Consider the following 57671-nt stretch of genomic DNA (forward strand, 5'->3'; position numbering starts at 1 on the left):
TCTGGCAGCAGCTCTCCGAGCCCTACCGGACCGACGGCGGCGAGCGGATCGCCGTACTCGACCCGGACCTGTGGTCGGGGTGGATCTGGCCCATCCTCATCGGGCTCGCCGGCCTCGTCGTGCTCGCTCTGGTCCGCGTGGTCACGCACGGCTGGACCAGCCGGCTGGCCGTCCTGCACGCCATCGCCCAGGCGCTGTTCGTGCTGCCGCTGGCCTGGATCCTCCAGCAGCGGCAGATCTTCAACCCGGACTTCCTGGCGGACGTCACCGACAACACGACGCCCGAGGTCTACACCGGAGCGGCGCTCATCGTCCTGGTCGCGAGCCTGATCGCCGTCGTCAACGGCTTCCGCGCGGCGAAGAAGTAGGACGGGAGCCAGGCGAGGGAAGCAGGAACGCCAGCGCCGATGCCACCCGAGGTGGCATCGGCGCCGGCGCGACGGTCGAGGAGCCCGGAATCAGCGCGTCACCGCCATGATCTCGGGGCGCACCAGATTCTCCGCCAGCAGCAGGCTCTTGACCCGGTCCGAGAGCATGTCCAACTGCCGCAGAACATGGATGACCTGCTGGAACAACATCTGCCGGTAGGTGGCCATCATCGGGTTCGTCCGCGCGAACAGCAGCCCCTTCTCCACGTCGAGGTCCATCCGCTCCCAGACCTCGCGCAGCATGAACCGGCGCGACATCAGCTGGATGGCCTCCAGCAGGAAGTCCTCGCGCTCACGCAGCTCGGCGGCGGTCACCTGTCCGTACATGCCGGTGAGCGCGGTGACCCCGAAGGCGATGTGCCGGGCCTCGTCGCTCGCGACCATCTTGGTGATCTGACGGATGATCGGGTCCCCGAAGCCGCTGCTCGCGAGCCGCAGCGCGGTGATCGCCAGCCCCTCCACGACCACCTGCATGCCGAGATAGACGATGTCCCACCGGGATTCCGACAGCAGATCGTGCAGCAACGTCTTGAGCCCGGGATTGATCGGGTAGGAATCGCCCAGCTTCTCGTCGACATAGCGGGCGAACGCCTCGACATGCCTCGCCTCGTCGGCGACCTGCGAGGCCGCGTAGGTCTTGGCATCCATGTCCGGCACCGTCTCCACCAGCCGGGCCGTGGTCACCAGCGCACCCTGCTCGCCGTGCAGGAACTGACTGCACATCCACGACTGGTACTGCCAGCGGAACTGCGTCAGCAGTTCGCGGGGCACGGGACTTCCCTCGCCGACGACGAAGGACGCGAGTCTCCCCCCGCTCTCCTCCGACATCTCCGACCCGAAGTGGATGTCGTGGTCCCAGTCGATGTCGGTGGTGGCGTTCCACTGCGAGAGCTTGTTCTTCTCGTAGAGGTTCCACACCCGGCTGTCGCGTTGGCCGTAGTCCCAGTTCAAGAATGCCTTGAACATCGCGTCGACCTCCATGAGGTCCGCGGTGACGGTGTCCAGGGTGAAGAAGGTCGATTCGGCCGAGCCGGTCGTGGCGGCCGACCCGCCAGGAGCGGCCGCCACGCCGGTCACCGAGTCCGGAACTGTGGTCATTGGATTACGGTCCACCCCTCGGGCACGGAACAGGACTGACGCTCGTGGAGTCTGACGCGCCCCGGAACAGCTCTCCAGGCACCTGTGGGGCAACTTGGCGGCAGACCGGTTGCCGGTCCCATGCCTGGCCCGCTGCCACCCGCCGAACCATGATGCCCGGAAGGGGCTGCTGCCCCGCATGACCGTCGGCCGACCGAAGGGGCGGGACGCGCATGACTGCCGCCGCACCACCCACCCGCTCAGGGAACCCGTCCGGCTCGCGAAGCGCACCGGCTCCCCCTGACGACTGCCCCTGGATCGTGGGCCGGGTCCGCGCCTCCCGGCCCCGGATGCGGCTGTTCTGTCTGCCGCAGGCAGGCGGCAGCGCGGCCTCGTTCGCCCCGTGGCGTCTCGCCCCGCCCTCCGGCGTGGAGCTCGCGACGGTGGAGCTGCCGGGCCGAGGTGTACGCGGCACGGACCCGCTGCCGGGGACCATGGAGGAACTGGCCGACGCGGTGATCGACGGCATCTCGGACGAGTTCGACCTGCCGTACGCGATCTTCGGCCACAGTTTCGGCGCGCTGCTCGGCTATGAGATCGCCGTCGGGATCGCACGGCGCGGCCTGACCCCGCCGCGCGCACTGCTGGTGTCCGCGGCACGGTCGCCGCACACCCCGGTACGCCGACGTGTATCGGACCGGGACGACGCCGGGCTGCTCGCCTGGCTGAACAGCTTCGGCGGCATTCCTTCAGAACTGTCGCGCTATCCGGCGTACTTGCGGTACGCGCTGCGCACCGTCCGCCGCGACCTCGCCCTCACAGAGGCCTACCTGGCGCCCGGGCCGGAGCGGGTGGACTGCCCGCTGCATGTCCTCGGCGGTGCGGACGACCCACTGATCAGCGGGGCGCAGTTGGAGCGCTGGCGGGACTGCGCGGCGGGCGAGTTCTCCCTCCGGCTGCTGCCCGGCGGGCACGACTACCTCTTCACCGGCGCGCCTGCGGCGCTCGACGCCCTCGGAACGACGCTGCGCTGAGGGCGGGGGCCGGACGGGGAAGCTGCCGGTCGGCTGCCTGTCCCCGCATGCGAACCGTGCGGCAGCATCGCGCTGTCGGCAGCGCCGGCGTCCTCCGCACGCCGCTCACCGCCTTATCACTGCCACCACCGACCGCTCACGGGGAAGACCTCACAGTGAACGAAGCGACCGAGTCGCCGATCGAGATGGCGCTGCCCCTCACGCCACTGCAGGAGGGCATGCTCTTCCACGCCCTGTACGACTCCGAGACGGTGGACGTCTACAACATCCAGGCCGGCTTCGAACTGACCGGGGAGCTCTCGGCGGAGCGTCTGCGCGCGGCCTGCGCCGCCACGCTCCGCCGCCATGCCGTCCTGCGGGCCGGTTTCCGGCTGCGTGCCAACGGGAAGCCCGTGCAGTTGGTACGCCGCGTCGTGGAGACGCCGTGGACCGAGCTCGATCTGTCGGCGGAGTCCGAGTCCGGGCGGCGGAAGAGGCTGCTGGCCTTCCTCGAGGACGAGCGGCTGCACCGCTTCGAGATGGGGGCGCCGCCGTTGATGCGGTTCGCCCTGATCCGGCTGGCGCCCGACCACCATGCCTTCGTCCTGACTTATCATCACATCCTGCTGGACGGGTGGTCTCTGCCACTCGTGCTCCAGGACCTGTTGGCGTTCTACCGGAGCGACGGCGACGACGCCGGACTCGGCCCCCTCACCCCCTTCTCGGACTTCCTCAGGTGGCTCTCCCGCCAGGACCGGCCCGCCGCGGAAGAGGCATGGCGCGACGCTCTGCACGGTCTGGACGAACCGACCCTCGTCGCCCCCGGCGCGCCCTTCGCGGAGGCGATGCCCGGGCTGGCCTTCGTGACACTGTCCGAGCAGGCGACCAAGGCCCTGACCGCTACCGCCCGGGAGCACGGCCTCACACTCAACACCGTTGTACAGGGCGCCTGGTCACTGCTCCTGTCGCTGCTGACAGGGCGCGACGACGTGGTCTTCGGCCAGACCGTGCACGGCCGCCCGCCACAGCTCCCCGGGGTCGACTCGGTCGTGGGCCTGCTCATGAACGCGATCCCGGTACGGGTGCGGATCGCCCCCGAGGATTCGATGGCCGCTCTCTTCGCCCGGATCCAGAACGAACAGGCCGCACTCGCACCGCACCACCACCTGGGGCTGGCCGAGGTGCAGCGGCTGGCCGGGCTCGGCGCGCTCTTCGACACCTCCACCGGCTTCGGGAACGCGCCTTTCGACCGGGAGGCCGTACAGGACGGTCCGGCCGGCTTGCGAGTGACGCCGCTGGAAGGGGACGGGGAAGCGGCCGGACAGCAGGAGATCACCGGATCGACCCACTACCCCCTGAGTGTCTTCGCCGTCCCCGGCCCCAGCCTGCGGCTCGAACTCAACTACCGCACCGACCTGTTCGGCGCCGAACGTGTCGAACTGATCGGCTCCCGGCTGAGGTTGCTGCTCAGGACATTCGCCGATCGGCCCACGACGCCGGTCGCCGCCGTTCCGCTGCTCACCCACGAGGAACGGCAGCAGGTGATCGGCGACTGGGGAGGCCGACGAGCGGAGTTGGGCCACGTTCCCGCCCGCGTACCGGCGACACTCACCCAGCGGTTCGAAGACCAGGTGCGCGCCACACCCGACGCCCCGGCCGTGGCGGACGGGGAGCGGTCGCTCAGCTACCGCCGGCTCGACGCGGAGGCGAACCGGCTGGCACGGCTGCTGCTGGCCCGCGGGGTGAAGCCCGGCGACTTCGTCGCCGTGGCGCTGCCGCGCGGGACGGACCTGATCGTGGCGCTGCTCGGCACGCTGAAGGCGGGAGCCGGATACCTGCCGATCGACCCCTCCTATCCCGCCGAACGTGTCTCGTTCATGCTCGACGACGCCTCCCCGTCCGTCGTCATCTGCGCCGGCACCACCCGCCCGGCGCTCATCACGCATCCGTCGGTCGTCCCGCTCGCGGACCCCGCCGTCCAGGAGGAGCTGGCACTCCTGCCCGAGCACCGCGTGGAGGACGGCGAACGCGGCGCGCCGCTGCGGCTCGCGGACGCCGCGTACGTCATCTACACCTCGGGGTCGACCGGCCGGCCCAAGGGCGTCGCCGTCGAGCACCGTACGGTCGACAGCTACCTCGCCTTCGCCCGCGCCGCCTATCCCGGCCTCGCCGGACAGGCGCTGGTGCACTCACCGCCCTCCTTCGACCTGACCGTCACCGGCATCTTCGGCCCGCTGACCTCCGGCGGTCTGGTGCGCATCGTCGATCTGGAGGACTTCGACGCCCCGGCCGGCGCCACCCCGCCGCCCACCTTCGTCAAAGCCACGCCCAGCCACCTGCCGGTGCTGACGGCTTCGTCCGACTGGTACTCACCGACCGGGGAACTGGTCCTGGGCGGTGAGCAGCTGAACGGCGAGGCGCTGGCGCAGTGGCGTGAGGCCCATCCGGGCGTGACCATCGTGAACGAGTACGGACCCACGGAGGCCACCGTGGGATGCATGGAGTACCGCCTGGAACCCGGCGATCCGCTGCCGGGGGGCGCGGTGCCGATCGGCCGTCCGGTCCCCGACGCCCGGGTCTACCTCCTGGACGCTTTCCTGCGTCCCGTCCCCGCGGGCCTGCCCGCCGAGCTGTACATCGGCGGTGACGTGCTCGCCCGCGGCTACGTCAACCGGCCCGGGCTCTCCGCGTCCCGCTTCGTCGCCGACCCCTTCGGCCCGCCCGGTTCCCGGATGTACCGCACCGGTGACATCGCGTGCTGGCGGCCCGACGGCACCATGGTCTACCGCGGCCGGTCCGACGACCAGGTCAAGGTCCGCGGCTTCCGGATCGAACTGGGCGAGGTGGAGAGCGTCGTCGCGGCCGATCCTGCCGTCGCCCAGGCCGCGGCAGCCGTACGGAAGGACCGGCACGGTAACGAGCGGTTGGTGGCCTACGTCGTACCGGCGGCCGACCCGTCCGCGGACCCTGCCACGCTGGCGGACCGGATCGGGGCGCGGCTGCCCGCGAGCATGGTTCCCTCGGCGTTCGTCACCCTGCCCGCACTGCCGATGAGCCCGAACGGCAAGGTGGACCGGGCCGCGCTGCCGGCCCCGGACGAAGCGCGCGAGTCCGGGCAGCGGCAGCGGGCGGACAAGGCGCGGGACGAGAGCGTCGAGGCCGCTCTCGTGGAACTGTTCGTCCAGGTACTCGGTGTGGACAGCGCCGTGGCGGCGGACGACTTCTTCGCCCTCGGCGGCGACTCCATCACCGCCATCCAACTCGTCGTCCGCGCCCGTGCCGCAGGCTTCCGCCTGACCCCTAAGCACATCTTCACCCACCGCACCGCCGGCGCTCTCGCCGCCTTCCTCATGGTGAGCCCGACCGGCGCGGTGGAGTCCGCGGACGGCGGCGCGGGCGCGGCCGACCCGGCGGCACAGTGGCCGGCGGACGTGATCCCCGCGACGCCGATCATGCAATGGCTGCGGGAGCAGGGCGGAACGACCGACGCGTACCACCAGTCGACTCTGCTCCGGGTGCCCGCCGCACTCGACGCCGACCTGCTGGCCGCCGCCGTACGGGCCCTGGCTGAGCGGCATCAGTCGCTGCGCGCACGTCTCCAGGAGGACGGGACGCTGACGCTGGACCCGGTGGACCCGGTCACGTCGCGGAACTCGGTACGCCGGGTGGATGTCGTGGGTCTCGCGCCGGAAGGTGTCCGTCTGCGGATCGCCGCGTGCGCCCGCGAGGACGCCGACTCCCTCGCCCCACGTGCGGGCGCCATGCTGCGGGTGTCCTGGTTCGACGCCGGCGAGGGTGCCCAGGGCAGGTTGCTCGTCACCGTCCACCACCTGGCCGTCGACGCGGTCTCCTGGCACATCCTGCTGACCGACCTGTACGGCATCTGGCAGGACCTGGCAGCGGGTGCCGTCCCGGAGACCGGTCCGGTGCCGTTCTCGATGCGGGATTGGAGCCTGCTGCTCCGCGCCGCAGCGGAGGCACCCGCTCTGCGGGACGAGCTGCCCCACTGGCGGAGGACTCTCGGCGGAGGACGGGGGCCGGGTGACGGCAGGCTCGCCGACGTGGAGCTCTCCCCGTCGCACGACGTCTACGCGACGGCCGGTGAACTCTCCCTCACCCTCCCGCCGGATCTGACCGCCCCGCTGCTCACCACCGTGCCCGCGGTCTTCGGCACCCACACGAACGAGGTACTGCTCACCGCTCTGGCGGTGGCCGTCGCCGCCTGGCGTCGTGACCGCTCGCCCGCTGAGGGCGACAGCACGGCCGTACTGGTCGACGTCGAGGGCCACGGCCGCGACCACGCGTCCGAGGACGTCGACCTGTCGGGCACCGTCGGCTGGCTGACCACGCTGTACCCGGTACGCGTCGACGCCAGGATCGCCGACTGGGCGCCGGACGACGATCCGGCCGGAGCCCGCCTCGGCGAGGCGGTGCGCCGGGTAACGGCCCAGATCGAGGCCGTCCCCCGGCGCGGCACCGGCTTCGGTCTGCTGCGCTACCTGAACCAGGAGACAGCCGCCGAGCTGGCGGCCCGCCCCGCACCCCAGATCGGGTACAACTACCTCGGGAGGCAGGGCGGTGCGGGGACCACCGACTGGAGCGTGGCCCCCGAGTCGGACGTGTTGCCCCTCGGGGCAGACCCCCGTATGCCCATGGCGCACGTCGTCGAACTGACCGCGGCGGTCAGCGACGGCGCGGAAGGGCCACGCCTGGTCGCCAACTGGCTGTGGGCCCGTCGGCTCCTGTCCGACCAGGACGTCGCCGAGCTGGGCCGGCTCTGGTTCGCGGCTCTGCGCACGCTGGTGGAGCACGGGACGAGCACGGAGGCCATCGTCGCGGGGCAGACGATGCCACCCGCCCTTCCACGAGAGGGCGGGTCACTGGGCGGAGAACCGCTCGACCGGCACGACACCGAGCTCGCCGGTCTCGGCGCCCGTATCGGCCTGCCCGTCGTCGAGGCCCTGCCGATGACGCCGCTCCAGGAAGGGCTGCTCTTCCACGCCCGGTACGACAGCCGGGACCTCGATGTCTACAACGTGCAGATCTCGTTGGAGGTCGAGGGCCGGCTCCACGCCGAGCGGTTCCGGAGCGCCTGCGACGCCCTCCTGGAACGGCACCCGATGCTGCGGGCGGCCTTCGTGCAGAAGCGGTCCGGGGAGCCGGTGCAGGTGATCCCGGAGCGGACGGCCATGCCGTGGCACGTCCATGACCTGGCCGGCCTCGACCCGCGCGAACAGGCCGACCGGCTGGCGGCGGTGCTCGCGGCCGACCGGCACCAGCGCTTCGACCCCGCCGACCCGCCGCTGATGCGCTGCACCGTGGTCGGCCTGGGCGAGGACCGGCAGAGAATCGTCCTCACCATGCACCACCTGCTGGTGGACGGCTGGACCACTTCGCTGCTGCTGCGCGACCTGCTCGCTCTCTACGACCACGGCACCGCGAGCGGGCTGCCCGCGCCCGGCCACTACCCCGACCATCTGCGGTGGCTGGCCGAACAAGACCGCGAGAAGGCGCGTACGGCCTGGCTGGAGGCGCTGGCAGGTCTGAAGGAGCCCACGCTGGTCTGCCCCGGCACGGACACCGCGCGGATACGCGTCCTTCCGGAGCGGATCGTCGTCGCCCTCTCCGAGGCGGACACCTCCGCACTGCTCGACATCTCGCGCCGTCACGGTGTCACGCTCAACACCCTGGTCCGGGTCGCCTGGGCGCTGTGCCTGCACCGGCGGACCGGGCAGCTGGACATCGCCTTCGGGGCCACGGTCTCGGGCAGGGAGGCCGAACTCCCCGGCGTCGAGGAGATGGTGGGGGTGTTCATCAACACGGTGCCGGTACGGGTGCGGCTCGACCCGTCCGAGCCGGTGGCCGAACTGCTCGAACGCCTCCAGGGCGAGCACGCCGAACTTCTCGAGTACCACTACCTCCCGCTGAGCGACATCCAGCGGACGGTGGGACTAGGGACCCTGTTCGACAGCTGCGTCGTCTTCGAGAACTTCCCGACCGCCGAGACCCTGCCGAGCGGTCCGGACAACGGCTTGCGGCTGACGGATGTCGTCGGCCACGACGCCTATCACTATCCGCTCAAGCTGATGGCCGCACCCGGCCGGCAGCTGGAGCTGGAGATCAGCTACCGCCCGGACCTGTTCGAGGCACCGCTCGGGCAACAGGTGGCCGATCGTCTACGGGAACTGCTGATCGAGCTGCCCGGAGCGCTGGCCCTCCCGACGGGCCGGTTCCTGGAACACACTCCCGCACCGCCTGCCGAACCAGGGCAGCAGATGATGTGCGAGCTGATCGCGGAGGTACTGGGACGCGACTTCGTCAGCGCGGACGAAGACGTGTTCGAGCTCGGCTGCGACTCCCTGACGGCCCTGCGCCTGGCGGGCCGGATCGAGACGGAACTGGGACGGCCCGTCGACGTCGAGAGCGTCTTCCGCTGCCGTACCGCCCGCGCCCTCGGCACCGCACTCACCTGAGGCCCATGCCAGGCCCGGAATCAGGCCAGGCCGAACTCTGAGAACAGAAAGACTGAAACCATGACAAACCCCTTCGACAACGAAGACGGCGTCTTCCACGTGCTCGTCAACGACGAGCGTCAGCACTCCCTGTGGCCGGCGTTCGTCGAGGTCCCGGCCGGCTGGAACGTCGTGGTGTCGGACAGCACCCGGCAGACCTGCCTCGACTACATCGAGGAGAACTGGACCGACCTCCGGCCCGCCTCACTCGCCGCGACCGACGCGGCTTGACCCGCTTCCCTCATCGAACGCTCCGGCAGAGATAGGTGACCGCACATGCCGAACAACTTCCCCCCCGTCGTCAACTCGTGGAACGAGTGGGACACCCTCAGGGAAATGGTGGTCGGCTCCGCCGACAACGCCTGCTTCGAACCGGCTGAACCAGGCAGCCGGCCCGCGATACGCAACGCTCCCGACCAGCCGTTCCCGACGGGCCCGAAGTCCAAAGAGGCCATCGATCTGGCCAATGAGGAACTCACCGGTCTCGCCCGGCTCCTGGAATCCCAGGGCGTGACCGTACGCCGTCCCGAGACGCACGACTTCTCCGCCCCGGTCACCACCCCCGACTTCGAGGTCGAGAACCAGTACTGCGCCGTCTGCCCGCGCGACGTGATGATCACCATGGGCAACGAGATCATCGAGGCGACCATGTCGCGCCGCGCCCGCTACTTCGAGTACCAGCCCTACCGGAAGCTGGTCTACGAGTACTGGAACGCCGACCCGCGGGTGGGATGGACGACCGCCCCCAAGCCGTCGATGAAGGACGGCATGTACCGCGAGGACTTCTGGGAGTGGCCGCTGGAGGAGCGCCACGCGAAGATGCACTCGTTCGAGTTCTGCGTCAACCAGGACGAGGTGATCTTCGACGCCGCCGACATGAGCCGGCTGGGCCGCGACATCCTGGTCCAGGAGTCGATGACCACCAACCGCGCCGGCATCCACTGGCTCAAGCGCCACCTGGAACCCCGCGGCTTCCGCGTCCACCCCGTGCACTTCCCGCTGGACTTCTTCCCGTCCCACATCGACTGCACCTTCGTACCGCTGCGCCCCGGACTGATCCTCACCAACCCGGAACGGCCGCTGCGCGAGGGCGAGGAGAAGATGTTCCTCGACAACGACTGGCAACTGGTCGATGTGCCCCAGCCGGTCCTGAGCAACGACGAGATGCCGATGTACTGCCAGTCGTCGAAGTGGCTCTCGATGAACGTGCTGAGCATCTCGCCGACCAAGGTCATCTGCGAGGAGCAGGAGAAGCCCCTCCAGGACCTTCTCTCCTCGCACGGTTTCGAGGTCTTCCCGATTCCGTTCCGCAACGTCTTCGAGTACGGCGGCTCCCTCCACTGCGCCACGTGGGACATCCACCGTGACGGCGACAGGCAGGACTACTTCCCGTCCCTCCGGTACGAGCCGCTGATCTGACCGCTCGAACCGAACCGCTCGAATCGCTTTTCCGAAGCAGCGGAGACGGCCCCGGCCCCTGGCCGGGGCCGTCGGCGTGCAGTCCCCACGGATCGTCCCGGGAAACACGTATCCCCAGGCAAGAACGATTCTGCCTGGGGACACTCGGTGGGGCGGGTGGGACTCGAACCCACGGCCGACGGATTATGAGTCCGCTGCTCTAACCGGCTGAGCTACCGCCCCGTTTCGGCGTGGCGCGTACAAGTGTGCGCACCGTCTGCCGCAGCATAGCCGGTCATACGATCTCTCGCTTCGGTTGGCCGACTTCAGCTGATCTTGAGGACGTCGCTGCGTGCTGCCCGGTTGCAGGGATGATCGAGAAGACCCGAAAGAGTCATCCCGAGCCTCCGGCCAAGGCCCGGAGGGCGATGGGGCGCGCACGCGAAAGAGGACCCCGAAGGGTCCTCTCCCGTTCCGCTCCCCCGACTGGACTCGAACCAGTAACCCTCCGGTTAACAGCCGAATGCTCTGCCAATTGAGCTACAGGGGATCGCGCTCCCCCGACTGGACTCGAACCAGTAACCTGCCGGTTAACAGCCGGCTGCTCTGCCAATTGAGCTACAGGGGATTGCTGCGTCGCTTCGAAATCGTACCTGCCTGGCGGCTGCCGGGCGGCGCGTGTTCGCTGCGACACATACATTAGCGCAAGCAGGGGGGTGCTCCGCCAATCGGTATCGCCCGGGGTGATCTCGGGTGCTCGCGGGTAGGCGGGCTGCACACGTCGCACCAAGCGTAGGAAGGGTGGCAGCCATGCGGTACCGGCTCACGTTCATCGCCGGAGTGGCCCTCGGTTACGTGCTCGGCACGCGAGCCGGGCGCGAGCGTTACGAGCAGCTGAAGAAGTCGGCCCAGCGGTTCACGGAGAACCCCGCCGTGCGCAACGCCGCCGAGAGTGCCGCGCACAGCGGCCGGGACATCGCCGGCAAGGCGTACCACTCGGTCAGCGACAAGGTCGGGGACAAGGTGCCCGCCTCCGTCGCCGAGCGCGTCCGATCGCTGAAGGAGCGCAGCAGCCAGAACGGCGGCGCCGAGGACGACTGGGGGACGACCAACACCTGAGGGTGCGGGCAGAGGTCCGCGTCATGTGAGGCGGGGCCTGGCGTAGGCCTCGTCACGTGGGGCGGCTGTTACGGGAAAGTCCCGCGGTGCGGCAGAATCTGTGTATGGGCATAGTCGCGGGGCTGGACAGTTCTTCCGCCTTCACTCACATCGTCGTCTGCGACACGGACTCGGGCGCCGTGCTCCGGGAGGGGTACGCCGCCCACCCGGTCGAGGCCAGGGCCGCCGAGGTCGATCCGCAGGCCTGGCTGCTCTCCCTCGGTGAGGCGGCCTCCGGCGGGCTGCTCGAAGGTGTGCAGGCCATCGGTGTCTCCGCCCAGCAGCACGGGCTCGTCCCGCTGGACCGGCAGGGCAACCTCGTGCGTCCCGCGCTGCTCGGCAACGACCGGCGGGCGCAGGTGGCCGCGGCCGATCTGGTGGACGCGCTCGGGGGCCGGCAGGCCTGGGCCGAGGCGGTCGGGGCCGTACCGCAGGCCGCGCAGCCCGTGGCGAAGCTGCGGTGGCTGGCCCGGACCGAGCCGGAGAACGCCCAGCGGGTCGCGGCCGTGCTCCAGCCGCACGACTGGCTCGTGTGGCAGTTGCTCGGCCGGCCCGCCCGGCGGACCACGGATCGGGGCGCCGCGTCGGGGACCGGTTACTGGTCGGCCGGGTCCGCCGCCTACCGGCCCGACCTCGTCGAACTGGCCCTCGGTCACCAGGCCGCGCTGCCCGAGGTGCTCGGGCCCGCCGACTCCGCCGGGATGACGCCCGAGGGTCTCCTGATCTCCGCCGGGACCGGCGAGACCATGGCCGCGGCCTTCGGGCTCGGGGTCGCGGTGGGCGACGCGGTGGTGTCGCTCGGGGCCTCCGGGTCCGTGATGGCGGTGCACCACGAGGCGCTCGCCGATTCGAGCGGGATGATCACCTCGTTCGCCGACGCCACCGGGATGCACCTGCCGGTGGTGCACGTCTCCAACGCCGTACGCACGTTGCGCGGGACCGCCGAGATGCTCGGCGTGGAGGGGCTGGAGGAGCTCTCCGCCCTCGCACTGAAGTCGACGCCCGGCGCCTCCGGTCTGGTGCTGCTGCCGTACCTGGAAGGCGAGCGCACCCCGCAGCTCCCGCACACCGCCGGCACCCTCTGCGGGCTGCGGCGCGAGTCGATGAAGCCGGAGCACCTGGCGCGGGCCTCGTTCGAGGGGATGCTCTGCTCGCTGGCCGACGCGCTGGACGTGCTGCGCGGGCGGGGCGTGGAGGTGCGGCGGGTGTTCCTGCTGGGCGCCGCCGCCGAGCTGCCTGCCGTACAGGCACTGGCCCCGGCGGTGTTCGGCACGCAGGTCGTCGTGCCGCAGCCCGCCCAGTACGCGGCGCTCGGCGCGGCCCGGCAGGCGGCGTGGGCGCTCGGGGTCTCGCAGGGCAGCCTCGACCCGCACACTCCCCCGGCCTGGCAGGGCGCGGCCGCGCAGGTGCTGGAGCCGGGCGAGGAGCTGGCGGTCGGACGGGCGGTGCGCCAGCAGTACGGGGCGACCCGGGACCAGATCCACCCGGGCGCCTTCGGCGAGGGCCGTTAGCAGGCTCGGCCCGCCCCAGCCTTGACCGTAGTTTGGGGAAAAGGATTCGCCGCTGGAGTACGGCGTACGCGAAACTTGGTCGGCCTCTGCCCTTCGCCGACTCCGAGAGACACGCGTGCTCATAAAACTCCTGCGGGCCCACCTGGGCCCGTACAAGAAACCCATCGCGCTGCTGGTCCTCCTCCAGCTGCTCCAGACCTGCGCCACCCTGTACCTGCCCAGCCTCAACGCCGACATCATCGACAACGGTGTCGTGAAGGGTGATACCGGCTACATCCTGGAGTTCGGCGGCCTCATGATCGCCGTCAGCGTGCTCCAGGTGCTCTGCAACGTCGGGGCCGTCTACTACGGGGCCCGGACCGCGTCGGCGCTGGGGCGGGACGTGCGGGCGGCGGTCTTCGACCGGGTGCAGTCGTTCTCGGCCCGGGAGCTCGGGCGGTTCGGGGCGCCTTCGCTGATCACCCGGACCACCAATGACGTCCAGCAGGTCCAGATGCTGGTGCTGATGGCGTTCACGCTGATGGTGTCGGCGCCGATCATGTGTGTCGGCGGCATCATCATGGCCCTCGGCCAGGACGTGCAGCTGTCGGCGGTGCTGCTGGCGGTGGTGCCGGTGCTCGGGATCTCGGTGAGCATCATCGTGGCGAAGATGCGGCCGCTGTTCCGGACGATGCAGGAGCGGCTGGACACGGTGAACCGGGTGCTGCGCGAGCAGATCACCGGCAACCGGGTGATCCGGGCGTTCGTGCGCGACGGGTACGAGGAGGAGCGGTTCCGGGGGGCCAACACCGAGCTGACCGATGTGTCGGTGGCGACCGGACGGCTGATGGCGCTGATGTTCCCGACGGTGATGACGGTGGTCAACCTGTCGTCCGTCGCGGTGGTGTGGTTCGGCGCGCACCGCATCGACAGCGGCGGCATGCAGATCGGTGCGCTGACCGCGTTCCTCGCCTATCTGATGCAGATCGTGATGGCCGTGATGATGGCCACCTTCATGTTCATGATGGTGCCGCGCGCCGAGGTGTGCGCCGAGCGCATCGAGGAGGTGCTCGGTACGGAGTCGAGCGTCGTGCCGCCCGTCTCCGCCGTCACCGAGCTGCGCCGGCACGGCCATCTGGAGGTGCGGGGTGCGGAGTTCCGGTACCCGGGTGCCGAGGAGCCGGTGCTGCGGGCCGTGGATCTGGTGGCCCGGCCCGGTGAGACCACGGCGATCATCGGGTCGACCGGGAGCGGGAAGTCCACGCTGCTCGGTCTCGTACCCCGGCTGTTCGATGTGACGGAGGGAGAGGTGCTGGTCGACGGCGAGGACGTGCGGACGCTGGATCCGGTGCTGCTGGCGAAGACGGTGTCCCTGGTGCCGCAGAAGCCGTACCTCTTCTCGGGGACGGTCGCGACGAACCTGCGGTACGGGAATCCGGACGCCACCGACGAGGAGCTGTGGCACGCGCTGGAGGTGGCGCAGGCCAAGGGGTTCGTGGCGGGGCTTGAGCACGGGCTCGACGCGCCGATCGCGCAGGGCGGCACCAATGTGTCGGGCGGTCAGCGTCAGCGGCTCGCGATCGCGCGGACGCTGGTGCAGCGGCCGGAGATCTACCTCTTCGACGACTCGTTCTCGGCGCTGGACTACGCGACCGACGCCGCGCTGCGGGCCGCGCTGGCCCGCGAGACGGCCGGGGCGACCGTGGTGATCGTGGCGCAGCGGGTCTCCACCATCCGCGACGCCGACCGGATCCTGGTGCTGGACGAAGGCCGGGTCGTGGGCAGCGGAACCCATCACGAGCTGATGGACGGCAATGAAACGTACCGGGAGATCGTGCTCTCCCAGCTGACGGAAGCGGAGGCCGCGTAATGGCCGGTCCGGGCGGACGGATGATGGCCGGGGGCGCGCCCACCGAGCGGTCGATGGATTTCAAGGGGTCGAGCAAGCGGCTGCTGAGACGGTTCGGCCGGGAGAAGGCCTCACTCTGGCTGATGCTGGGCGCGGTGACGGTCAGCGTGGCGCTGTCGGTGGCCGGGCCGAAGATCCTCGGCAAGGCGACCGACCTGATCTTCGCCGGGGTGGTCGGCCGGCAGATGCAGGCGGGCACGACGAAGGCGGAGGCGATCGAGGGGCTGCGCGCGGAGGGCAGCGGGTCGATGGCCGACATGCTCACGGGCGTGGACTTCACCCCGGGGCAGGGCATCGACTTCGGTGCGGTGGGCGGTGTCCTGCTGGCGGTGCTGGTGGTCTACGTCGCGGCCGGGCTGCTGATGCTGGTCTCGACGCGGCTGTCGATCCGGGTGATCAACCGGATCGTCTTCCGGCTGCGTGAGGACCTCCAGACGAAGCTGGCGCGGCTGCCGCTGTCGTACTTCGACCGGGCCAAGCGCGGTGAGGTGCTCAGCCGGGCGACCAACGACATCGACAACATCTCGCAGACGCTCCAGCAGACGATGGGCCAGCTCATCAACTCCCTGCTGACCATCGTCGGCGTACTGATCATGATGGTCTGGATCTCGCCGCTGCTGGCGCTGGTCGCGCTGGTGACGATCCCGTTGTCGGTGGTCGTGGCGACGCAGGTCGGCAAGCGGTCGCAGCCGCAGTTCGTGCAGCAGTGGCGGGTGACGGGGAAGCTCAACGCCCATATCGAGGAGATGTACACCGGCCACACCCTGGTGAAGGTGTTCGGTCGGCAGGAGGAGTCGGCACGGGACTTCGCCGAGCAGAACGACGCGCTGTACGAGGCCGGGTTCAAGGCGCAGTTCGCCAGCGGGATCATGCAGCCGCTGATGATGTTCATCTCGAACCTGAACTATGTGCTGGTGGCCGTCGTCGGTGGTCTGCGGGTCGCGTCGGGCACGCTGTCGATCGGTGACGTGCAGGCGTTCATCCAGTATTCGCGGCAGTTCTCGATGCCGCTGACACAGGTCGCCTCGATGGCCAACCTGGTGCAGTCCGGCATCGCGTCGGCCGAGCGGATCTTCGAGCTGCTGGACGCGGAGGAGCAGGACGCGGACCCGGAGCACGGGGAGCTTCCGAAGGAGCTGACGGGTCGGGTCTCGCTGGAGAAGGTGTCCTTCCGCTACGAGGCGGACAAGCCGCTCATCGAGGAGCTGTCGCTGAACGTGGAGCCGGGGCAGACGGTCGCGATCGTCGGTCCGACGGGCGCGGGCAAGACCACGCTGGTCAACCTGCTGATGCGGTTCTACGAGGTGACCGGCGGGCGGATCGCGCTCGACGGGGTCGATGTGGCGACGGTGTCCCGGGACGATCTGCGGTCGCGGATCGGCATGGTGCTCCAGGACACCTGGCTGTTCGGCGGTTCGATAGCGGAGAACATCGCGTACGGCGCTGCGCGCGCGGTCAGCCGGGAAGAGATCGAGGAGGCGGCCCGGGCTGCGCACGCCGATCGCTTCATCCGGACGCTGCCCGACGGGTACGACTCGGTGATCGACGACGAGGGTTCCGGGGTCAGCGCGGGCGAGAAGCAGCTGATCACCATCGCGCGGGCGTTCCTCTCCGACCCGGTCATCCTGGTCCTGGACGAGGCGACCAGCTCGGTGGACACCCGGACCGAGGTGCTGATCCAGAAGGCGATGGCACGGCTGGCCCATGGGCGTACGTCGTTCGTGATCGCGCACCGGCTCTCCACGATCCGGGACGCGGACGTGATCCTGGTGATGGAGAGCGGGTCGATCGTGGAACAGGGCACGCACGAGGAGCTGTTGGCGGCCGGCGGTGCGTATGCGCGGCTGTACGCGGCGCAGTTCGCACAGGCGCTGGCCGAGGTGGACTGAAGCCGGGGTGCCTGGCCGGGATCAGTCGAGGTAGCCGCGGAGTTGGTCGGCGAAGGCGTGGTCCCGCAGCCTGCTGAGGGTCTTGGACTCGATCTGGCGGATGCGCTCGCGCGTCACGCCGAAGATCCGTCCTATCTCCTCCAGGGTGCGGGGCCGCCCGTCGTCCAGGCCGTACCGCAGTTGCACGACCTTGCGTTCGCGCTCGCCGAGGGTGGAGAGGACCGCTTCCAGGTGCTCGCGCAGCAGAAGGAAGGCGGCGGACTCCACGGGTGAGGCGGCGTCGCCGTCCTCGATGAGGTCGCCGAAGGAGACGTCGTCCTCCTCGCCGACGGGCGCGTGCAGGGAGACCGGCTCCTGGGCCAGGCGCAGCACTTCGGTGACCCGCTCCGGGGTCAGGTCGAGCTGGCCGGCGACCTCTTCGGCGGTCGGCTCGTATCCGCGCTCCTGGAGCATCCGGCGCTGGACCCGGACCACGCGGTTGATCAGCTCCACGACATGGACGGGGACGCGGATGGTACGGGCCTGGTCGGCCAGCGCGCGGGACATGGCCTGGCGGATCCACCAGGTCGCGTACGTGGAGAACTTGTAGCCCCGGGCGTAGTCGAACTTCTCCACCGCCCGGATCAGCCCGAGGTTCCCCTCCTGGACCAGGTCGAGCATGGTCAGCCCGCGCCCCACGTACCGCTTGGCGACGGAGACGACCAGGCGGAGGTTGGCCTCGATGAGCCGGCGCTTGGCGGTGCGGCCCATGACGACGAGCCGGTCCAGGTCGCCGGCGAGCCGGGAGTCCAGGTCCGGGTGGCCGGCGAGGCGCTCCTCCGCGAAGAGCCCTGCCTCCACGCGCCGGGCCAGCTCGACCTCCTCGGCGGCGGTGAGCAGCGGGATGCGGCCGATCTCGCGCAGGTACTGCCGGAAGAGGTCGGAGGTGGGCCCGCCGCTGTCCGCCCGGTTCCGCGCCTCACGGGGCTCGGGGGCGTGCTCCGCTTCCTCCATGAGGGCCTCGGGTGCGCTCGCTCGCGGGTGGGCCGCGGTCTCCGGGTGGTGGACGGCCCGGTTCTGCGCGGGAATCGCCGACATGTGCTCGGTCGTGGTGGTCACGGTCCGGGTCCGCACGGGGGCGACCTCCCAGTGATCGCTGCCGGATGACGCTGGGAGCCCCAGTGTGAGGCACGGCACAGGGTTGCCACGAGGGGCGTGCGGGGACTTTCTGATTCCGGTCGGTCACCGGCCGGTTACCGGTCACGAGGGGCCCGGTGTGCGCTCAGAGCGCGTCGGCGCCTCGTGCCCGCAGGGACTGCGCGTACTGCTGGAGGACCCAGACCTCGTTCTGCGCGGCCGCCAGATCGTCGGGGGCCACATGGTTGCCGAGGCGGGCGAGGCTGCTCTGGACGTCGTTGATCCGGCGGTCGACGGCGCGAAGGCGGACGTGGACGAGCTGCATGCCCGCGTACGTCTCGTCGATCGTCCTGCCCATGAAGACCTCGACGGCCAGCTCGGTGACGAGGCTGCGCACGGTGTTGTTGGGGGCCGCGTCCATGACGGCGACCAGATACTCGCGGTTGTCGCCGAGGCCGCGTTCGGCGCCGCCCGCCTCCTCGATGCACTGGCGCACCGCCGCGTAGGGCGGGGCGGTGAACTCGTCCGCGCCGTACGCGTCGAAGGCCGGGGAGACCAGGGCGGGCTTCTGGAGGGCGAGCTTGAGCAGCTCGCGCTCGGTGCGGTGGGCGGGGCTGCGGAGGTTGAGCGCGGGGCCGGAGGGGGCGGCGGGGGCCTGGATGGTCTGGGCGGGCTGCTGCGGTGCGCCGCCCCGCCGGTCCTGGGGGCCGCGGCCGCCCTTCTCCCCGCGGTCGCGGGCCCAGCGGGCGAGCTGGGCGACGCGGTGGACGACGAACTCCTGGTCGAGGATGCCGACGAGCCCGGCGAGCTGGACCGCCACCTCCCGCTGCACGCTGCTGGTCTTGATCTTGGCGACGACGGTGGCCGCCTCGTCGAGCGCGGCAGCCCGGCCCGCCGGGGTCTCCAGGTCGTACCGGCCGACGATCTGCCGCAGCGCGAACTCGAAGAGCGGGGTGCGCGGCTCGACCAGGTCGCGTACGGCGTCGTCGCCCTTGGCCAGCCGCAGGTCGCACGGGTCCATGCCGTCCGGGGCGATGGCGATGTAGGTCTCGGCGGCGAACTTCTGGTCGTCCTCGAAGGCGCGCAGCGCGGCCTTCTGACCGGCCGAGTCGCCGTCGAAGGTGAAGATCACGCGGGCGCTGCCGTTGTCCATGAGGAGGCGGCGCAGGATCTTGATGTGGTCGTTGCCGAAGGCGGTGCCACAGGTGGCGATGGCGGTGGTGACCCCGGCGAGGTGGCAGGCCATGACGTCGGTGTAGCCCTCGACGACGACGGCCCGGCTGGCCTTGGCGATGTCCTTCTTGGCCAGGTCGATGCCGTACAGCACCTGGGACTTCTTGTAGATCGGGGTCTCGGGGGTGTTCAGGTACTTCGGGCCGTTGTCGTCGTCGCGGAGCTTGCGGGCGCCGAAGCCGACGATCTCGCCGGCGGTGTCGCTGATCGGCCACATCAGCCGGCCGCGGAAGCGGTCGATGGGGCCGCGGCGGCCGTCCTGGGAGAGGCCGGAGGTGATCAGCTCCTTGTCGCTGAAGCCCTTGCCGCGCAGATAGCGGGTGAGGTGGTCCCAGCCGGCCGGGCTGTAGCCGACGCGGAAGTGGGTCGCGGCGTCCTGGTCGAAGCCGCGCTCGGCGAGGAACTTCCGGCCGATCTCGGCCTCGGGGCTCTCCAGCGCGCGGACGTAGAAGTCGGCGGCGGCCTGGTGGGCCTCGATCAGCCGGATGCGTTCGCCGCGCTGGTGGGAGGGGTTGTAGCCGCCCTCCTCGTACCGCAGGGTGATGCCCGCCTTGGCGGCGAGGCGTTCGACCGTCTCGGAGAAGGAGAGGTGGTCGATCTTCATCACGAACGCGATGGTGTCGCCGCCCTCCTGGCAGCCGAAGCAGTGGAACAGTCCCTTGCCGGGACTGACCTGGAAGGAGGGGGACTTCTCGTCGTGGAAGGGGCAGAGTCCCTTGAGGTTTCCGCCGCCCGCGCTGCGCAGCTGGAGGTATTCGGACACGACGGAGTCGATCGGGACCGCGTCCCGTACCGCCTTCACGTCGTCATCGTTGATCCTGCCGGCCACGGATGAAGTCTACGGGTGAGGTCGGACAACCTGACGCCCGCCGGGTCCCCGTCCGCCGCCCCGTACGCGGGTCAGGCCGTACGGCGAGCGGCCCAGACGGTGCGTTCCGTACGTACGGTGAGGTCGTCGCGGCCCAGGAGCGAGCCGGGGCCCTCGGTGTCGAGCAGCCGGTCCAGCGCGGCCAGGTCCTCGGGCGCGAGCGTCCCGGCCACGCTGTGGCGCAGGCGGCGGAGGCTGCCGAGCGCGTAGGCGCCGACCGCCTCGCTGCGGGCGCCGCGGAGGTCCACGGTGATGACCCGCTCGTCCTCGACCGTGAATCCGGCCCCGGTCAGCTTCGGGCCCCAGTCGGCGCCGCGGTGGGGCACGTGTTCGGCGTGGAAGCGGTCGCTCGCCTCGTGGCAGCGCTCCTCCAGGCCGGGCCGGTCCTCGGGGGCGTCGGCGGGCAGGAAGCGGGGAAAGCCGGAGAGCTCCACCACGGCGAACAGTCCGCCGGGGGCGAGCAGGTCGTGGACGGCACGCAGGGCCCGGTCCGGGTCGGCCATGTGGTGCATCGAGGCCGACGCCCACACCAGGTCCGGCGTGCCGAGGTCGGGCCAGCCGGCGGCGTCGAGGTCGGCCTGCACGGTCCGCACGCGCCCTTCCGCGCCCTGGGCGCACGCCTTCTCGCGGAGGCGCTGGAGGTGCGCGGCCGAGGTGTCGACGGCGGTGACGTGCGCCTCCGGGAAGCGGTCGAGGAGCGCGAAGGTGCCCGTTCCCGTGCCGGAGCCCAGGTCGACGATCCGGCGGGGCGGCGCCTGGACGGGGAGCCATCCGGTGAGGGCGGTGAGGTGGTCGGCGAGGACCTGGGCGTCGAGGTCGAGGATCTCGGCTTCGCCGTGGTGGTCGTGGGTGTGGGGGTGGGTGTGGGTCATGGACCTCACGCTAGGGCGGCCATGCCCATAAGGCACGTACTCTCCCGATACAGGCAAGAAGGTCGTCGGAGACGATGCCGGGCGCGCAAGCGGAGTACGTGACCCGCAGGCCGTTCACGTCGTGTGCGGCAGGTCCGGTGCGCAGTCGTTCCGGGCGCTCCGGCTCTCGCGCAGGTGACCGCGGCGGGCGTCGCGGTCGAAGATACCGAGGATCTCGCACGGGCCGCCCTCGGCGCCGATCGCGTGCGGCAGCATCGTCGGGAACTCGGCGGCCTGGTTGGTCTCCACCCGGAAGCGGCGGTGGCCCAGCATGAGGACCGCCGTGCCGGAGAGGACGACCAGCCACTCCCGGCCGGGGTGCGCGCGCATCCGGGCCGGGTTGTCCGGCGGCGGCTCGGTCATCCGCTGCCGTACGACGGTCATACCGGGGTCGCCTTTGACGGCCCAGCGCATCAGCCCGTGGGCGCCGTCGATCATCGGGCTGGTGATGACGTCGTCCGAGGCGGTCTCCACCAGCTGATCGAGGGTGGTGTCCAGGGCGCGGGCGAGTGTGACGAGCTGGTCCAGGGCGAGGCGGCGCTGCCCGTTCTCGATGCGGCTGAGCGAGGACTGGCTGAGGTTGGCCCGGCCGGCCAGCTCCTCCAGCGACCAGCCCTGCGCCACCCGCAGAGCCCGGATGCGTTTGCGTACGAGGCTGTCCAGCTCGTCATTGTTTTGCTCCATGCGCAACATCGTATGCCCCTGATGCAAACCACGCCTAGCGTCGTGGGGCGGGTCCGGAACAGCCGGGCCCCGTACGACGTGAGGGGCACTCATGAGAACGCGTCCGCCCGCACCGCCCGGAGCCGGTTCCGGACCCGAGGCCGCCGGGCCGAACCCATCCGGACCGCCCGGCCCGCCCGGACCCCGTCAGCTCCGGATGATCCTGATCGCCGTCTCGGTCGCGCTGATGGCGGTCATCGCCTCGGTGTCCGGGCTGAACGTGGCCCAGACCGACCTGGCCGTCGAGTTCGGCGCCTCCCAGTCCACGGTCCTGTGGATCATCAACATCTACACCCTCGCCCTGGCCGCGCTCCTGCTGCCGCTGGGCGCGATCGGCGACCGGATCGGCCGGAAGCCGATGCTGATCGCGGGCCTGGTCGTGTTCGGCGTCGCGAGCGTGCTGGCGGGGCTGGCGCCGACGGCCGGAATCATGCTCGCCGCCCGCGTCCTCAGCGGCGTCGGAGCGGCGATGATCATGCCGATCACCCTGGCCGTGATCACCTCCACCTTCCCCGAGGAGGAGCGCGGAAAGGCGATCGGCGTCTGGACCGGGGTCGCCGGGGGCGGTGGCGTCATCGGGATGTTCCTCTCCGCGCTGCTCGTCGACGTGGCGAACTGGCGGTGGCTGTTCCTCCTGCCGGTCGCTCTCGTCGGGGTGGCGCTCGCCATGACGCTGCGCTCGGTCCCCGACTCCCGGGAGCACGCCGGGCACTCCTTCGACACCGTTACCGCGCTGACCTCGGTCGTCGCGGTGACCGGCCTCATCTTCGCCCTCCAGGAAGGCCCGGAGAAGGGCTGGGGCGCCCCCGTCACCCTCTCCGCCCTCGCCGTCGGCATCCTCGCCGCCACCGCCTTCGTCGCCCGGGAGCTGCGCCGCCGGGAGGCCGCGCTGCTGGACGTACGGCTCTTCCGGGAGCGGCGGCTGGCGAGCGGTTCGCTCACGCTGCTGGTGGTCTTCGGTGTCCAGGCGGGGATCGCCGTGGTCCTCTTCCCGTTCCTCCAGGCGGTGCTGGGCTGGTCCGGGCTGCTGTCCACCCTCGCGCTGATGCCGATGGCGGTCCTGATGATGCTGACGTCCGGGCTCGCCCCGCGGCTGGCGGCGCGGGTCGGGGCCCGTACGACGATGGCGACGGGGATCGCGCTGGGCGGCGCCGGACTCGCGCTCATGGCCCTGTTCGTCTCGGTGGGCGGCGGCTACCTGTCGATCCTGCCCGGCATGCTCGCGATGGGCCTCGGCATGGGTCTGGCGATGACCCCGTCCACCGAGGCCATCACCGCGTCCCTGCCGCGCGAGCGCCAGGGCGTGGCGTCCGCGCTCAACGACGTCACCCGCGAGTTCGGCACCGCGCTCGGGGTCGCCCTGCTCGGTGCGCTGCTGTCGGCCGGCTACCGGAGCGCCGTGGACGACCGGCTGGGCGGCATCCCCCGGGACGCGGCGGACTCCGCGCGGGAGGGCGTCGCCAACGCGGTCGAGGCGGCCGGCGGTGCGGGCCCGCACCGGGAGGCGCTCCTGGACGCCGCCCAGCGGTCGTTCGTGGACGGCTGGCAGCAGGCCATGTGGGCGGGGGTCGCCGTGATGGCCGCCCTGCTCCTCCTCGTACTCCTGCGGGGGCCGAAGAGCCCGGCCCCGGGGGCGGTGGCCGACGCCCCCGCCCCTCGGGCCGACGCCCCCGCCCTTCAGGAGGCCGTCAGAGCAGGGAGGACAGCTCCACCGACGGGTCGGCCAGCGCCTCCGGGTCATGCTGCTGACCTGCCCGGATCAGCTCCTGGATCGTCTCCGTCACGTCCCACACGTTGACGTTCATCCCGGCCAGGACGCGGCGGTCCTTGAGCCAGAACGCGATGAACTCCCGCTTCCCCGCGTCGCCCCGGATGATCACCTCGTCGTAGCTGCCGGGCGGCGCCCAGCCGGAGTACTCCAGGCCCAGGTCGTACTGGTCGGAGAAGAAGTACGGCACCCGGTCGTACGTCACGTCCTGGCCGAGCATCGCGCGGGCGGCGGCCGGTCCGCTGTTGAGGGCGTTGGCCCAGTGCTCGACGCGGAGGCGGATGCCGAGCAGCGGGTGGGCGACGGCGGCGACGTCACCGGCGGCGTAGATGTGCGGGTCGGAGGTGCGCAGCGAGGCGTCCACGGCGATGCCGCCGCCGTGCGCCCGCTCGGCCATCTCCAGACCGGCGGCCTCGGCCAGGGCCGAGCGCGGGGCGGCGCCGATCGCGGCGAGCACGTCGTGGGCCGGGTGCTCCTCGCCGTCGTCGGTACGGGCGGCCAGCACCATGCCGTCCTGGCCGGTGATCTCGGTGAGGCGGGCGCCGAAGTGGAAGCGGACGCCGTGCGAGCTGTGCAGTTCGGTGAAGATCTGGCCCAGCTCGGGGCCGACGACCTGGTGCAGCGGGGTGGCCTCCGACTCGACGACGGTGACCTCGGCCCCGTACCCCCGGGCGGCTGCGGCGACCTCCAGGCCGATCCAGCCGCCGCCGGCGATCACCAGGTGGCCGTTGTCGCGGCCGAGAGCGGCGAGCACGTTGCGCAGCCGGTCGGCGTGGGCGAGGCGGCGCAGGTGGTGGACGCCCGCCAGGTCGGTGCCGGGGACGTCGAGGCGGCGCGGTTCGGAGCCGGTGGCGAGCAGCAGCTTGTCGTAGTGGATGACGGTGTTGTCGCCGAGCTGCACCGTCTTCGCGTGCCGGTCGAGGGCGGTGACGGGCTGGCCGAGGTGCAGCTCGATGTCGGCGCCCGCGTACCAGGGGCGCTCGTGGACGAAGACGCTGTCGCGTTCCTCCTTGCCGCCGAGGTAGCCCTTGGAGAGCGGTGGCCGCTCGTAGGGGTGGTCGCGCTCGTCCCCGATGAGGATCACCCGGCCGGTGAACCCTTCCGCGCGGAGCGTTTCGGCCGCCTTCGCCCCTGCGAGTCCCGCTCCGACGATGACGAATGTCCTGTGTGCGTCGACCACTTGATGCCTCCTCAGTACTGTGCTGCGCGGCGCCCCCGGCTGCGAGCGTCCCGCACGCAGCGTGATGGCGAAAGAGGGTGTGCCCGGAACAGGTCACACCCAGTGGTCAGGTTCCAGTCTGCCTCTCAGCCTCTGCGGGCGGTGAGCGCGGCGTGCAGGGATCGCGCGGAGGCGTCGGTCAGGGCCGCGATCTGGTCGACCAGGACGCGCTTACGGGAGTGGTCGTCGGACGCCTGGTCGAACAGCGCCCGGAAGTGCGGCTCCAACCCCTCGGGCGCGCGGGCGGTGAGCGCGGCGGCCAGCTCGGCGATGACGATGCGCTGGTCGGCGCGGAGGGTCTCCTGTTCGGCGCGCTGCATCACGTAACGGTCGGCGACCGCCTTGAGGACCGCGCACTCGTTGCGCACGGTGCGCGGAACGACAAGCTCCGCGCCGTACCGGGTGAGGCGGCCGGGGCCGTAGACCTCGCGGGTGGCGCCCTCGGCCTCGGTGCAGAACCGGCCGATGAGCTGGCTGGTGGCGTCCTTCAGCCGGGCCTGGGCCACGGCGGAGCCGTCGTAACCGTGCGGCCACCACTCCTGGTCGATCAGCCGGTCCAGCGCCTCCGCCAGCTCCTGCGGGTCGGTGTCGGCGGGGACGTAACGGCCGATGGCGACGGCGAAGATCTCCTCGCGCTCCGGCTCGGCGTAGAGGCAGTTGGGGTCGATGTGCCCGGCGTGCAGCCCGTCCTCGAAATCGTGCACCGAGTACGCCACGTCGTCGGACCAGTCCATCACCTGGGCCTCGAAGCAGGTGCGGTCCTCGGGCGCGCCCTTGCGGGCCCACGCGAAGACCGGCAGGTCGTCCGCGTACACACCGAACTTCACCGAGTGCGGGTCGGTGGGGTGCGCGCCGCGCGGCCAGGGGTACTTGGTGGCGGCGTCCAGGGCGGCCCGGGTCAGGTTGAGGCCGACGCTCACCAGCTCGCCGGTGCGCGGGTCGTGGACGAAACGCTTGGGCTCCAGGCGGGTCAGCAGCCGCAGCGACTGGGCGTTGCCCTCGAAGCCGCCGCAGTCGGAGGCGAAGTCGTTGAGCGCCTGTTCGCCGTTGTGGCCGAAGGGCGGGTGGCCCATGTCGTGCGAGAGGCAGGCCGTCTCCACGAGATCCGGGTCGCAGCCGAGGACCGCGCCCAGCTCCCGGCCGACCTGCGCGCACTCCAGGGAGTGGGTGAGACGGGTGCGGGGGCTGGCGTCCCAGACGAGCGAACGCGTGCCGGGCGTGACCACCTGGGTCTTCCCGGCGAGCCGGCGCAGCGCGGCGGAGTGCAGCACCCGGGCCCGGTCGCGCTGGAAGGCGGTGCGGCCGGGACGCTTGTCCTGCTCGGTGTCGAACCGCTCGGTGTCGGCCGCCCCGTAGCCGCTCCCGGTGTCCCGCTCGCCGGGTGTGCCGTGTGTCTGATCTGCCCCGCGTACGCCCTGTGTGCCGTCCATGGCTCCGACAGTAGCGACCGGGACCGACAACGCGCCGTGAGCGGGCCGGGGAGTCAGGCGGAAGCGAGCAAGCTCACTGCCTCGGAGGGCGCGGTGGCGGACACTGCCTGGTCGTAGCGGTGGAGGAGGAGGCGGGCCATGGCGGGGTGGGCGCCTAGCGGAACGGCGGCGGTGCGGGGCGCGGCGCTCGCGGCGGCGCTCGCGAAGCGGCCGGGCGCGGTGAAGTACGAGGCGACGAAGGTACGGTGCCGGCCCCGGGCGGCCAGCGCGCGCAGCGCGGCGGGGACGGTGGGGGTGGCGGCGGAGGCGTACGCGGGGATCACGGGCACGCCGCCGAGCCGCTCGCCGAGCATCCGGGCCGTACGCCGGGTGTCCTGGGCCGAGTCGGGGTCGCGGGAGCCGGCGGCGGCCAGGACCACGGCGGCCCGGCGGCCCCCTTCGTCGGCGGAATCCCAGCCCGCCTCCACGAGCCGCCCGTACAACGCCTCCACCAGCAGCGGGTGCGGGCCGAGGGGGGCGGCGATCCGGGTCCGTACGAAGGGGGCGGCGGCCGCGGCCGTGGGCAGGTCGTGCTTGACGTGGTGGCCGCGGCCCAGGAGCAGCGGTACGAGGACGGCGTCGGCCCCGTGCAGGCCGTCCAGGGTGTCCGGGAGGAGGGGCTGGTTCAGCTCGATGTGGCCGAGGCGGACGTCGAGCCCGGGGCGCAGGTCGCGGATCCGGTCCAGGAGCGCGAGGACGGTGCGCAGGGCCTGTGCGTCGCGGCTGCCGTGGGCGACGGCGAGGAGGACGGGCGGGGCGGGCGCGCTGGTGGGCGGCCGGGGCGCGGCGGGGGGCCGGGGCACGGCGAGAGGGCGGGTGCGGTGCATGGGCCTGCGGGTTCCGTTCCGGGAGGCGGCGGTGGGCTGGGCTGGGCTGGGCTGGGCTGGGCTGGGCTGGGTGATGATGAATCCGATCGTGCCGGGCGGAGGTTGCCGGGCCGTTGCCTGAGGGTCACGGAGGTTTTCCGCGGCCTCACGGAGGGGTGGTGGCCGGTGTGCGGTGCGGGGGCCTGCACCTGTTTCTGCCGGTCGGTGAACCTTTCGGGCGTTTCGCTCGTCAGGTGAGTTGGGACCGAACGACGGTACGGACGGTGAGGGGGCTCGCGTGCGAGGGATGCGGGGGATGCCAAGGGCACGGGAGGCGTCGGAAGTGCGGGAGGCGCGGGGGGTGCCGGGGAGACCGGAAGGCAGCGCGAAGAGACTCGGACCATGGCTGCGGGTGCGGCTGCGGGTGCTGCTGAGGGTGCCGCGCACCCGCCGGGGCCGACGGCTCGCCGTGCAGGGGCTGATGGCCCTCTGCGTGCTGGCTCTGCTGCCCGCGACCTGGATGCGGATGGGTGCGGGCGACCGGGTCGGGACCACGGCGGACGCCCCGGCCCGGGAGGTCGCCATGGTGTTCGGCGCCGGGCTCCGGAACGGCCGGCCGACCCCGTATCTGGCCCACCGCCTGGACGCGGCGGCCGAGTTGTACCGCACGGGGAAGGTGAAGGTCGTCCTGGTCACCGGGGACAACAGCCGGGTGGAGTACGACGAGCCGGACGCGATGCGGACGTATCTCACCGAGCGCGGGGTGCCGGACGACCGGATCGTCAGCGACTACGCCGGGTTCGACAGCTGGGACTCGTGCGTGCGGGCCAAGAAGATATTCGGGGTCGACCGGGCGGTGCTGGTGAGCCAGGGCTTCCACATCCACCGGGCGACCACACTGTGCCGCTCCGCCGGGATCGACGCGTACGGGGTCGCGGTCGACGAGCCCCGGGACGCGACCTGGTATTACGGCGGGACCCGGGAGCTGGCCGCGTCGGGCAAGGCGGCCCTGGACGCTCTCTTCCGTCCCGACCCGCGCTTCCTCGGGCCGCAGGAGGCCGGCGTGACGGAGGCGCTGGCGTCGGCGGCGCCGTGACGTGAAGCCGGGCGGCGCCGTGACCTGAGGACAGGCGGCGTCGGCGGCGCCGTGACCTGGGACCTCACAGGGGTGTGGGCGGGAGGCTGAGGCGGGCGTTCCGGTGGCGTAACCGGGTGCCTCCGTTCCCGTAATACCGCTCTCGCAGGCTGGGGCCCATGACCGGTACCGAGACACCCACCCACTGCCCGTACTGCGCACTCCAGTGCGGGATGAGCCTGCGCCCGGTCTCCGGTGGAGCGGTGGCCGAGGTGGTGGAGCGCACCGGATTCCCGGTCAACCGGGGCGCGTTGTGCGGCAAAGGGCGGGCTGCGCCGACCGTGCTGCGCCAAGGGGTCCGGCTGACTTCTCCGCTGGTGCGGAGGCGGCCCGGCGGTGCGTTGGAGGAGGCGGGCTGGGACGAGGCCCTGGGGCGGATCGCGGAAGGGCTCGGCGGGGTGCGGGCGGCGCACGGGGCGGATGCGGTGGGGGTGTTCGGCGGGGGCGGGCTGACCAACGAGAAGGCTTACGCGCTCGGGAAGTTCGCCCGGGTGGTGCTCGCGACCTCGCAGATCGACTACAACGGCCGGTTCTGCATGTCGTCGGCGGCGGCAGCGCACCAGCGGGCGTTCGGGATCGACCGGGGGCTGCCGTTCCCGCTGGAGGACGTGCCGCGGACCGGATGCGTGATCCTGGTCGGGTCGAACCTGGCCGAGACGATGCCGCCCGCGCTGCGGTATCTCACCGAACTGAAGGCCAACGGAGGGCGGCTGATCGTCATCGACCCGCGCCGCACCCGCACCGCCGAGCAGGCGGACCTGCATCTGGCGCCCCGCCCCGGCACCGATCTGGCCCTGGCGCTCGGGATGCTGCACCTGGTGGTGGCGGGAGGCCGGGTGGACGAGGAGTTCGTACGGAGCCGTACGCGTGGGTGGGAGGAGGCGCGGGCCGGGGCGATGGCGCACTGGCCGGAGCTGGTGGAGCGGATCTGCGGGGTGGAGGCGGCGCGGCTGCGGGAGGCGGTGGAGCTGTTCTGCGGGGCGGAGAGCGGGATGGTGCTGACGGCGCGGGGGCCGGAGCAACAGGCCAAGGGGACGGACACGGTGGGCGCGTGGATCAATTTCTGCCTGGCCACCGGGCGGGCGGGGCGGCCGCTGTCCGGGTACGGGTGCCTGACCGGGCAGGGCAACGGGCAGGGCGGCCGGGAGCACGGCCAGAAGGCGGACCAGCTGCCCGGCTACCGCAAGCTGACCGATCCGGACGCCCGCCGCCATGTCGCGGAGGTGTGGGGCGTGGATCCGGACAGCCTGCCGGGTCCGGGCCGGAGCGCGTACGAGCTGCTGGACGCACTGGGGCGGGATGTGCGGGCGCTGCTGGTGATGGGCTCCAACCCGGTGGTCTCGGCCCCGCACGCCTCGCACGTGGAAGAGCGCCTGGCGTCCCTGGACTTCCTGGCGGTGGCGGATGTCGTCCTCTCCGAGACGGCGGAGCTGGCGGACGTGGTGCTGCCGGTGACGCAGTGGGCGGAGGAGAGCGGGACCACCACCAATCTGGAGGGCCGGGTGGTGCTGCGGCGGCGGGCGCTCGACCCGCCGGAGGGGGTGCGCAGCGACCTGGAGGTGCTGCACGCGCTGGCCGGACTGCTGGGCCACGGCAAGGGGTTCCCGGCCGAACCGGCCGAGGTGTTCGAGGAGTTGCGGCGGGCCTCAGCGGGCGGGGCGGCGGACTACGCGGGCATCACGTACGAGCGGATCGCGGCGGAGGACGGCGTGTTCTGGCCGTGCCCGGACACGGACCATCCGGGCACGCCGCGGCTCTTCCTGGACCGGTTCGCGACGGCGGACGGGCGGGCCGCGTTCGTGCCGGTGGTGCACCGGGGGGCGGCCGAGGAGACGGACCGGGAGTATCCGGTGGTGCTGACGACGGGACGGGTGGTGGCGCAGTACCAGTCGGGTGCCCAGACCCGCCGGGTGGAGGAGCTGAACGCGGCGGCTCCGGGCCCGTTCGTGGAGCTGCACCCGCGCCTGGCGGAGCGGATCGGCGTGGCGGAGGGTGAGCTCGTCGCCGTGGTGTCCCGGCGCGGCCGGGCGGTGGCGCCGGCCCGGATCACCGGGGCGATCCGGGCGGACACGGTGTTCATGCCGTTCCACTGGCCGGGTGAGGGGCGGGCCAACACGCTGACCAACCCGGTCCTCGACCCGGTGTCGCGGATGCCGGAGTTCAAGGTGTGCGCGGTCCGCCTGGAGCCCGCCCGGTGATCCACCGCCCTTCGGCGATGACGCTGCCGCTCGTCCGCAGGGACCGGGTGACGGCGGCCGCGGCGAGGTAGACCCACGCACGGGTCGCCGGAGGCTCCTCCCCCGGTTCACCCTCTTCGCCCTCCGCCGCTCCGCCCTCCCCCGGCAGCTCGACCTCGCGGACGACCCGCTCGTACAGATTGCGGGGGTGGCCGGGCCCGAGGTACTCCTCCAGGTGGTCCAGGAGCCCGAGCAGCTCCCCGTACACCCCGGGCGCGGCGGTGAGCAGGGTGCCGTGGACGCGGCCGTGGCCGTCGATGGCGTACGGGTAGCCGGGGCCGTCGTACAGCAGGGCCCGGGGCAGGACGGCCGCCTGCTCCTTCGACGTACGGCCCCGGAGGAACAGGTCGTGGTTGGGTTCGCCGGGGAGCAGCGTGCCGTACACGAAGAACGGCAGCTCGTCGGTGGGTGGGGGGCTGGGGTCCAGGGTGCTCATGGCCGCCGTCACAGGGCGGCTGCGGGGGCCGTCTCCGCCGTGACCCAGCCGAGGTAACGGGCGCTGCCGCGGATGACGGGGATGGCGATGATCTCCGGGGTCTCGTAGTCGTGCGCCCCCTGGAGGTACTCCTCCAGCTCCTCGTAACGCTCGGCCGCCGTCTTGAAGAGCACCTGCCACTCCTCGGAGGACTCGATGGCGTTCTGCCACCGGTAGACCGAGGTGACGGGCGCGGAGATCTGCGCGCAGGCCGCCAGCCGGGCCTCCACAGCCCCCTGCGCCAGCTCGTGGGCCTTCTCCTCGCTGTCGGTCGTGGTCAGTACGGTCAGCCATGCCGGCGGCGCTGTCATCGTCGGTCTCCTCGGGTACGGCGGGCACTTGCCCGTGCACCGATTGTCGGCCCGGAGCCGTTCAGGCGCTGTACGGATGCCGGTTTCGCGCGTCGCGCAGGGCGACGCCCCACCAGACCAGCTGGTCCAGGAGTGCCTTGGCCGCCCCGTCGACGTCCGCCGGCTCCCGGTGGTTCCCCTCGTCGTCGAAGAGGGCGCCCGCGTTGTGGAAGGAGACGGTGTCGCGGACGGAGACCGTGTGCGTCTCGGCGAAGACCTGCCGGAGCTGCTCGACGGCGCGCAACCCGCCGGACCTGCCGCCGTAACTGACGAAGGCGACGGGTTTGGCCTGCCATTCGCTGCGGTGCCAGTCGATGAGGTTCTTGAGCGGGGCCGGGAAGGAGTGGTTGTACTCGGGCGTGACCACGACGAACGCGTCGGCAGCCGCCAGCCGCTCCGAGACCGCCTCGATACGGGCCGCGTCCTCGGGGCCGGGGCGGAAGGAGAGGGAGACGGGGAGGTCGGCGGAGAGGACGTCGATGAGCTCGGTCTCGATGCCGTCGTACCGAGCGGCCCGGCCGAGGAACCAGTCGGCGATGACCGGCCCGAAGCGGCCTTCCCGGTTGCTGCCGAGGATGACGGCGACGTGGAGAGGGGCAGGGGCGAGGGCTTTGGTGGTGGTGTCCATGCGGTCGAGTCTTGAGCCTCAACTTTAGTTGAGGTCAAGTCGACAGCGGGTCGCGCCTGAACGGGCCTACGCGTAGGGCCGGATGGACACCGTGACATCCATGGCGAAGACGTTCGCTCCCGCCGCCGACGGCAGGCCCAGAGCCCGGTCGAGCACGCGCCCCAGAGGACCACAGCCGCTGGTGCGCGGGGCGCGGGCTCGACATCCGCAGACCGCCACAGGATGAGCTGACCGAGGCCGAGCGCGCCCTGTCGACCGAGCTGGACCGGATGAGGATGGAGGAGGACGTCGAACTCGCCCGGCAGTTCACCGTCGGGCAGGCGGATTCAGAAGGCTGGATGCGAGGTTCCCGCAGCCTCACCCACCTCACCAGGGCCGAGCTGGACGCCTTCCACGACGACTATCTGGCCCTGCTCGCACGCTATGCCCACGGCCCCGAGGACGCCCCCGACGACGCACGGCCCGTACTCCTCCGCTGGTTTGGCCTGCCCGCCGACTGACCGGCACCCGTATGGACAACCCACCCACCTGAAAAGGCACTTCACACACCACGCGGGCCACGCCCGGGAGCTGTATGCCCTACCTCACCGATCCCGCGGCTCAACCTCCCCCGCCTACGGTGGTCGAGGCTCAGCCTCCCGTGCCTACGGTGGTCGCATGACGCATCGCTCGCCCAGCACATCAGCCCTTCCCCTCCCCCACGTCGAGATGGACGGCCACCCCGCCACCGAGGACGACCTCCGCGTCCCCGCCCTCTTCGGGTTCGGGCACTTCACCGCCATGCAGGTGAGGGACCGGAAGGTGCGAGGGCTCGGGCTGCATCTGGAGCGGCTGGAGACGGCGAATCGGGAGTTGTTCCACCTGCCTCTGGACGGCGGGCACGTGAGGGAGCTGATCCGGCGCGCGCTGGACAGGGCAGGGCTGCGGGACGCGTCCGTGCGGGTGCATGGGTTCCTGCCGCCCGGGGAGAGCCGTACGCGGGTCATGGTCACCGTTCGTGAGGCTGCCGTGATGGCGCCGGGGGCCCGGAGCCTGATGTCGGTGCCGTACACGCGGGCCGTGCCGCACATCAAGCGGCCGGGCGAGTTCGGGCAGACGTACTACGGAATGCTCGCCGCGCGGGCCGGGTTCGACGAGGCTCTGCTGACCGCGCCGGGCGGCGTGGTGACCGAAGGATCCTTCACCAACATCGGCTTCTGGGACGGGACTTCGGTGGTGTGGCCAAACGGCCCGGCGCTCGCCGGTACGACCATGACCCTCCTGGAACGTGGCCTCGCGGCGGCCGGGGAACCGTCGGTGCGGCGGGCGGTGACGCTGAACGGGCTGGGCACGTACCGGGGCGCCTTCCTCTGCAACTCGCAGGGGATCGCGCCGGTGCGGCGCATCGACGAGGTGGAGTTCGCCAGCACGGATGCCGCCAGCACGGATATCGCGAGCACGGATGCCGCGAGCACGGATGCGGACACGGAAGGCGTGATGGGGCGGCTGGAGGCCGTGTATCGGGATACGCCGGCGGAGCCTCTCTGAGACGTGGCCGGAAATCGACCTCTCCATGGTCGTTCCGTGGCGGTGACGGACCATGGAGAGTATGCAGATCCTTATCGAGGCCTCCGCGCTTCCCGGTCGCGCGTGCGGGCCGGACTCCGACTTTCCCGGGTTCGAGAACATCCATGTCGGCGTTCAGCGCAAGGACCGGCCCGGTGAGTTGCTCGGGCTCTGCCCCGGAGACGCACCGGGCACTTCCTGGATTCTGGAATGTGCGGCGAAAGCCACGGCGGACGGGGTCGCCGTCTCGGGGCCGTACATCCAGAATCGGCTGGGCGGGCGGTTCGTCTATCTGTCGTGGGGAACCGTGGACGAGGCCGGGCTCTTCTCCATGTTCCGGCGCGCCAAACTGATGTTCAGCGACATCGAGCCCGAGGTCCTCGAAGCCGCCGCGCGCTCCGGGCGGCTCACCGGGCGACTGGGGCTGACCGACGAGAAGGGGCAGCCGCTGTGCGGACGGGTGCGTCCGCCACTGATCTCGTGGAGCGCCACGGGCGGCGGTTGACCCCCGGAGCCGACACCGCCCGCACCGGACCCGGGGGGGGGTGGGCCCAGTGGGGGCGGGTGCCGTGGGGGCGGGGATCCGTCCCGTGGGGGGGTGTCTTGCGTGTGCCCGGCACCCGGGAAGGCATGCATGTGACGTACGTCACATCCGTCGCACATCCTCGCCGAACCCTGGCGTTCTCGACCTCACCCGATCGGCATCCGATCCGGCAGTACGGACCGAACGGCCCAGTCGCACCGCTGTGACCTGCGAGAACTCCCGGCGACAAGAGTGCCGCGCCGGTCCGTACGGGTGAAAGCTGACCTGGCGTCAGAAGGCGTGCGGTGCCGGGCCCCCGTTAGGTCGGGGGCAGGACACAACCGCTCGCGCCGTCTGCCCGGAGGATCCCCATGCGCAGTCCTGCCCGCCTCGTGACCGGCACCGCCACCGCCGCGGCCACCGTCATAGCGCTCGGTCTCACCGCCGCCCCGTCCGCGTACGCAGGCGACGACTTCGGCCGGCTGGAGATCACCCCCGCCACCGCTCCGCCCGGCGCCAAGGTCACCGTGAACACCACCGCCTGCGGCCCCAAGGGCTCCGGCATCGGTGACGCCAACTCCCTGGACGCCGGGGACTTCGAGGTCCGCCACGGGACGCACAAGGAGGTGCTCGTCGGCCAGTTCACCGTGCCGCACGACACCCGGCCCGGCGTCTACGAGGTCGTCGTCTCCTGCGACAACGGCAAGGACGCCGTCGGCGACCTCAAGGTGATCGGCGGCGGTAAGCACGACAGGCCCGACCACGACCGGCCGTCCGGCCATGTACGGACCGGGGTCGGCGGCAGCGTCGAGCCGAACTCCACGCAGGTCGCCCTCGGCGTCGGCGTGGTCGGCATGGCGGCCGTCGGCGGTCTGTGGCTGCTGCGCCGCCGGACCGAGCCCACCGACGGCAGCTGAGGCCAGGACCGCAAGGCCCCGGAGAGCCGCAGGTCCCGGGCCCCGGAGAGCCGCAGATCCCGGGCTCCGGCCTGCGGCTCCCGGCCCACCGCCCCGGGAGCCGCACCGCTCCCCCGCACCGACCCGGGCCTGGCGCGTTCCCGGGCGCGTCCGGCCCGCCTCGGTCGACCACCTCCGACCCGAGACCCGCCCGGCTCCCGAGACCCACCGGAGCACCGGCTGACGAGGACGGCGAACGTGTCCCAGAGCGCGCAGAAAGCCCGCGGCTGGCTGGTGGGCATCGCCGTGCTGTGCGGTATCTGGCTCGTCCAGAACGGCTCCGGCGAGCAGCTCATCCCGCCGCAGCCCTCCGGCGCCCAGGCCTTCGCCGCCGGGCCCCAGCTCCAGCCCGGCTCCCCGGTAGCCGAACCGCTGCGCCCCTCCGACCCGGTCCGCATCCGCATCCCGAGCATCGACGTCGACGCGCCCATGATGCGGCTGGGTCTCGGCGCCGACGGCAGCCTGGACGTGCCGCCGGACGAGGACCGCAACCTCGCGGGCTGGTACGCGGACGGCGTCCCGCCCGGCGCCCAGGGCACCGCCATCGTCGCCGGGCATGTCGACAACGCCGACGGGCCCTCCGTCTTCTACGCCCTCGGCGCCCTCACCAAGGGCACCCGCGTCGAGGTCGTCCGCGAGGACGGACGCACCGCGGTCTTCTCGATCGACGCCATCGAGGTGTACGACAACGAGGACTTCCCCGACCAGCGCGTCTACGGCGACTCCCCGCACGCCTCACTGCGGCTGATCACCTGCGGCGGAGGCTTCTCCAAGGAGACCGGCTACCAGGGCAACGTGGTGGCCTACGCCCATCTCACCGACGTGCGGTGAGCACCGGACACGGCCCGTCTCACCGACGTGCGATGAGCCCCGGATACGTTGGCTATGCCGTCCACTGGTCGTAGCCCAGCTTCGCCACCAGCGAGAACACCACCGTCAGCAGCACCGCCCGGACGAAGCCGCTCCCCCGGCTCAGCGCCATCCGCGCCCCCGCCATCCCGCCCGCCAGGTTGAAGAGGGCCATCAGCGCGGCCAGCTGCCACAGGACCGTGCCCTGGTACGCGAACATCGCCAGCGCTCCCCCGTTCGTACACACATTGACGATCTTGGCGGTGGCCGAGGCCGTCACCAAATCCAGGTGGAGTACGGCGGTGAGCGCGAGGACCAGGAAGGTGCCGGTGCCCGGGCCGAACAGGCCGTCGTAGAACCCGATCCCGCCGCCGACCAGCACGATCGCGGTGACGATCCGGGACCGGGTGACCGGCCGCGCGTCGGTGTCGCCCGCCGCCGCGGTGCCGAACGACGGGCGCAGCAGGACGAACGTCGCGACCCCGAGCAGCGCCACCATGATCACCGGGCGCAGCACCTCGCTGCTGATCCCGGCGGCGAAGAACGCCCCGGTCATCGACCCGGCGAGCGCCATCAGCCCCACCCGTACCGCCAGCCCCACCTTGACCGGGGCTCTGCGGACGTACGTGATCGCGGCGCCCGAGGTGCCGACGATCGCGACGGCCTTGTTGGTGCCGAGGACATGGGCGGCCGGTACGTTCGGCAGGCCGAGCAGCAGCGCCGGCAGGAGGAGCAGCCCGCCACCGCCCACCACCGCGTCGATCCAGCCCGCGGCGGCCGCGGCCAGGCAGAGGAGGATCAGGGTGGTCAGGGTGATGTCGGGCATGGACCCGACACTAAGGGGGCCCTCGGCGCCGGAACTCACAGGGGCCGCCGGCCGGCGCTGAGCGCACGGTTCCGCCCGGGAAACCGGCGGGATGCGGCTGGGTAACACCCGCCGCGCATGCTCCTGGCCATGAGGAAGAAGACGGAGAGTGCCGCGCCCGTCGTGGTGATCGGCGCCGGGATGGCCGGTGCCCGGCTCGCCGCGCTCCTCCCCGGCGTCACCGTCGTCGGGGAGGAGCGGCACGCCCCTTACAACCGGGTGCTGCTGGCCGATGTGCTGGCCGGGCGGTACGACCCGGGCGTCATCGCCCTGCCGGCCACCGAGGTACGGCGCGGCGTGCGGGCGGTCCGGATCGACCGGGCCGACCGGCTCGTCCACTGCGACGACGGCAGCGTGCTGCGCTACGGGCGCCTGGTCCTGGCCACCGGCTCCAACCCGGTGCTCCCGCCGCTGCGCGGGCTCGGCGCCACCCTGCCGGACGGCGTCCACCCGTTCCGCACGCTCGACGACGCCCTGGCCCTGCGCGCCGCCGTACGTCCCGGAGTGCGCGCGGTCGTCATCGGCGGCGGACTCCTCGGAGTGTCGGCCGCCCGGGCGCTCGCGGAGTGCGGCGCGCAGGTGGTCCTGGCCCAGCAGGGCGAGCACCTCATGGAGCGCCAGCTCGACCCGGAAGCGGCCGCTCTGCTGCGCGGCCACCTCGAAGCGCTCGGCGTGGAGGTGCACACCGAGTGCCGGGTGCGCGGGCTGCGCCGCACGACCGTGGCGACCGGAGAGTCCGTGCGGGCCTCGCCGGCCAACGCACAGAGCACCGCGCCGACAGCCGTACGGGCCGTCCAGCTCGCCGACGGTTACGAGCTCGCCGCCGACCTGACCGTGCTGGCCTGCGGGGTCCGGCCCCGGACCGGACTCGCGCGGGCCGCCGGTCTGGAGGTCCGCAAGGGGATCGTGGTCGACGACGAACTGCGCACCTCGGACCCGTACATCCACGCTCTCGGCGACTGCGCCGAGCACCGCGCCACGCTCTACGGGCTCGCCGGCCCCGCGCTGGAACAGGCCGACGTGCTGGCCGAGGTACTGGCCGGCCGGCCCGCCCGCTACGAAGGCACCCGGGCCCTGACCCGGCTCTCGCTGCGTGCCGGGAGCCACGCCCAAGGCACCGAAGGGCCCGACGGTCTCGACCTCGCCGCCTTCGGCGAGGCCCGTCCGCTACCGGGCGACGACGTGGTCCGGCTGGCCGACGGCACCCGTGGCGCGTACCGCACGGTCGTCGTCCGGGACGGGCGGCTGGCCGGCGGGGTGCTCCTGGGCGACCTCGGCGCGGTCGCCGGACTCGCCCGTACCTGGCAGGACGACGAACCGCTGCCGCCCGCCATGTCCCTGCTCCACCTGCTCACCGACGACGGAGGCCACTGAGATGCCGGAAACCACGATCCCGAACACCGCCCCCGCCTTCGTCCTCGTCGGGCACGGCATGGTCGGCCAGCGGTTCCTGGAGTCGCTGGCCGCGCGCGGGCTGACGCCGGCCGCCGGGCGGGCCCGGGTCGTCGTGCTCTGCGAGGAGCCCCGGCCCGCCTACGACCGGGTCCGGCTCACCTCGTACTTCGCCGGGCGGACCCCGGAGGAACTCTCGCTCGTGGAATCGGAGTTCATGGAGCAGCACGGCTTCGAGCTGTACGTCGGCGACCCGGCCGAGAGCGTCGACCGGACGGCCCGGACCGTGACCGCGCGGTCCGGGGCGGTGTTCCCGTACGACACGCTCGTGCTGGCGACGGGCTCGTATCCCTTCGTCCCGCCGGTACCGGGGAAGGATTCCCGGGGCTGCTTCGTGTACCGGACGATCGAGGACCTGCTCGCGATCGAGGAGTACGCGAAGGGCGCCGAGACCGGTGCGGTGGTCGGCGGCGGGCTGCTCGGTCTGGAGGCGGCCGGGGCGCTCAAAGGGCTCGGACTGCGCACCCATGTGGTGGAGTTCGCGCCCCGGCTGATGCCGGTCCAGGTGGACGAGGGCGGGGGCGCGGCCCTGCTGCGGACGATCGAGGGCATGGGGCTGTCCGTGCACACGGGGGTGGGGACGCAGGCGGTCACCGCGGGCGCGGACGGGGCCGTGAACGGGATGGCGCTCTCCGACGGGTCCTCGCTCGCCACGGATCTCGTCGTCTTCTCCGCCGGTGTGCGGCCGCGTGACCAGCTGGCGCGTGACTGCGGGCTCGTGGTCGGCGAGCGCGGCGGGATCGTGGTCGACGAGGAGTGCCGTACGTCGGACCCGGCCGTGTTCGCGATCGGCGAGTGCGCGCTCGCGTCGGACGGGCGGGTCTACGGGCTCGTCGCGCCGGGGTACGAGATGGCGGAGACGGTGGCCGAGGTGCTCGGCGGCGGTCGGGCCGGGTTCACCGGGGCCGACATGTCGACGAAGCTGAAGCTGCTCGGCGTGGACGTGGCCTCGTTCGGTGACGCGCACGGGAGCGCGGCGGGCGCGCTCGACGTGGTGTACGCCGACTCCCGCTCCGGCGTCTACAAGAAGCTGGTCATCGGCGCGGACGGCACGCTGCTGGGCGGGGTGCTGGTCGGGGACGCCGCCGACTACGGCACTCTGCGGCCGATGACCGGGACCGTCCTGCCGGTCGCACCGGAGCAGCTGGTGCTGCCGGCCGGAGCGGGCGGGCCGGTGACGCTGGGGCCCTCCGCGCTGCCGGACGACGCCGTCATCTGCTCCTGCCACAACGTGACCAAGGGCGCGATCTGCGAGCACACCACACTGCCCGAGGTGAAGAAGTGCACCCGGGCCGGGACCGGCTGCGGCAGCTGCGTCAAGGTGATCGGGCAGCTGCTGCCGCAGAGCCAGGACACCGGGCTGTGCGGCTGCTTCGCCTACAGCCGCAGCGAGTTGTACGAGATCGTACGCACCCTGGAGATCACCTCGTTCACCACGCTCCTCGACTCGCACGGCCGCGAGGAGGCGCGCGGCGGGGAGGGCTGCGAGGTCTGCAAGCCGACGGTCGGCTCGGTCCTCGCCTCGCTCGCGCCGACCGTCGGCGCCAGCGGCTACGTCCTGGACGGCGGGCAGGCGGCGCTCCAGGACACCAACGACCACTTCCTCGCCAACCTCCAGCGCAACGGCTCCTATTCGGTCGTCCCGCGCATCCCCGGCGGCGAGATCACCCCGGAGAAGCTCATCGTCATCGGCGAGGTCGCCCGCGACTTCGGCCTCTACACGAAGATCACCGGCGGCCAGCGCATCGACCTCTTCGGCGCCCGGGTCGACCAACTCCCGCTCATCTGGACCCGGTTGGTCGACGCGGGCTTCGAGTCCGGGCACGCGTACGGGAAGTCGCTGCGGACGGTCAAGTCCTGTGTCGGGCAGACCTGGTGCCGCTACGGCGTACAGGACTCCGTGAAGATGGCGATCGACCTGGAGCTGCGCTACCGGGGCCTGCGCTCGCCGCACAAGCTCAAGTCCGCGGTCTCCGGCTGCGCCCGCGAGTGCGCGGAGGCCCGCGGCAAGGACTTCGGGATCATCGCCACGGCCGGCGGCTGGAACCTCTACGTCGGCGGCAACGGCGGGGCCACCCCGCGCCACGCCGATCTGCTGGCGCAGGACCTCTCGGACGCCGAACTGGTGCGGCTCATCGACCGGTTCCTGATGTTCTACATCCGTACGGCGGACCGCCTGGAGCGCACCTCGGCCTGGCTGGAGCGGATCGACGGCGGCCTGGAGCACGTACGGGATGTCGTCGTCCACGACTCGCTGGGGCTCTGCGGCGAGCTGGAGAGGCTGATGGCCGACCATGTGTCCGGCTACCGCGACGAGTGGGCCGCGACCATCGACGACCCGGAGCGGCTGCGGCGGTTCGTGAGCTTCGTCAACGCGCCCGACGCACCCGACCCGTCGGTGAAGTTCGTCCCGGAGCGGGATCAGATCAAACCCGATCTGGAGCTGCTCGCGGGTCCCGTCCTCGCCGTCCGCACCCTCGAAGGGACCCCGTCCTGATGACCACCACCACCCTGAGCACCACCACGCCGGGCACCACGGCGGCCGTCGTCCGGGTCGCGCACGCCGACGGCTGGCTCACCGTCTGCGGCCTGGAGCTGCTGAGTCCGGGGCGCGGTGTCGCGGTGCTGCTGCCGGACGGCGGGCAGGCGGCGCTGTTCCTGGACCGGTCGGGGACGGTGCGGGCGATCTCCAACCGGGACCCGTTCTCCGGGGCGTACGTCCTCTCGCGCGGGCTGCTCGGCTCGGCGGTCGGGCGGCCGTTCGTGGCCTCGCCGCTGCTGAAGCAGCGCTTCGACCTGGAGACCGGTGTGTGCCTGGACGACGAGGAGGTCTCGGTGCCGGTGTACGCGGTACGGGTGGAGTGAGCGCCGGGCCCTGGCCCCCTGGCGTTCACTTCTGGTTGACGCCTCGTCAACTACGTACTCCTACAGTCCTGACGCGCGACCCGCCGGTCCGTCCGGAGCGGCGGGCCCTCACTCATCCGTGGAGTGAATCGTGGAACGTCGGACCTTCTTGCGCACGGCGGTGGTCGGCAGCTCGGCGGCGGCCTTCGGCGGCACGCTGTGGCGCGGCGCCGCCTCCGCCGCCCCCGCCCAGCCGGCCCCCGGCCCGTACGGCGCGCTGCAGGCGGCCAACGGCAACGGCATCCAGCTGCCGAGCGGCTTCACCAGCCGCATCATCGCCCGGTCGGGCCAGACCGTGGCGAACACCTCCTACCGCTGGCACAGCGCCCCCGACGGCGGTGCGACCTACGCCGACGGGTCGGGCTGGATCTACGTCTCCAACGCCGAGGTGTCGTCCGGCAGCGGTGGCGGGGCAAGCGCGGTGCGGTTCAACTCTTCAGGAACGGTGACGTCCGCGTACCGCATCCTGTCGGGGACGAACATCAACTGCGCGGGCGGCGCGACCCCGTGGAAGACCTGGCTCTCCTGCGAGGAGGTCACCCGGGGCTACGTCTACGAGACCGACCCGTGGGGTGTGAACGCGGCCGTGCGGCGGCCCGCGCTCGGCCGGTTCAAGCACGAGGCGGCGGCCGCCGACCCCGACCACGGGTACATCTACCTCACCGAGGACGAGAGCGACGGCCGCTTCTACCGCTTCCGGCCCGCCACCTGGGGCAACCTGTCGAGCGGCACGCTCCAGGTGCTGGTCGCGGGTACGGGCACCTCCGGGCCGGTGACCTGGGCGAACGTTCCCGACCCGGCGGCCTCCTCCACCCAGACCCGCCACCAGGTCTCCGGCGCCAAGGTCTTCAACGGCGGCGAGGGCTGCTTCTACGCGGCCGGCACCTGCTGGTTCACCACCAAGGGCGACAACCGGGTGTGGGCGTACGACGCGACCACCTCGTCGATCTCGCTGACGTACGACGACTCGCTGGTGACGGGCGGCGCGGCCCCGCTCACCGGTGTCGACAACGTCACCCGGGCCGGCTCCGGCGATCTGTACGTGGCGGAGGACGGCGGCAACATGGAGATCTGCCTGATCACGCCGAACGACACGGTGGCGCCGTTCCTGCGGATCACCGGCCAGTCCTCCTCGGAGATCACCGGCCCGGCGTTCTCACCGGACGGCAAGCGGCTGTACTTCTCCTCGCAGCGCGGCACCAGCGGCAGTTCGTCCGGTGGCATCACGTACGAGGTGACGGGCCCGTTCCGCGGCTGACGCCCTCCGTGTGCGCCGGGGCTCCCCCGTGGCCCCGGCGCACACCCTCGCGGTGCGGCCCCTCGTGGATCAGGCCTGGCCCTCGACGGCTGCCTGGTCCATCCACATGACCTCCCAGATGTGGTGGTCGGGGTCCTGGAACGAGCGGCCGTACATGAAGCCCATGTCCTGCGTCTCGCCCGCCCGGGACCCGCCGGCCGCGAGCGCCGCGTCGGCGAGTTCGTCGACCTTCGCGCGGCTGTCGGCGCTCAGGGCGAGGATGGCCTCGGTCATCTTCGAGGCGTCCGCGATGTCCTTCTTGGTGAAGTCCTTGAAGCGCGGCTCGGTCAGCAGCATGACGAAGATCGTGTCACTGATGACCACACACGCGGTCTTGTCGTCGCTGAACTGCGGGTTGATGCCGTAGCCGAGCTTCTCGTAGAAGCCCTTCGAGGTCTCCAGATCCTTCACCGGCAGGTTCACGAAAATCATCTGAGCCATGGTCGTTGCCTCTTCCTCTGTCCTTCGGGCTGTCCCGTAGGCGCTGTCGAAGGGGTAGACGGCGGGGTCGCCCGGAACTCATCGCCGTCCGCGCGACGAGTTTTGGACGGCTTCTGGCGACCGCCCCTGAGGACTCTCCCGGCGGCGCCCTCAGGACAGCGCGAGCGGCGCCCCGCCCCGGAGCAGGGAGCCGCCCAGCGGCGTCAGGGTGTGGAGCACCGAGCTGCCGTGGCGCAGGGTGAGGACCAGGCCCGCCTCGCGCAGGACGGAGGCGTGCTGGCTCGCCGAGGCGAGCGACACCCCGGCGCGGCGGGCCAGTTCGCTGGTCGTGCAGCCGTTGCCTATGGACTGCAGGACGGCGGAGCGGGTGTGGCCCACGAGGCGGCCGAGCCAGGGTCCGGGCTCGGCGAACTCCGGTGCGCCGGGGTGGGTGACCGGGTAGACGAGGACGGGCGGGAGCGCCGGGTCGCGGTAGACGACCGGGGTGCCCCGGCAGAAGAACGAGGGCTGGAGCAGCAGCCCGCGCCCGTCGAGATACAGGTCGCGGTCGACGGGGTAGTCCGCCTCCAGCACCGGCGCTCGCCACCGGATCATCGGCGGCAGGGTGGCCAGCAGCCCGTCGGCGCCGCCGTCCAGGAGCGCGCGGCCCCGCACGGCCCGGTCGGCCTCGATGGAGGCCCGGATGTGCGGCCAGTACGGCTCGACGGCGGCGTCGTGGTAGCTGCGCAGGGCGCCGATGAGCCGGGCCAGCGGCTCTGCGCGGCCCTCGGAGAGTGCGGCGGGCAGCGCCGCGGTGATCCGGCCGGCGCCGGCGTCCGGGCCCGCGGGGCCCAGGCCGCCGCGCTGCCGCCGCCGGCCGGCGGCCATCAGGTCCAGCTCGCGGCGGATGCGGTCGGAGGGCGTGTCGCGCAGGGCCTCCATTCCCACGTCGAGCCCGAAAGGCTCGGCGCCTTCCTGCGAGGGCGTCAGGAAATCCGGGAAATATCCGCGGGGCGGAACGACCGCCGCCAGCAGTTGCGCCTCACCATTCAACCGCGCCCGTGTTTCGCCCCGCCATTTCCCGAAGACCGTCGACGCCCGCCGGTCCCTCAGCCGGTGAAAACTGAGAATCGTTTCCCACAACGCGTCCGGTCTCGTGGCCATCCGCACCCGCGAAAGGTCCAGCCTGGACACATGGATCCGCAGCACTACCGCCCCCACCTGTTGCATCCGCAATTGCCCCCACCGAAGGGTATGCGGACCGTCACAGGAGGTCACCACGGGGTTTCGGCCAGAAGTGAAACGTCTCGCCCCGTTCCGCTTCACCCGAAAAGCTGTACGACGTCGGGTACGCATCCGGTGCCCGCCGGATGAGCACGTGAAGGCCGTGGGGGGCTTTGTGTGTTCGGCGGCGGCGGGCGACGGTGCGGCTCCGTACCCGGCGGGGGTAAGCCGGGTGCGGTCCATGGGTGGGGATCCATGGACCGCACCCCGGTCCACCTGATGGCTACCGTCACTTCTTTGCGCATTAAACGAAGCAATGTGTGCTGCGACACATCGGTAGCGCGTATTCCGCTACGGGCGGGCTTCCGGCGGCGCCCACCACATATTCCGCGGGCAAGGCGAAGCGGCGGCACCCCCGCACAGGGCGCCGCCGCTTCTCGGTGTTCCGGGGATCCGACCGGGATGGCGGGCCGGTGAGGGACCCGACCCAATTCCCTTATGAATCCCCGGAGTTGGTCACTCGTACCGCATCAGCGGCTGTCACTCCCGCGCGACTGCGCCGCCGCCCGGCCCGCCTCAAGACGCGCCACCGGGATCCGGAACGGCGAGCAGGAGACGTAGTCGAGGCCCACCTCGTGGAAGAAGTGCACCGACTCCGGGTCACCGCCGTGCTCACCGCAGACGCCGAGCTTGAGGTCCGGGCGGGTGGCCCGGCCGGCCTCCACGGCGCTGCGCACCAGCGAGCCGACGCCGTCCTTGTCGATCGTCTCGAACGGCGAGACCCCGAAGATGCCCTTCTCCAGGTACGCGGTGAAGAACGAGGCCTCCACGTCGTCCCGGGAGAAGCCCCACACCGTCTGGGTCAGGTCGTTGGTGCCGAACGAGAAGAACTGGGCGGCCTCGGCGATCTGGGCCGCCGTCAGCGCGGCGCGCGGCAGCTCGATCATGGTGCCGATGGTCAGCTTCAGGTCGGTGCCGGTGGCCGCCTGGACCTCCGCGATGACCCGGTCGGCCTCCTCGCGGACGATCTCCAGCTCCTGGACCGTGCCGACGAGCGGGATCATGATCTCGGCGCGCGGGTCGCCCTTGGCGTTCTTGCGCTGGGCGGCCGCCTCGGCGATCGCCCGTACCTGCATGGCGAACAGACCGGGGATGACCAGACCCAGGCGCACGCCGCGCAGGCCGAGCATCGGGTTCTGCTCGTGCAGCTTGTGGACCGCCTGGAGGAGGCGCAGGTCGTTCTCGTTGGCGTCCTTGCGGGACTCCGCGAGCGCGACGCGCACCGACAGCTCGGTGATGTCGGGCAGGAACTCGTGCAGCGGCGGGTCGAGCAGCCGTACGGTGACGGGCAGGCCGTCCATCGACTCGAACAGCTCGATGAAGTCGGCCTTCTGGAGCGGGAGGAGGGCGGCGAGCGCGCTCTCCCGCTCGTCGTCGGTGTCCGCCAGGATCAGCTTCTCGACCATCTCGCGGCGCTCACCGAGGAACATGTGCTCGGTGCGGCACAGCCCGATGCCCTGGGCGCCGAAGCGGCGGGCCCGCAGCGCGTCCTCGGCGTTGTCCGCGTTGGCCCGCACCCGCAGCCGGCGGACCCGGTCCGCGTACGCCATGATCCGGTGCACGGCGGCGACCAGCTCGTCGGCGTCGTCGGCGCCCGCGTGCATCCGGCCCTCGAAGTACTCGACGACCGGCGACGGCACGACGGGTACCTCGCCCAGGTAGACCTTGCCGGTGGAGCCGTCGATCGAGACGAGGTCGCCCTCCTCGATCACCTTGCCGCCGACCGTCATCCGGCGGCGCTTGGTGTCGACCTCCAGGTCCTCGGCGCCGCAGACACAGGTCTTGCCCATGCCGCGCGCCACGACCGCCGCGTGCGAGGTCTTGCCGCCGCGCGAGGTCAGGATGCCCTCGGCGGCGATCATGCCTTCGAGGTCGTCGGGGTTGGTCTCGCGGCGGATCAGGATGACCTTCTCGCCGGAGCGGGACCACTTGATCGCGGTGTACGAGTCGAAGACGGCCTTGCCGACGGCGGCACCCGGCGAGGCGGCGATGCCCCGGCCGAGCAGCTCGGTCTTCGCCTCGTCGTCGAAGCGCGGGAACATCAGCTGCGCGAGCTGGGCGCCGTTGACGCGCTGGAGCGCCTCGGCCTCGTCGATCAGGCCCTGGTCGACGAGCTGGGTGGCGATCCGGAAGGCGGCACCGGCGGTGCGCTTGCCGACGCGGGTCTGCAGCATCCAGAGCTGACCGCGCTCGATGGTGAACTCGATGTCGCAGAGATCCTTGTAGTGGTTCTCCAGCGTCTCCATGATGCCCATGAGCTGGTCGTACGACTTCTTGTCGATCGACTCCAGATCGGCGAGCGGCACCGTGTTGCGGATACCGGCGACGACGTCCTCGCCCTGCGCGTTCTGGAGGTAGTCGCCGTAGACGCCCTGGTGGCCGCTGGCCGGGTCGCGGGTGAAGGCGACGCCCGTACCGGAGTCGGGACCGAGGTTGCCGAAGACCATCGAACAGACGTTGACCGCGGTGCCGAGGTCGCCGGGGATGCGCTCCTGGCGGCGGTAGAGCTTGGCGCGGTCGGTGTTCCACGAGTCGAAGACCGCGTTTATGGCCAGGTCCATCTGCTCCCGCGCGTCCTGCGGGAACTCGCGTCCGGCCTGGTCCTGGACGATCTTCTTGAACTGCTTGACCAGCTTCTTCAGGTCGGCCGCGGCCAGGTCGGTGTCGACCGTGACCTTCTTGGCCGTCTTGGCGTCCTCCAGCGCCTCCTCGAAGAGGTCGCCGTCGACGCCGAGCACGGTCTTGCCGAACATCTGGATGAGGCGCCGGTAGGAGTCCCAGGCGAAGCGCTCGTCGCCGGACTGGGTGGCGAGGCCGGCAACGGAGGCGTCGGAGAGGCCGATGTTGAGGACCGTGTCCATCATGCCGGGCATGGAGAACTTGGCACCGGAGCGTACGGAGACCAGCAGCGGGTCGTCCGCCTGGCCGAGCTTCTTGCCCATCCGCTCTTCCAGCGCGGCGAGGTGCGCACTCACCTCGTCGCGCAGCGCCTTGGGCGCCTGCCCGCTCTCCAGGTAGACCTTGCACGCCTCGGTGGTGATGGTGAAGCCCGGAGGGACGGGCAACCCGAGGTTGGTCATCTCGGCGAGGTTGGCACCCTTGCCGCCCAGAAGATCCTTCAGATCCTTGTTGCCCTCGGTGAAGTCGTAGACGAACTTCTGGGGATCTTTGTTTTCCGACACGGGTCTCGACTCCTCGAGGACGCGGTGGCTGCCCTGACGGCGAGGAACATACCCAGATCGAAGGTATATGGGTACGTCCACTTGGTCGTCATACGGCCGCAACCACCCGTCCGCCAGCAGATCCAAAGAAAGTCTCCGGCGTGCGGGGCGGGGCTCTCCGTTCAGCTCTTGAAGGCAGCATGGCCATTTCTTGACCCTTACCTCTCATATGAGCGGACTGCTCCGCACCTGAGTACACCTCTCGAAGACCGCCACCTGGCACTGAGTGCCAGGTCTTCCAGAAGTGCAGTCACCGCTATATCGCTCATCTGAGCGCACCCCCGATCAAGGGTGGCGCGAATCACGCTGGTTCCGGACCCTGGATTTCAGGATTCGGACGCCTCGGAGACGTCTCAGGAACGCCTCAGGCAGTCGGCGAGCACTCCGAGGTCCACCTCTTCCAGGCTACGGGCGAACGTCCGCGCCCGCCCCGGGGCCACCGGGAGCAGCGACGGGACCACCAGCACCGCGCACCCGGCGGCATCGGCGGATGCGGTGCCGTCCGGGGAGTCCTCCACCGCCACACAGGAGGCGGGATCGGCGGCGAACCGCTCGGCGGCCGCGCGGTACGGATCGGGATGCGGTTTGGTCCGCACGGTGTCGTCGGCGGAGAGCGTGAAGGCGAAGTCCGCCCCGGCCAGCGCCCCGGCCACCACCGCGTCCACCACGCTCCGAGGCGAGGCGCTGACCAGTGCGAACGGCACTCCGGCGGCTTCGAGTGAGGCGAGCAGCTCGGCGGCACCGGGGCGGAGCGGAGCGCCGGCGTCGACCTTGCGGAAGAAGGAGTCGGTCAGTTCGGCGGCGGTACGGGGAAGGGTTGAGGAGTCGCCGCCGGTGACCCCGATCAGATGAGCGGCGGTATCGGCGACGGCCCGGCCGACGACCTCCGGCGCGTCGGCGTCGGTCAGCCGGTGGCCGAGCCCGGCCGCGACCTCACGGGCCGTCTCCCACCAGAGGACCTCGGTGTCGACGAGCGTGCCGTCCATGTCGAAGAGGACGGCGGCGGGGGCCGTTGTCTTCACGCGTCCACCTTGCCACCGGAGGCCGCGGCACCGGGTGCCGCCGTCTCCCGTACGGGCACGACCAGCACCGGCCGGCGGACCGGGGTGACCCTGGCCCGTACGCCGGGAGCCAGCTCCGTGGCGTCCCGGGACGGGAGGTCGGCCTTGACCGCGACGCCGTCCGGGAGGTCGAGGAGGACCCGGGTGACCGAGCCGAGGAAGGCGGCGGAGACGACCGTGGCCGTACCGTCCGCGTCGGCGCCGACACCGATGTTCTCGGGCCGGATGAGGACGTCGACCGGGCCCCGGCCCACCGGGATGTCCCCGTCGACCGGGAGCACGGCACCCGCGACCTCCACCGAACCGTCCCCGGTCAGCCGCCCCGGCACCCGGTTCATGGTGCCGACGAACTCGGCGACGAACGGTGTGGCCGGGCGCTCGTACAGCTCGGCCGGCGGTGCGCACTGCTCCAGGCGGCCCGCGTTGAGGACGGCGACCCGGTCGGCCATGGAGAGGGCCTCCTCCTGGTCGTGGGTGACGAAGATGGTGGTGATGCCGAGCGAGAGCTGGAGGCGGCGGATCTCCTCGCGCAGGGTGAGCCGGACCTTGGCATCGAGTGCCGAGAGCGGCTCGTCCAGGAGGAGGACGCGGGGGCGCAGGGCGAGGGCGCGGGCCAGGGCCACGCGCTGCTGCTGGCCGCCGGACATCTGGTGCGGGAAGCGGTCGCCGTGGGCGGGCAGTCCGACGAGTTCGAGCAGCTCATGGGCGGAGGCGTGCCGCTCGGCCGTGGCGACTCCGCGCATCCGGGGGCCGAAGGCGACGTTGTCGCGGGCGTTGAGGTGCGGGAAGAGGCTGTAGGACTGGAAGACCATGCCCGCGTCGCGCCGGTTGGCGGGGACCGGGGTGATGTCCTCGCCGTCGACGAGGACCTCGCCGGAGTCGGGCTGCTCGAACCCGGCGAGGACCCGGAGCGCGGTGGTCTTGCCGCAGCCGGAGGGGCCGAGGAGTGCGAGGAGCTCGCCGGGTTCCGCGGTGAGGTCGAGGCCGTCGAGAGCGACGGTGGGGCCGAACGCCCGGCGCAGGGAGCGGAACTCCACCCGGGCGCCGGTGGCGGCCCGGCCTTCCCGCGCGGCGGCTTCGGCCGGCTCGGGACGGGGGGCGGCGGTGGGCAGGGCTGACATGGGTGGCTACTCCTTGCCGGGTGCGGAAGGTGCGGAAGGTACGGGAGTGGGGGCTGCGGTTCCGCTTCCGGCTGCGGCGGCCGGGGTCACCGTGGTCGGACCGGCCGGGATCGCGGTCGCCGGACCGGCCGGGATCGCGGTGGCGGAGGCGGACGAACCGGTTCCGGCGCGCGAGAGGATGAGCAGCAGGGCCCAGGTGATGAGGAGCGAGAGCAGCGAGACGGCGACCGACATCCGGGCCTCGGCACCGGAGACGGTGACGATCCACACCGCGAAGGGCCGGAAGCCCAGCAGCGAGGCGACCGTGTACTCACCGAGCACCAGCGCCAGGGTCAGGAACGAGGCCCCGGCGAGCGAGGAGCGCAGGTTGGGCAGGATGACGCTGACGATCACCTGCAGCCGGCTCGCCCCGCAGTTGCGGGCCGCCTCCACCAGCGTGGGCACGTCCACGGCCCTCAGCCCCGCGTCCAGCGAGCGGTGCACGAAGGGCAGCGCCAGCACGGTGTAGGCGAGGACCAGCACCACCGGGAACGACTCGTTCTGCACGGCCAGGAAGGTCTGGTAGAGCGGGGTCCGCGAGAAGTGGTCGGGCCCCCAGCGCAGCACGGTGGCGATCCCGGTGACCAGCGCGATCGGCGGCACCACCAGCGGCAGCATGCAGACGATCTCGACGACGGCGCGCAGCCGGGGTGGCCCGAGCCGCACCGCGACGAGCGCGGGGACGACGAGCAGCAGGGCGAGCGCGATGGTGGCGGCTGCGAGCGAGAGCGAGAGGAAGAGGCTCTCGGTGAAGCCGTCGGCGGACAGGATGCCGCTGTACGCCTCGAAGGTGAGGCCCTGGTTCGGTACGTGGACCGTGAAGACGAACGAGGAGACCAGCGGAGTGATGAAGTACAGCCCGGCGACGGCCAGGACGGCTCCCCGCCAGTAGCGCGGGCGGCGGCGAGCGGCCTTCGCCGTTTCCGAAGCGGGAGCGGCCGGGACGGTGGTCAGTGCAGCCATCGGGAGCTCCGTCGCTGGAGGGGCAGGTAGACCGCCATCACCAGTCCGGCGATCACGATCATGTCGAGGCTCAGCGCCAGGGCCACGTTCTCCTGGCCGACCAGGACGTTCCCGGAGAGCGCGTCGGCGATCTTCAGGGTGACCAGCGGTACGGAGCCGCCGACCAGGGCGGCGGCCGTGGCGTGCGCGGCGAAGGCGCTGCCGAAGAGGAGGACGAACCCGCCGAGCAGCGAGGGCGCCAGCACCGGCAGTCCGACGTACCGCCAGAACTGCCAGGCGGTGGCGCCGTTGTTGCGGGCGGCCTCGCGCCACTGGGGGCGCAGTCCGTCCAGTGCCGGGACGACGACGATCACCATGAGCGGGATGAGGAAGTAGAGGTAGATGACGGTGAGGCCGGTGAAGGAGTAGAGGTTCCAGCCGAGCGCGTCCAGGTGGCCGAGCTGGGTGACCACACCGGAGATGCCGAGGGTGGCGACGAAGGCGAAGGCCAGCGGGATGCCGCCGAAGTTGGCGAGCACGCCCGAGGCGGTGAGCACGGCTCCGCGCAGCGCGCCGCGCCGGGAGGTGACGACTGCCTGGGCGATGAGGACGCCGAAGACGGTGGCGATGGCGGCGGTGAGCGCGGAGAGTTCGACGCTGCCGGTGAGCGAGGTGAGGTAGGGCCCCTGGAGCGAGCGCTGGAGGTGTTCGCCGGTGAACTCGGTGGTGCCGGCGACCGGGTCGGTACGGGTGAGGGCCCCGTACAGCAGGGCTCCGGCGGGCAGTCCGAAGCAGAGGCCGGCGAAGACGAGCAGCGGGAGCGCGCCGAACCAGGCCCGGAGCGCCCGCCGGCGGCGGCCGGTCTTCACGGGGGCCGCCCCGGGTCCCGGGGCGGCGGACGGGTGGGAGACGGTCATCAGGAGACGGCCTTGTCCCAGTTCTCGGAGAGCGTGGCGTTGGCCTTGTCGAGCTCCTCGGAGGAGGGGAAGGTCGGGGTGCCCTCGACGGCCGGAAGCTTGGAGACGAAAGTCTTGTCGACCGTGCCGTCCTCGGTCATCGCGGGCAGCAGCACCGGGCGGGCGTACCCCTTCAGCCACAGGTTCTGGCCCTCGGCGCTGTACAGGTACTCCATCCACAGGCGGGCGGCCGCCGGGTGCGGGGCGTCCTTGTTGATGGCCTGCGAGTAGAACTGGGCGTAGACGCCGTCCTTCGGTACGGAGACCTTCCAGTCGACGCCCTTGCCCTTGAACTGGTCGGCGTACCCGGCGTTCAGGTAGTCCCAGTCGATGCTGATCGGCGTCTCACCCTTCTCGACGGTCGCCGGGGTCGACTCGACGGGGATGAAGTTGCCGCTCTTCTTCAGCTTGCCGAAGAAGTCGATGCCGGGCTGGATGTCCCCGAACGAGCCCTTGTTGGCCAGGGACGCCGCGTACACGCCGCCGAACGCGGAGCCGGACTTGGTCGGGTTGCCGTTGAGGGCTACCTTGCCCTTGTACTCGGGCTTCAGGAGGTCCGCGAAGGTCTCGGGGCAGGTCTTGATGCGGGCGGCGTCGCAGCCGATGGAGACGTAGCCGCCGTAGTCGTTGTACCAGCGGCCGTCCGCGTCCTTCTGGCTGTCGGGGATCTTGTCCCAGGCGGTGACCTTGTACGGGGCGAAGAGGTTCTCGGCGGCGCCGCTGCGGGCGAAGGCGATGCCGAGGTCGAGGACGTCGGGGGCGCGCTTCTGGCCCTTGCGGGACTTGACGGCGGCTATCTCGTCGGAGCTGGAGCCGTCCGGGTTCTCGCTCTTGATCCTGACCTTGTACTTGGCCTGGAAGCTCTTGATGATCTCGCCGTAGTTCGCCCAGTCCGGCGGGAGGGCGATCACGTTGAGCTCGCCCTCCTTCTCGGCGGCGGCGACCAGCTTCTCCAGCCCGCCGAAGTCGGCGGCCGAGGTGGCCTCGGTGGACTTCACCCCGTTCGCGCCGGTCTCCACCTTCTCGTCGGGTGCGGCGCCGCACGCGGTGAGGGCGGTGAGAGCGGCGGTGGAGAGGGCGAGGGCGGCAACGGCACGGCTGTTGGCGCGAATACGGGGACGGGGTCGGGCTCTGCGCACGGTAGGTCTCCCTGAAGCGAAGCGTGAGGGCCACTTGTTCATACAAGCTGGCACCAGTTCGCCCGGGCCAGGTGTCCGGGGAGTTAACGTCCCATGTCTGCTGCCGCAAGAGGGCGGGAAGAGGAAAGCCCACTATTCAGGGGTTGTGGTAGATAACGACCTCGCATCGAAACGCGTCGCGACAACGCTAGAGTGGGCGGCAGGACCGTCACCGAAGAGCGGATCTGTACACAACGCTCGGTTCATATGAAGCCAAGGGGGACGCGTGGGCGCTACGCGCTACCGGGAGATCGCCGAGTCGCTGCGGCACGCCATCCGCACCGGCACCTACCCGCTCGGCTCCCGGCTGCCGTCCGAGAGCGACCTCTCCGCCCGCTGGGAGGTATCGCGCGGCACGGTCCGCCAGGCGGTGGCGCTGCTGGCTTCCGAGGGCCTGATCGGCTCCCGGCAAGGGGCGCGCCGGGTGGTCCTCCGCCAGGAGCGCCGCCAGAGCTTCCAGCAGCTCAACAGCTTCGCGCAGTGGGCGCAGGCGATGGGATGCGAGGTCACCAGCCGCATCCTGACCCGCACGGTGCGGACCGCGACCGATGAGGAGGCGGAGCGCCTGGACGCCGACCCGGGAGCCGAGGTCCTCTACGTACTGCGCCTGCGTCACCTGGACGGCGAGCCGGTGATGGTCGAGCGGACGGTGTACGCGGACTGGGTGGCTCCGGCCGTCCTGGAGCTGCCGGAGGACTGCGTCTCGATCATGGACAGCATCGCGGAGCGCGCGGATATCGTCGCGCACTACGGCGAGCACCTGATCGACGCGGTCGCGGCGGGCAGCGAGGACGCGCGCCTGCTGCGGGTGCGCCGAGCGAGCCCGCTCCTGCGCCAGCGCCATCTGACGTACACGGCGGCGGGCCGGGCCATCGAGTGGACGGACGACCGCTACCGGGCGGGCAGCGTCGTCTTCAACGTGATGAACTCGGCGGGCGCGGCCCCGCTGGAGCGCCGGGCGGGGCCGGACGTACGGGGCTGACCGGCTTCGGGGGACCCGGCCCGCCCTATACGCGTACGGACTCAGCCGCCGGAGGTGTCCAGCTCGGCGTCGGCGCTGACACCGGAGCAGTCGTACGGGTCCTTGAGCCAGCCGTCCGGCAGGACGACCCGGTTGTTGCCGGAGGTCCGCCCGCGCGGTCCGTCGGCGCCGTCCGGCCAGGGCTGGTCGAGGTCCAGCTCGTGCAGCTGACCGGCCAGCTCCTCCAGCGAGGAGGTGACGGCCAGCTTCTTGCGCATCTCGGAGCCGACGGCGAAGCCCTTGAGATACCAGGCGACGTGCTTACGGAAGTCGATGACGCCCCGGGCCTCGTCACCGATCCACTCCCCCAGCAGCGTCGCGTGCCGCACCATGACGTCCGCGACCTCGCGCAGGGTCGGCGCGTGCCGTTCCGTGCGCCCTTCCATGGCGTTGACCAGATCGGCGAAGAGCCAGGGCCGACCGAGGCACCCGCGCCCGACCACGACGCCGTCGCATCCGGTCTCGCGCATCATCCGCAGGGCGTCATCGGCGCACCAGATGTCGCCGTTGCCGAGGACCGGAATCTCCGGGACGTGCTCCTTCAGCCGCGCGATGGCGTCCCAGTCGGCGGTGCCGCCGTAATGCTGGGCGGTGGTCCTGCCGTGCAGGGCGACAGCCGTCACCCCCTCCTCGACGGCGATGCGGCCGGCGTCCAGGAACGTGAGGTGGTCGTCGTCGATGCCCTTGCGCATCTTGATGGTGACGGGCAGGTCCCCGGCGCCCGATACGGCCTCCTTGAGGATGGCGCGCAGCAGGGGCCGCTTGTACGGAAGCGCGGAGCCGCCGCCTTTGCGGGTGACCTTGGGGACCGGGCAGCCGAAGTTGAGGTCGATGTGGTCGGCGAGGTTCTCCTCCACGATCATGCGGACGGCCTTGCCGACGGTGACCGGGTCGACTCCGTACAGCTGGATCGAGCGCGGGGTCTCGGTCGCGTCGAAGTGGATGAGCTGCATGGTCTTCTCGTTGCGCTCGACCAGCGCCCGTGTGGTGATCATCTCGCTGACGAACAGCCCCTTGCCGCCGGAGAACTCCCGGCACAGCGTCCGGAACGGGGCGTTGGTGATCCCGGCCATGGGCGCGAGCACCACGGGCGGCTGCACGGCGTGCGGGCCGATACGGAGCTGAGGAAGGGCGGGGGCGAGCGTGGTCATTGGTCCATTGTCGCGCACGTGGGAGGGGTGGCGGTCTCGGTCTCCGCGTACGCGGAAGGGGTGGCGGTCTCGGTCTCCGTGTACGCGGAAGGGGCGGCGGCCGCGGGGTGGTGACCGGGCGGCCGGTCGATCTGCCGGAGGTCGCGCTTCTGGGCGGCGCGCAGGAGCACCCAGGCGGCCAGCAGTACACCGGTCAGCGCCCAGGATGCGATCCAGGCGGTGGGCCACCAGGCGGCCGGCGGCCGGAACATCAGCTCGGCCGCGGTGAGGGCCATGGCGACCCCGTGCGCCCAGCAGAGTGCGACGCCGGCCAAACGGGCTGACCGGTCGGTTCTGCGGAACCCGGCTCTCGTCCTCGATCCGTCCTGCTCCATGATCCCCCGTCTCACCATGCGTTTCTCCGTCCGACCTTGGCTGCTCGCGCGTTCGGATGCGAGGAACAACCGTTCCCATGGTCGGTTTTCGGCCCCATTTCGTTGACGCCAAAACAGTTGCCACAAGGAAAGAGATCCCTTGCGGGACCCCGTTCAGGGAGGAACCGGACACCGAAGTCGGCTTGATCCGGCCCGTTTACGCGTTACCCGTCGAGAACTTGTTCGTGTCATGTGAAGGACCCGTGGCAGCGTGTGCGACTCCGGTGATCGCAGCGGTCACCGCGTCCACGAATCCCGCGGGGGGATCGCATGGTTTCGCGTGCTTCCGGCACGCCGTTTCGGCGTGCCCGTACATCTCGTACATCTCGCAGAAGTGCTCTGACAGCGGCCTTGGTGGTGGCCGCGCTGAGCGCTTCCGCACTGCCGGCGCTGGCCGCGCCGGGTGAGGACCCGGCTCCGGCTCCGGTCTCGGTCTGGGGGCCGGGCGGTCCGAAGGCGGAGATGCCGCCGGTGCAGGTCGGCTCCAACAAGCCGGAGGCCAGTGCGGCCGAGGCGGCTCCTTCGGAGGAGAAGGCAGCCTGGCTGGAGGAGGAGAAGGACCGGGCCGGGACGGGCGCACCGCCCGTACCCGCACGACAGGCCGCCCGCAGCTCGGTGGCCGCCGAGGCGTCGGCGTACGTCCCGGAGGGTCAGGGCTCGGTCCCCTGGCACCAGATCTCCGACTTCCGGATCACCGACTCGCTGGTGGCCCGGGTCAACCACTCCAACGGCAACCTGATGCTGGCCGGCACCGACTTCGACGTCGCGGGGGTGGGGGAGAAGCTGCGGCTGGCGCGTACGTACAACTCGCTCGACGCTCCCTGGGGCAAGGTGTCGCAGCGGTGGTGGCAGGAGTACGAGCGCTACCTGAACCTGGCGAACACGGACGAGGTGGTCCTGTACGACGCCACCGGGGCGGCGGTCCGCTTCGCCAAGGAGTCGAACGGGACGCTCACCACGCCGAAGGGCTACTCCAAGGACCTGAAGAAGAACGCGGACGGCACGTACACGCTGACCGACCGCAAGTCCGGTTCCAAGGACACGTACGACGTCAACGGCACGCTGACGAAGGTGACCGACAGGAACAAGGGCGCCATCACCGTCACCCAGCACGACCAGGGCGCGGAGCACAATGGCTTCAAGCTCACCGAGACCCGCTCGGGCCGGTCGGTCGACCTGGTGAAGACCGACGCGTCGCAGTGGCAGGCCAAGGACCACACCGGCCGCACGGCTGTCTTCGACCTCAACCCGGCCGGTGACCTGGCGAAGACGACGGACACCGAGGGCAAGGCCACGGTCTTCGGCTACGACTCCTCGCGCCGCCTGACGAAGATCACCACGCCGCAGGGGCGGGTGACGGTCTTCACCTACGACAGCCAGAACCGCGTCACCTCGATGCTCCGCGCCACCGAGCTGAACGGCTCCGGCCACACCGGCCCGACCTGGACCTACGCCTACTCCGCCACCAGTCCGTCGGCGGCCGGTACGACCACGGTCACCAACCCGGAGACCCACGCGACGGAGTACGAGCACGACGCGGACGGCCAGGTCACCAAGGTCACCGACGCGCTGAAGCAGACGCGCTCCAAGAAGTACGACGCGAACCGGAACGTGGAGGAGGCCACCGACGCCCTGGGTGTGGGCAGCACGCCGGGCAACGTCACGAAGTACGGCTGGGACTCCCGTAACAACCCCACCGGCGCCACCCTCCCCACCGGAGCGTCCGCCACCGTGACGGGCTATCAGACGATCGCGGGCAGGGACCTGCCGGACAGGTCGACGACGGCTGACGACGAGAAGACCGACTACACCTACGACACGGCGGGCAACACCAAGTCCGTCGCCGTCGAGGGCACGGGCGGCGGGAACCAGTCCTTCGACTACAACCCCGCGACCCCCACCTGCGGCGGCTTCGAGGGCCAGATCTGCAAGGTCACCACGAAGATGACCGCGTCCAAGTCGGTGGCCACGAACTTCACCTACGACGCGAAGGGCAACCTGAAGACGGTCAAGGCCCCGGCCCCGCTAGGCACCACCACGTACACCTACGACGACCTCGGCCGGGTGGCATCGGCGAAGGACGCCCGCGGCATCACGATCCTTTACGAGTACGACCACCGCGACCGGGTGAAGAAGGTCGACTCCTCCAACTACCAGACGGTCACCTACGAGTACGACGGTGACGGCAACCTCACCCAGCGCTCCGACGGCACCGGCGTCATCAAGTACGCCTTCGACCCGCTCTCCCGCGAAACGGTCCGCACCCTCCAGGACAGCTCCCAGACGGTCCTGGCCTACACCCCGGCGGGCAACGTCGACACCTACCAGGACCCGGCCGGCCTGACCGACTACACCTGGAACAAGGTCAACAAGCTCACCGAGCTGAAGGACCCCAAGGGCAAGATCACCAAGTACACGTACAACAAGAACGACGTCCGCACCACGACCACCTACCCCGGCAACACCGTGCAGACGGTCACCCCGGACAAGTCCGGCCGCCCGGAGAAGATCAAGGCCACCAGCCCCAAGGGCACCCTGGTCGACCTCGCCTACACCTACACCCGTTCGGACGGCAAGGACGGCGGCAAGATCCGCACCACCACCGACGCGGTCGCCGGGACGAAGACGAGCTACGAGTACGACAGCGCCGGCCGCTTCTCC

At 71.3% G+C, this 57671-nt stretch carries 45 protein-coding genes and 3 tRNA genes (2 of these 48 only partly in view); 23 read left to right on the forward strand and 25 right to left on the reverse strand.

The window, feature by feature from the left end:
- Positions 1–368, forward strand: partial view of an HAAS signaling domain-containing protein gene (locus ACIRR8_RS01230; protein WP_404057662.1) — the final stretch only. It extends 571 nt beyond the left edge of the window; 368 of the gene's 939 nt are visible here — the last part of the coding sequence; its start codon lies off the left edge, out of view; its stop codon occupies positions 366–368.
- A gap of 90 nt (positions 369–458) precedes the next feature.
- Here ACIRR8_RS01230 and ACIRR8_RS01235 read toward each other — a convergent pair whose 3' ends face one another.
- Positions 459–1526 (reverse strand): diiron oxygenase, encoded by a 1068-nt coding sequence (locus ACIRR8_RS01235; RefSeq protein ID WP_079198714.1) that lies wholly within the window; start codon positions 1524–1526, stop codon positions 459–461.
- Positions 1527–1738: 212 nt separating this feature from the next.
- Between ACIRR8_RS01235 and ACIRR8_RS01240 the strand changes: the two genes are divergently transcribed.
- The 4 genes from ACIRR8_RS01240 (at position 1739) to ACIRR8_RS01255 (ending at position 10449) form a co-directional block, all read left to right on the forward strand.
- Entirely contained in the window at positions 1739–2539 is an 801-nt protein-coding gene (locus ACIRR8_RS01240; protein ID WP_404057664.1) for a thioesterase II family protein, read from the forward strand.
- Between the two features lie 155 nt (positions 2540–2694).
- The gene (locus tag ACIRR8_RS01245) at positions 2695–8991 is read left to right on the forward strand and encodes an amino acid adenylation domain-containing protein (RefSeq protein WP_404057666.1); all 6297 of its coding nucleotides are present in this window, start codon (positions 2695–2697) and stop codon (positions 8989–8991) included.
- Between the two features lie 60 nt (positions 8992–9051).
- Complete coding sequence (locus ACIRR8_RS01250) at positions 9052–9261, forward strand: MbtH family protein (protein ID WP_326706015.1); 210 nt, start codon at positions 9052–9054, stop codon at positions 9259–9261.
- 45 nt (positions 9262–9306) lie between these two features.
- Positions 9307–10449, forward strand: coding sequence for a glycine amidinotransferase (locus tag ACIRR8_RS01255; protein ID WP_326706014.1), 1143 nt, complete (start codon positions 9307–9309; stop codon positions 10447–10449).
- A 148-nt stretch (positions 10450–10597) separates the two neighbouring features.
- Here ACIRR8_RS01255 and ACIRR8_RS01260 read toward each other — a convergent pair.
- The 3 genes from ACIRR8_RS01260 to ACIRR8_RS01270 all read right to left on the reverse strand — a co-directional run bounded on the left by ACIRR8_RS01260 (position 10598) and on the right by ACIRR8_RS01270 (position 11056).
- Positions 10598–10671 (reverse strand) — tRNA-Ile (locus tag ACIRR8_RS01260).
- A gap of 234 nt (positions 10672–10905) precedes the next feature.
- A tRNA-Asn gene (locus tag ACIRR8_RS01265) sits at positions 10906–10978 on the reverse strand.
- A 5-nt stretch (positions 10979–10983) separates the two neighbouring features.
- A tRNA-Asn gene (locus tag ACIRR8_RS01270) sits at positions 10984–11056 on the reverse strand.
- A 182-nt stretch (positions 11057–11238) separates the two neighbouring features.
- Here ACIRR8_RS01270 and ACIRR8_RS01275 point away from each other — a divergent pair.
- From ACIRR8_RS01275 to ACIRR8_RS01290, 4 genes are all read left to right on the forward strand, one after another.
- Positions 11239–11547 carry a YtxH domain-containing protein gene (locus ACIRR8_RS01275; protein ID WP_404058673.1) on the forward strand — a complete coding sequence of 103 codons (309 nt, stop codon included), beginning with the start codon at positions 11239–11241 and terminating at the stop codon, positions 11545–11547.
- A gap of 104 nt (positions 11548–11651) precedes the next feature.
- Entirely contained in the window at positions 11652–13097 is a 1446-nt protein-coding gene (locus ACIRR8_RS01280; protein WP_404057669.1) for an FGGY family carbohydrate kinase, read from the forward strand.
- A 115-nt stretch (positions 13098–13212) separates the two neighbouring features.
- Positions 13213–14946: an ABC transporter ATP-binding protein gene (locus ACIRR8_RS01285; protein ID WP_404057671.1), complete on the forward strand. Its 1734-nt coding sequence runs from the start codon at positions 13213–13215 to the stop codon at positions 14944–14946.
- Entirely contained in the window at positions 14946–16874 is a 1929-nt protein-coding gene (locus ACIRR8_RS01290) for an ABC transporter ATP-binding protein (RefSeq protein ID WP_404057673.1), read from the forward strand. The genes ACIRR8_RS01285 and ACIRR8_RS01290 overlap by 1 nt, the downstream gene beginning before the upstream one ends.
- Before the next feature lie 21 nt (positions 16875–16895).
- Here ACIRR8_RS01290 and ACIRR8_RS01295 read toward each other — a convergent pair whose 3' ends face one another.
- The 4 genes from ACIRR8_RS01295 to ACIRR8_RS01310 all read right to left on the reverse strand — a co-directional run bounded on the left by ACIRR8_RS01295 (position 16896) and on the right by ACIRR8_RS01310 (position 21686).
- A complete protein-coding gene (locus ACIRR8_RS01295) occupies positions 16896–17987 on the reverse strand; it encodes an RNA polymerase sigma factor (RefSeq protein WP_404057675.1) in 1092 nt (363 codons plus the stop codon).
- A gap of 148 nt (positions 17988–18135) precedes the next feature.
- Positions 18136–20052, reverse strand: a complete 1917-nt coding sequence (gene dnaG, locus ACIRR8_RS01300; protein ID WP_404057677.1) for a DNA primase — start codon at positions 20050–20052, stop codon at positions 18136–18138.
- A gap of 71 nt (positions 20053–20123) precedes the next feature.
- Positions 20124–20963: a class I SAM-dependent methyltransferase gene (locus ACIRR8_RS01305; protein ID WP_404057679.1), complete on the reverse strand. Its 840-nt coding sequence runs from the start codon at positions 20961–20963 to the stop codon at positions 20124–20126.
- Between the two features lie 114 nt (positions 20964–21077).
- Positions 21078–21686, reverse strand: coding sequence for a helix-turn-helix domain-containing protein (locus ACIRR8_RS01310; protein WP_404057681.1), 609 nt, complete (start codon positions 21684–21686; stop codon positions 21078–21080).
- A 91-nt stretch (positions 21687–21777) separates the two neighbouring features.
- Here ACIRR8_RS01310 and ACIRR8_RS01315 point away from each other — a divergent pair, with 91 nt between their 5' ends.
- Positions 21778–23523, forward strand: a complete 1746-nt coding sequence (locus ACIRR8_RS01315; protein ID WP_404057683.1) for an MFS transporter — start codon at positions 21778–21780, stop codon at positions 23521–23523.
- Here the strand turns inward: ACIRR8_RS01315 and ACIRR8_RS01320 are convergent.
- The 3 genes from ACIRR8_RS01320 to ACIRR8_RS01330 all read right to left on the reverse strand — a co-directional run bounded on the left by ACIRR8_RS01320 (position 23414) and on the right by ACIRR8_RS01330 (position 27083).
- Positions 23414–24673 carry an NAD(P)/FAD-dependent oxidoreductase gene (locus tag ACIRR8_RS01320; RefSeq protein WP_404057685.1) on the reverse strand — a complete coding sequence of 420 codons (1260 nt, stop codon included), beginning with the start codon at positions 24671–24673 and terminating at the stop codon, positions 23414–23416. The two genes, ACIRR8_RS01315 and ACIRR8_RS01320, sit on opposite strands and share 110 nt — an antisense overlap.
- A 125-nt stretch (positions 24674–24798) precedes the next feature.
- Complete coding sequence (locus ACIRR8_RS01325) at positions 24799–26142, reverse strand: deoxyguanosinetriphosphate triphosphohydrolase (RefSeq protein ID WP_404057687.1); 1344 nt, start codon at positions 26140–26142, stop codon at positions 24799–24801.
- A 53-nt stretch (positions 26143–26195) separates the two neighbouring features.
- Positions 26196–27083 (reverse strand): sirohydrochlorin chelatase, encoded by an 888-nt coding sequence (locus ACIRR8_RS01330; protein WP_404058675.1) that lies wholly within the window; start codon positions 27081–27083, stop codon positions 26196–26198.
- A 211-nt stretch (positions 27084–27294) separates the two neighbouring features.
- Here ACIRR8_RS01330 and ACIRR8_RS01335 point away from each other — a divergent pair, with 211 nt between their 5' ends.
- Complete coding sequence (locus ACIRR8_RS01335) at positions 27295–28083, forward strand: vancomycin high temperature exclusion protein (protein ID WP_404057689.1); 789 nt, start codon at positions 27295–27297, stop codon at positions 28081–28083.
- Positions 28084–28241: 158 nt separating this feature from the next.
- Positions 28242–30320, forward strand: a complete 2079-nt coding sequence (locus ACIRR8_RS01340) for a molybdopterin oxidoreductase family protein (RefSeq protein ID WP_404057691.1) — start codon at positions 28242–28244, stop codon at positions 30318–30320.
- Here the strand turns inward: ACIRR8_RS01340 and ACIRR8_RS01345 are convergent.
- From ACIRR8_RS01345 to ACIRR8_RS01355, 3 genes are all read right to left on the reverse strand, one after another.
- Positions 30283–30795 carry a gamma-glutamylcyclotransferase family protein gene (locus ACIRR8_RS01345; protein ID WP_404057693.1) on the reverse strand — a complete coding sequence of 171 codons (513 nt, stop codon included), beginning with the start codon at positions 30793–30795 and terminating at the stop codon, positions 30283–30285. The genes ACIRR8_RS01340 and ACIRR8_RS01345 overlap by 38 nt on opposite strands.
- Before the next feature lie 8 nt (positions 30796–30803).
- Positions 30804–31145: a divalent-cation tolerance protein CutA gene (cutA, locus tag ACIRR8_RS01350; RefSeq protein ID WP_404057695.1), complete on the reverse strand. Its 342-nt coding sequence runs from the start codon at positions 31143–31145 to the stop codon at positions 30804–30806.
- A gap of 61 nt (positions 31146–31206) precedes the next feature.
- A complete protein-coding gene (locus tag ACIRR8_RS01355) occupies positions 31207–31812 on the reverse strand; it encodes an NADPH-dependent FMN reductase (protein ID WP_404057697.1) in 606 nt (201 codons plus the stop codon).
- Positions 31813–32081: 269 nt separating this feature from the next.
- Here ACIRR8_RS01355 and ACIRR8_RS01360 point away from each other — a divergent pair, with 269 nt between their 5' ends.
- From ACIRR8_RS01360 to ACIRR8_RS01380, 5 genes are all read left to right on the forward strand, one after another.
- Positions 32082–32312 carry a hypothetical protein gene (locus ACIRR8_RS01360; RefSeq protein ID WP_404057699.1) on the forward strand — a complete coding sequence of 77 codons (231 nt, stop codon included), beginning with the start codon at positions 32082–32084 and terminating at the stop codon, positions 32310–32312.
- Between the two features lie 157 nt (positions 32313–32469).
- Complete coding sequence (locus tag ACIRR8_RS01365) at positions 32470–33339, forward strand: aminotransferase class IV (RefSeq protein ID WP_404057701.1); 870 nt, start codon at positions 32470–32472, stop codon at positions 33337–33339.
- A 61-nt stretch (positions 33340–33400) separates the two neighbouring features.
- Positions 33401–33862: a DUF5990 family protein gene (locus tag ACIRR8_RS01370; protein ID WP_404057703.1), complete on the forward strand. Its 462-nt coding sequence runs from the start codon at positions 33401–33403 to the stop codon at positions 33860–33862.
- Between the two features lie 389 nt (positions 33863–34251).
- A complete protein-coding gene (locus ACIRR8_RS01375) occupies positions 34252–34797 on the forward strand; it encodes a hypothetical protein (protein WP_404057705.1) in 546 nt (181 codons plus the stop codon).
- 237 nt (positions 34798–35034) lie between these two features.
- Complete coding sequence (locus ACIRR8_RS01380) at positions 35035–35667, forward strand: class F sortase (RefSeq protein WP_404057707.1); 633 nt, start codon at positions 35035–35037, stop codon at positions 35665–35667.
- Between the two features lie 52 nt (positions 35668–35719).
- On the opposite strand, the gene ACIRR8_RS01385 is transcribed toward ACIRR8_RS01380, so the two are convergent.
- On the reverse strand, positions 35720–36511 hold the full coding sequence (locus tag ACIRR8_RS01385; protein ID WP_404057709.1) for a TSUP family transporter: 792 nt from the start codon (positions 36509–36511) through the stop codon (positions 35720–35722).
- A gap of 129 nt (positions 36512–36640) precedes the next feature.
- Here ACIRR8_RS01385 and ACIRR8_RS01390 point away from each other — a divergent pair, with 129 nt between their 5' ends.
- The 4 genes from ACIRR8_RS01390 (at position 36641) to ACIRR8_RS01405 (ending at position 42164) form a co-directional block, all read left to right on the forward strand.
- On the forward strand, positions 36641–37924 hold the full coding sequence (locus ACIRR8_RS01390; protein WP_404057711.1) for an NAD(P)/FAD-dependent oxidoreductase: 1284 nt from the start codon (positions 36641–36643) through the stop codon (positions 37922–37924).
- A 1-nt stretch (position 37925) separates the two neighbouring features.
- A complete protein-coding gene (gene nirB, locus ACIRR8_RS01395; protein WP_404057713.1) occupies positions 37926–40499 on the forward strand; it encodes a nitrite reductase large subunit NirB in 2574 nt (857 codons plus the stop codon).
- Positions 40499–40867 carry a nitrite reductase small subunit NirD gene (gene nirD / locus ACIRR8_RS01400; RefSeq protein WP_404057715.1) on the forward strand — a complete coding sequence of 123 codons (369 nt, stop codon included), beginning with the start codon at positions 40499–40501 and terminating at the stop codon, positions 40865–40867. The genes nirB and nirD overlap by 1 nt, the downstream gene beginning before the upstream one ends.
- Before the next feature lie 130 nt (positions 40868–40997).
- The gene (locus ACIRR8_RS01405) at positions 40998–42164 is read left to right on the forward strand and encodes an alkaline phosphatase PhoX (protein ID WP_404057717.1); all 1167 of its coding nucleotides are present in this window, start codon (positions 40998–41000) and stop codon (positions 42162–42164) included.
- A 69-nt stretch (positions 42165–42233) separates the two neighbouring features.
- Here ACIRR8_RS01405 and ACIRR8_RS01410 read toward each other — a convergent pair whose 3' ends face one another.
- The 8 genes from ACIRR8_RS01410 to ACIRR8_RS01445 form a co-directional block, all read right to left on the reverse strand.
- On the reverse strand, positions 42234–42644 hold the full coding sequence (locus ACIRR8_RS01410; protein WP_404057719.1) for a VOC family protein: 411 nt from the start codon (positions 42642–42644) through the stop codon (positions 42234–42236).
- 150 nt (positions 42645–42794) lie between these two features.
- Positions 42795–43832, reverse strand: a complete 1038-nt coding sequence (locus tag ACIRR8_RS01415; protein ID WP_404058677.1) for an ArsR/SmtB family transcription factor — start codon at positions 43830–43832, stop codon at positions 42795–42797.
- A gap of 545 nt (positions 43833–44377) precedes the next feature.
- On the reverse strand, positions 44378–47089 hold the full coding sequence (gene ppdK, locus ACIRR8_RS01420) for a pyruvate, phosphate dikinase (protein WP_404057721.1): 2712 nt from the start codon (positions 47087–47089) through the stop codon (positions 44378–44380).
- A gap of 392 nt (positions 47090–47481) precedes the next feature.
- A complete protein-coding gene (locus ACIRR8_RS01425) occupies positions 47482–48150 on the reverse strand; it encodes an HAD family hydrolase (RefSeq protein WP_404057723.1) in 669 nt (222 codons plus the stop codon).
- Positions 48147–49310: an ABC transporter ATP-binding protein gene (locus ACIRR8_RS01430; RefSeq protein WP_404057725.1), complete on the reverse strand. Its 1164-nt coding sequence runs from the start codon at positions 49308–49310 to the stop codon at positions 48147–48149. The genes ACIRR8_RS01425 and ACIRR8_RS01430 overlap by 4 nt, the downstream gene beginning before the upstream one ends.
- 6 nt (positions 49311–49316) lie before the next feature.
- Positions 49317–50312, reverse strand: coding sequence for an ABC transporter permease (locus ACIRR8_RS01435; protein ID WP_404057727.1), 996 nt, complete (start codon positions 50310–50312; stop codon positions 49317–49319).
- On the reverse strand, positions 50300–51208 hold the full coding sequence (locus ACIRR8_RS01440) for an ABC transporter permease (RefSeq protein ID WP_404057729.1): 909 nt from the start codon (positions 51206–51208) through the stop codon (positions 50300–50302). The genes ACIRR8_RS01435 and ACIRR8_RS01440 overlap by 13 nt, the downstream gene beginning before the upstream one ends.
- On the reverse strand, positions 51208–52386 hold the full coding sequence (locus ACIRR8_RS01445; protein ID WP_404057731.1) for an ABC transporter substrate-binding protein: 1179 nt from the start codon (positions 52384–52386) through the stop codon (positions 51208–51210). Before ACIRR8_RS01445 ends, ACIRR8_RS01440 begins: the two co-directional genes overlap by 1 nt.
- A gap of 265 nt (positions 52387–52651) precedes the next feature.
- On the opposite strand from ACIRR8_RS01445, the gene ACIRR8_RS01450 reads away from it, so the two are divergent.
- Positions 52652–53407 (forward strand): GntR family transcriptional regulator, encoded by a 756-nt coding sequence (locus ACIRR8_RS01450; protein ID WP_404057733.1) that lies wholly within the window; start codon positions 52652–52654, stop codon positions 53405–53407.
- Positions 53408–53448: 41 nt separating this feature from the next.
- Here ACIRR8_RS01450 and dusB read toward each other — a convergent pair whose 3' ends face one another.
- Both dusB and ACIRR8_RS01460 read right to left on the reverse strand, forming a co-directional pair.
- The gene (dusB, locus tag ACIRR8_RS01455) at positions 53449–54597 is read right to left on the reverse strand and encodes a tRNA dihydrouridine synthase DusB (RefSeq protein WP_404057735.1); all 1149 of its coding nucleotides are present in this window, start codon (positions 54595–54597) and stop codon (positions 53449–53451) included.
- The gene (locus ACIRR8_RS01460) at positions 54594–54872 is read right to left on the reverse strand and encodes a hypothetical protein (RefSeq protein WP_404057737.1); all 279 of its coding nucleotides are present in this window, start codon (positions 54870–54872) and stop codon (positions 54594–54596) included. The genes dusB and ACIRR8_RS01460 overlap by 4 nt, the downstream gene beginning before the upstream one ends.
- 600 nt (positions 54873–55472) lie before the next feature.
- Between ACIRR8_RS01460 and ACIRR8_RS01465 the strand changes: the two genes are divergently transcribed.
- Positions 55473–57671 carry the 5' portion of an RHS repeat-associated core domain-containing protein gene (locus tag ACIRR8_RS01465; RefSeq protein ID WP_404058679.1) on the forward strand. Its footprint extends 1014 nt past the window's final position, so only the first 2199 of its 3213 coding nucleotides appear in the window; it begins with the start codon at positions 55473–55475; its stop codon lies beyond the right edge, outside the window.

Source organism: Streptomyces sp. NPDC101178 (genome assembly GCF_044767965.1).
In the GTDB taxonomy this organism is placed as follows: domain Bacteria; phylum Actinomycetota; class Actinomycetes; order Streptomycetales; family Streptomycetaceae; genus Streptomyces.

Coding starts and splice junctions, on each gene's coding strand:
- ACIRR8_RS01435 (WP_404057727.1), bottom strand. CDS start 50,312: ATGGCTGCACTGACCACCGTCCCGGCCGCTCCCGCTTCGGAAACGGCG.
- ACIRR8_RS01430 (WP_404057725.1), bottom strand. CDS start 49,310: ATGTCAGCCCTGCCCACCGCCGCCCCCCGTCCCGAGCCGGCCGAAGCC.
- ACIRR8_RS01355 (WP_404057697.1), bottom strand. CDS start 31,812: ATGGACACCACCACCAAAGCCCTCGCCCCTGCCCCTCTCCACGTCGCC.
- ACIRR8_RS01305 (WP_404057679.1), bottom strand. CDS start 20,963: ATGACCCACACCCACCCCCACACCCACGACCACCACGGCGAAGCCGAG.
- ACIRR8_RS01440 (WP_404057729.1), bottom strand. CDS start 51,208: ATGACCGTCTCCCACCCGTCCGCCGCCCCGGGACCCGGGGCGGCCCCC.
- ACIRR8_RS01325 (WP_404057687.1), bottom strand. CDS start 26,142: ATGGACGGCACACAGGGCGTACGCGGGGCAGATCAGACACACGGCACA.
- dusB (WP_404057735.1), bottom strand. CDS start 54,597: ATGACCACGCTCGCCCCCGCCCTTCCTCAGCTCCGTATCGGCCCGCAC.
- ACIRR8_RS01385 (WP_404057709.1), bottom strand. CDS start 36,511: ATGCCCGACATCACCCTGACCACCCTGATCCTCCTCTGCCTGGCCGCG.
- ACIRR8_RS01345 (WP_404057693.1), bottom strand. CDS start 30,795: ATGAGCACCCTGGACCCCAGCCCCCCACCCACCGACGAGCTGCCGTTC.
- ACIRR8_RS01390 (WP_404057711.1), top strand. CDS start 36,641: ATGAGGAAGAAGACGGAGAGTGCCGCGCCCGTCGTGGTGATCGGCGCC.
- ACIRR8_RS01315 (WP_404057683.1), top strand. CDS start 21,778: ATGAGAACGCGTCCGCCCGCACCGCCCGGAGCCGGTTCCGGACCCGAG.
- ACIRR8_RS01240 (WP_404057664.1), top strand. CDS start 1,739: ATGACTGCCGCCGCACCACCCACCCGCTCAGGGAACCCGTCCGGCTCG.
- ACIRR8_RS01280 (WP_404057669.1), top strand. CDS start 11,652: ATGGGCATAGTCGCGGGGCTGGACAGTTCTTCCGCCTTCACTCACATC.
- nirD (WP_404057715.1), top strand. CDS start 40,499: ATGACCACCACCACCCTGAGCACCACCACGCCGGGCACCACGGCGGCC.
- ACIRR8_RS01235 (WP_079198714.1), bottom strand. CDS start 1,526: ATGACCACAGTTCCGGACTCGGTGACCGGCGTGGCGGCCGCTCCTGGC.
- ACIRR8_RS01365 (WP_404057701.1), top strand. CDS start 32,470: ATGACGCATCGCTCGCCCAGCACATCAGCCCTTCCCCTCCCCCACGTC.
- ACIRR8_RS01275 (WP_404058673.1), top strand. CDS start 11,239: ATGCGGTACCGGCTCACGTTCATCGCCGGAGTGGCCCTCGGTTACGTG.
- nirB (WP_404057713.1), top strand. CDS start 37,926: ATGCCGGAAACCACGATCCCGAACACCGCCCCCGCCTTCGTCCTCGTC.
- ACIRR8_RS01310 (WP_404057681.1), bottom strand. CDS start 21,686: ATGGAGCAAAACAATGACGAGCTGGACAGCCTCGTACGCAAACGCATC.
- ACIRR8_RS01410 (WP_404057719.1), bottom strand. CDS start 42,644: ATGGCTCAGATGATTTTCGTGAACCTGCCGGTGAAGGATCTGGAGACC.
- ACIRR8_RS01460 (WP_404057737.1), bottom strand. CDS start 54,872: ATGGCCCTCACCGCGGCCGAGCTGATGTTCCGGCCGCCGGCCGCCTGG.
- ACIRR8_RS01290 (WP_404057673.1), top strand. CDS start 14,946: ATGGCCGGTCCGGGCGGACGGATGATGGCCGGGGGCGCGCCCACCGAG.
- cutA (WP_404057695.1), bottom strand. CDS start 31,145: ATGACAGCGCCGCCGGCATGGCTGACCGTACTGACCACGACCGACAGC.
- ACIRR8_RS01340 (WP_404057691.1), top strand. CDS start 28,242: ATGACCGGTACCGAGACACCCACCCACTGCCCGTACTGCGCACTCCAG.
- ACIRR8_RS01335 (WP_404057689.1), top strand. CDS start 27,295: ATGCGGGGGATGCCAAGGGCACGGGAGGCGTCGGAAGTGCGGGAGGCG.
- ACIRR8_RS01375 (WP_404057705.1), top strand. CDS start 34,252: ATGCGCAGTCCTGCCCGCCTCGTGACCGGCACCGCCACCGCCGCGGCC.
- ACIRR8_RS01360 (WP_404057699.1), top strand. CDS start 32,082: ATGAGGATGGAGGAGGACGTCGAACTCGCCCGGCAGTTCACCGTCGGG.
- ACIRR8_RS01250 (WP_326706015.1), top strand. CDS start 9,052: ATGACAAACCCCTTCGACAACGAAGACGGCGTCTTCCACGTGCTCGTC.
- ACIRR8_RS01370 (WP_404057703.1), top strand. CDS start 33,401: ATGCAGATCCTTATCGAGGCCTCCGCGCTTCCCGGTCGCGCGTGCGGG.
- ACIRR8_RS01255 (WP_326706014.1), top strand. CDS start 9,307: ATGCCGAACAACTTCCCCCCCGTCGTCAACTCGTGGAACGAGTGGGAC.